Genomic DNA, 54526 nt, shown 5'->3' with positions numbered 1-54526 from the left:
GGACGAGGTCGCGCATCCGGTCGCCTTCTCGCAAGCATCGACAAAGGACCCCTGGGCCGATGGCTGGTGCGCGCCGGTGAAGAGGAGGCGAGGGCGCTGGCTTCGGTGACCCCGGGGATGGGGTGAATAAGAACTATTCTTATTGAGTGTAGCACCGAAGCCTGGCGTTTCCGTGGCTAGACCACGGGCGCGGCGTGGGCGGGGCGCTCCGCGGCGGGGGCCTGCGGGGCCTGCGCCGTGTGCCGCGGCGTGGCGTTCAGCAGCGCCTGCCCGATCTCGTCGGAGCGGATGGCGGTGACCGACAGCAGCGTATCGCTCAGGCCGTGGCTGGTCTCGCAGGCGCCCTGCAGGAAGATGCCCGGGCGCAGCGCCGGCGTGCTCTGCACGCGGTAGTCGCGGTCGACCGAGAAATCGCCCAGGTAGGGCGCCAGCGGTGCCAGCAGCGTGCGGTGCGCGTCGCGGGCGTAGCCGGTGGCGAGCACCACGGCGTCGTAGGCCTTGTCGTGGCGCGCGCCGGTGTTCAGGTCGTGCAGCGACAGGTGGATGCCGTCCTGCGCGGCGCGCACGGCCGACACCTCGTGCCGCCGCAGGAAGCTGTGGCGCGCCGAGCCGGCCACGCGCTGGCGGTAGAACACGTTGAAGATCTGCTGGATCAGCTCCAGGTCGGGCGCGGCGTAGTTGGTGTGCCAGAACTCCTCGAGCAGCTTGGCGCGCTCGTTCACCGAGCGGTTGAACACGAAGTCGGTGAAGTCGGTGTTGAAGATCTCGTTCACGAACGGGCTGTCGTCCGAGGGCTTGATGGAGCGCGCCCGCATGATCAGGTCGACCTGCGGCTTGGCCGGGTGCGACTGCAGGTCCATGAAGATCTCGGCCGCGCTCTGGCCCGCGCCCACGATGGCGATGCGGTCGGCGCCGGGGTGGCGGGCAATGGCCTCCAGGTAGGTGCTCGAATGGAACACGCGGCCGTCGTCGCGCAGGGGCTGGAAGCGCGCCGGGATGTTGGCCACGCCGCCCACGCTCACCACCAGGTTGCGCGCCAGGCGCTCGCGCACCGCGCCGTTGGCATCGCGCGAGCGCACGCGCAGCAGCGAGACCTCGTTGCCCTTCATCTCGGGCACCACCTCGAACACGGCCTCGCCGTAGGCGCAGCGGTCTTCGAACTGCGCCGCGGCCCAGCCGAGGTAGTCGTTGAACTCGTGGCGGCTCGGGAAGAAGGTCTTGAGGTTGATGAAGTCCTGCAGGCGCTGCTTTTCGTGCAGGTAGTTCAGGAAGGTGAAGCGGCTGGACGGATTGCGCAGCGTGGCCAGGTCCTTCAGGAACGAGATCTGCATGTGCGCGTTGTCCAGCAGCATGTTGCGGTGCCAGACGAAGCCCGGCTGCTTCTCGATGAACAGCGCATCGACGAAGTGGCCCTTCTGGCGCTTCTCGTCGAGCGCGATGGCCAGCGCGATGTTGGACGGGCCGAAGCCGACGCCGATCAGGTCATGGATTTGCATGGATGTCCTCCAGGGATGGCTCGTGTCGACGAGCCGGGGCCGGCGAAGCGGCGGTGGGGTCGGCGCGCGGAATCCACAGCGCCTCGCCGAAGAAACGCTCGCGCCACAGCACGCCCAGCAGGGCGCGCTTGTGCGGAAAGTCGAACTCCTTCACATGGGCGTAGCCGCAGCGGCCCAGGCTCCGGATCATTTTTTCGTTGTCGGCGCGCGGCTCGATCACCAGGCGCTGCGTGCGCGGGTCGTCCAGGAACAGGTAGTGCGACACCGACGGCATCCAGGCCGTGAGAAAGGGCTTGCCGCGAAAGCGCGCCTCGCCCACCAGCGCATGCCAGCCGCGGTCGTGGTCGGCCGCGTCGTAGAAGGGCGCGATGCGGTCTTCCTTCGCCCAGTAGGCCTCGAAGTAGCCAAAAGGCTCGCCGTCGAAGCGGCCGACGAGGCCGGTCACGCGCGGGTCGGCCGCGATGCCTTCCAGGTACTGGCGGTGGCGCGCGAGGTCGCCTTCCTCTTCCCAGAAATGCGCGACCACGGGGTCGTTCATCCAACGGTGGAAGGCGGGCAGGTCGCGTTCGATGTCGACCGTGTCGAGCGTGAGCGTCTTACCCAGCCACGGGATGTGGCGGCGGTACACCGTGCCCTGCGGCTTGGCGGGGCGCAGCGGATGGCGCTTGCCCTGCGTGACGACGAAGCGCTGCGCGAAGGGCTCGCGCGGCTGCGGCAGCCAGGCGCGCGGCCATTGCCAGAAGGCCTCGCGCGCGACCGTGGGCAGCGCGCCCTCGGCCGGCGTGACGATGCCCGCGTCCACCAGCCGCGTGCCGGTCGGCAGCGGCGATTGCAGCGCAAGCTGCCGCGCGGCCGGGTGGCGCTGGAAGGCCGCCTCGATCGCCGCCAGCAGGTGCGCTTCGTCAGGCTCTCCGGCGCAGGCGCCCAGCCATTCGAGGCGCGGCGTGCCGGGCTGCGCGCGCAGTGCCCAGGTGCTGCCATGGCGGTCGCCGTCGTGCGGCGTCACCTTGAGCGCGGTGCCTTCCAGCCGGACGTCCAGCACCCGGCCTTCGGGATGCGCGTGAAAGCGCCATGCAGTGTCGTGGGCGGTCAAGCAAAACCTCCGGGGTGTGGTCGATGTATGTGGGATGCAGAAGGAAGACGCGGGCTGCGGCCGGATGTTTAGTCGGCGGTGCTTGCGCAGCGCTCCCGCTCGAACTCGGGCGAGAGCGGACACGCGCCGCAGTAGCCCAGCCGCGGCACGAGGTAGTAGAGGCAGCACTGGCGGTGCAGCGTGACCGGCGGGGCGCTGCGGTCGGCCACGCGCACACCGCGGCGCGCGGGCATGAACATCGGGTTGTCGCGCGCCTCGCCGCACGGTTGCGGCCAGGTCGGGCGGTGCAGCAGGTGCTCGAGGTCGGCGGCCACGGCGGGCGCCTGGCCGCTCATGCGCAGGCCTTCTTCCAGCACCGGCTCGAGGTAGCGCACGGCGTTGCCCCAGAGGATCTTGGGCGCCAGCCGCGTGAGTTGCGTCAGCCGCGCGAACAGGGGCGCGAGGTGCGTCCACAGCAGCACGTCGTAGCGCGCGGCCGTATCGGTGCCGGGGCGCGGCGTGCCGAGCTCGACGATGTGGAAGCACTCCGGGTCGCCGTCTGCGTCGTCGAGGCTGACCCAGACCTGCTCGGGCCTGACCGGAAAGCCGTGCTGCAGCAAGCTCGCCGCAGCGGCCACGGGCGGCAGCAGCGCGTGAAGGTAGTTCATGCTCCAGGCGGAAGCGACCGCGCGCAGGTCGCGCTCCGGCATATTCAGCGTGCGCGCCTTCAGGCGCAGCAGCGCCAGCAGGCGCGGCGGGTCGGCCAGCAGGTCGGCCACGCGCACGGCGTCGGGCGGCGGGTGCGGGGCGCAGGCCAGCGTTTCGCCGTAGGGCGCCCACTCGCCCTGGAAGATCGGCGCGAGCAGCGGGATCACGGGGCGGGGCCGACGGTGGCGTGAAGAAGAAGGCGCACAGGCATGCAGCAGAAGACGCGCCGGCGGGCCGGAAATTTAGTCCGCGCAGTCCCCGCGCCTAAACAGCGTGCCCCACGGAGCGTCTACTCACTCATCGACAGCAGTGCAGGCGTGCGAATCCCCATGAGCTTCCCGAGACACCGTCCCTCCGATCCGGCCTTCAGCATGGCCTGGCGGCTTTTTCGCGAGCTGCACGACGCACCGTCGCCCGAGCGCGCCGAGCAGCTCGTGGCCTGGCTCGGCCAGGACCCGGGCCACGTGCGCGCGCTCGACGAGGCCCTGACGCTGTGGGCGCTGGCGGGCGCCTCGGTGGTGGAGGCCGCGCGCGAGGCGAGCGCGCAGCCGCTGCTGCAATAGGCGGCGCCCGTCGGTCTCGGTTTCCTAAACAAGCGGTCGCATCGAACGTCATTGCAAGGAGCCCGTCTCCCTTTGCAACGAACCGTCCGCCGCATGAACCTCACACCCGCCAGCGCCCCCGCGTCCGAACTCGTCCGGCTGTTGCGGCCCTACTTCCCGTGGATCGCGCTGTCGACCGTGACCGGCATCGGCGCGGGCATCGCGACCGTCGCGCTGCTGGCGACCATCAACCAGGTGCTGCATCGCCCCGGCGGCCTGGCCGGCGGGCTGCTGCTGACCTTCATCGGCCTGTGCGTGGTGGCGCTGGTCGGGCGCGCCACCTCCGACATGTCGAACAACGTGGTCGGCCAGCGGCTCGTGGCGCAAGTGCGCAAGAGCCTGGCGCTGAAGATCCTCGCGGCGCCGATCGATGCGCTCGAGCGTTACCGCATGCACCGCCTGATGCCCGTGCTCACGCAGGACGTCGACATGATCAGCGACGTGGCCTTCATGCTGGCCTCGACCATGATCGCGCTGGCCGTTTCCCTTGGTTGCCTGGGTTACCTGGCGTGGCTTTCGCCGCCGCTGTTCGGCCTGCTGCTGGGGGCGCTGCTCGTGGGCATCACCGTGCAGAGCCTGGCGCATGCGCGCGGCATCTCGGGCTTCTTCAAGGCGCGCGAGCAGGAAGAGGCGCTGCACAAGGCCTACCGCGGCATCAGCGAAGGCGCGAAGGAGCTGCGCATGCACCGCGCGCGCCGCGCCAAGGTGTACGAGCAGCAGGTGGCGCACACGGTGGAGCGCATCCACGACATCAATCGGCGTGCCATCAACATCTTTGTGCTGGCCTCGTCCTTCGGCTCGGCGCTGTTCTTCTTGCTGATTGCGCTGATCCTCGGCTGGGCCGCGTTCCGCGACACCGCGCCGGTCGTGCTCAGCGGCTTCGTGCTGGTGTTGTTGTTTTTGAAGGGGCCGCTCGACCAGGTGGTGGCGGCGCTGCCGCACCTGGGGCGCGCGAAGGTGGCCTTCGAGCGCATCGGTGACCTGTCGGCCCGCTTCGCCACGCCCGAGCCGCACCTGGACCTGCACGCACCGCCCGCCACGCCGGTGCTGCACGACGCCATCGAGCTGCGCGGCGCGCGCTATGCGTTCCCGGCGGTGGAGGGCGCGGAGCCCTTCGTGCTCGGCCCGGTGGATCTGCGCATCGGCCGCCGCGAGATCGTCTTCATCGTCGGCGACAACGGCTCGGGCAAGACCACGCTCATCAAGCTGCTGCTGGGCCTCTACGCGCCGGTGGCGGGCGAGCTGCTGCTCGACGGCAAGGCCGTGACGCCCGAGACGCGCGACGACTACCGCCAGCTCTTCACCACCGTGTTCTCCGACTTCTACCTGTTCGAAGACCTCGTGGCCGGCGAAGAGGGCGGCCACCAGGCGCTGCCCGAGACCGCCTTGCCCTACCTGCGACGGCTGGAGATCGCGCACAAGGTGTCGGTGAAGAACGGCGCCTTCAGCACCACCGACCTGTCGACCGGCCAGCGCAAGCGGCTGGCGCTGGTGCATGCGTACCTCGAAGGCCGGCCGGTGCTGGTGTTCGACGAATGGGCGGCCGACCAGGACCCGGCCTTTCGCCATCTGTTCTACACCGAGCTGCTGCCCGAGTTGCGCGCCAAGGGACACTCGCTGGTCGTCATCTCGCACGACGACCGCTACTTTCATGTGGCCGACCGCATCGTCCACATGAAGGCCGGGCGCATCGCGCAGGCCACCGAGGCGCCGGCGCCGAGCCTCGCGGCTTGACCCGTTCGCGAAGCGGGTGCTAGTGTGGGGTTCGCTTCGAACGAACCTCCACAACAGAAAGAACAGGCTTCCTCATGCACCTTCGCTCCACCCCGCGTTCATGGACGCGCGCCGCCTGCCAGGGCGCCGTGCTGGCCAGTGCCTTGCTCGCCGTCAACGCCATGGCCCAGAAGCCGCACCAGGGCGTGCTCGACGCCGCCACGCAGCAAAAGGACGAGACGCTGCAGCTGCTGGAGCGCATGGTCAACATCGACTCCGGCTCGACCAACACCGAAGGGTTGGCCAAGGTGCGCGAGATGGTCGCGGACGAGCTGCGCAAGCTCGACGCGCGCATCGAGAGCTTTCCCGCCGAGCCGCACCCGGGCACCAACCTGGTCGCGACGCTGACCGGCCAGGGCAAGAAGAAGATCCTCATCCTGGCCCACATCGACACCGTGTTCAAGGACGGCACGGCCGCGGCCAAGCCCTTCTACATCAAGGACGGCCGCGCCTACGGCCCCGGCGTGATGGACAACAAGGGCGGCGTCGTGGCCGGCCTGCAGGCGCTGAAGATCCTGCAGAAGATCGGTTTCAAGGACTACGGCCAGATCACCTTCCTGATCGACACCAACGAAGAGACGGGCTCGGTCGGCACCAGCGCGCTCATCGAGCGCGTGGCCAAGCAGCACGACGTGGCGCTGAACCTCGAGCCGGGTCGCCCGGCCGACGGCCTCGTGGTCGAGCGCAAGGGCTCGGCCACGGCGCTCATCGAGGTGAAGGGGCTCGCGTCGCACGCGGGCGTCGCGCCCGAGGCGGGCCGCAACGCGGCCATGGAAGTCGCGCACCAGGTGCTGCAACTGTCGAAGGTGGCCGATGCGGCCAAGAAGACCACGGTCAATTTCACGGTGCTCACGGCCAACGGACCGACCAACGTGATTCCCGCGTCGGCCAGCGCCAAGGGCGACGTGCGCGCCGCCACGCCCGAGGAGCTCGACCGCGTCGAGAAGGACCTCACGCGCATCGCGCAGAACAAGCTCATCCCCGAGACCGAGGTGCGCGTGCGCCTCGTGCGCGGCCTGCCGCCGATGCCGCGCTCGCCCGCGTCGGACAAGCTGGTGCGCATGGCCGAGGGCATCTACGGCGAGATCGGCAAGAAGCTCACCATCGAGAGCAGCGGCGGCGCCGCGGACGCGAGCCTCGTGGCCGGTGTCGGCGTGCCGGTGCTCGACGGCTTCGGCATCGTGGGCGGCGGCATCCACACGCCGGAGGAATACGCCGAGGTCGAGAGCGTGGTGCCGCGGCTTTACTTGCTGTCGCGGATGCTCATGGACTTGAGCGCGAACTGATTTCGGTTCCTGGGGACGCTGGCGTGGAGTGCCAGTGTCAGGTTTTCTCGAGCTCCAACTTCAGATCGCTCGCCTTGAAGGTTTGCGGTGAGTAGCGCTTGCCGGAGAGCCGCGACAGTGCATCGACGAGCACCTGTATTTGCGATTCATCGAAGTCCGCCTTGTCGCGCTGCTGGGGGTCGCGCAATTGAGTCGAGGATGTTTCGATCTTGGTTGCAACCGCAGCGAGCGCATTGACGGTTACCGCATCCAGGGCCTTCTTGTCACTCTTGGTGCCGTCGGGCCATTTCACGCTCTGTGCGAAATCGATCAACTTCTTCGCGTCTCGATAGCGCTGGTTCTTGTTGACGCTGGCTTTCAGCGCATCGATGACCGCGACGCGCTCGGCGGTGGAAGCCTGGGCCTCGGAAGAGAGTTTGGCGGTAAATGCAGCGAAGGTGTTGGCGGGGTCGAGCGTGGCCTCCTCCTTGGCGCGATTGATCTGCACCGTGAGGTAGGTGCGATTCTTCAGCACTGAATTGCATGTCGCGTCTTCGTAGATTCGCCCATTTTTCTGGTTGAACCACCAGCGTGTCCAGGGATGCGTAGAACTGCTCCCAGAGCCACCCGAGTCCGCGAATGGCATGCGCACGAACGCGTAGTTGCCGTATTCCAGCCGACCGGAATGCAGTGAATTGATCTGCTCCGCGCCCGGGAGCAACGAGGCGTGGTACTTGAACTCGATGTCGCTCTTGTTGGCTTTGAGCAAGCCGCCGCCGATCGTGTCGAGCACCTTCAGCACTGGCGATGCCGGCGGATAGGCCACGGCGCCCAGGCTGGCCGCTGCGGTGAGCAGGCCCGAGATCTCCGTGTTCTCCTTGATGTCGAGCTCCATGATGTAGAACTCCAGGAGCAGGGGCTTGCCGTGGTATTCGATGGGCCCGTAGATGGGTAACTGGCTGAAATTCAGGTACTGCCCAGGCGCGACGCCTTCCGAGTAGTAGATGAGGCGGCCACGATCCCTTCCGGCAACACTGAAATCGAAATCGGTCTGGGCGTCTTGCTCTGCGATGCGCGCAACGATGGCGATCTCGCCGCGCTTCTTGAAGCCGAGCAGACTGGCACCGCGCTCGACGAACTCGTTGATGAAGACCTGGCTCAGATGAACCGTGATCACGTCGCCCTTCTGTATGGCGGGGTGCTGGTTCTGTGTGACCGCACTACATCCCTCGCCAGTGGCCCGAATGTCATAGGCCTGAGCATCCGTGTCTGCGGAGAAATCGTTGCCGCACACCGATTGGTATTTCCTGACGAACGGGACGCAGGAATTGGCGGTGCTCCAGTGCGCCTTCGCGTAGTCGTTGACGCCTTGGTCGTCGGCGGCGTTCGCAAAAGTGCAGGCCTGCACCAGCACGACGGCTGCCGTGCGCAGGATGCTTGCATTCTTCATGGCTTCCTCCTTGTGGTTCCACGTGGATGTCGAATCCGGCTTCGTGCGTGGAGGAGGGGGCGGCGTGCGCCGTATCGCCGCAAGTGTGCGATCGCGTAATTCTTGTCAGCCCCCGCAACAACGCAGAGGGACTGTTCCAGTCGCCGGGAGGGTCAGGAATCCCACAAACGAGGGAGTCGCTCGAGCAACGGGCTCGGTACGGCCGCCGCCGATGCAGACGACGGCCCCGGCGGAGGGCCGATCGAGAGGGCCTCAGCCCCGCTTCGGAATGCCCAGGCCCTTCACCACGGCGGGCCGCGCCACGAAGGCCTCGAGCACGCGCGCGACGTTCTTGAACTCGCTGAAGCCCACGAGTTCGCCGGCCTCGTAGAAGCCGATCAGGTTGCGCACCCACGGGAAGGTGGCGATGTCGGCGATGGTGTACGTGTCTCCCATGATCCAGGTGCGGTCGGCAAGGTGCTTGTCGAGCACGCCGAGCAGGCGCTTCGATTCGGCCACGTAGCGGTCGCGCGGGCGCTTGTCTTCGTAGTCCTTGCCGGCGAACTTGTTGAAGAAGCCGAGCTGGCCGAACATCGGGCCGATGCCGCCCATCTGGAACATCACCCACTGGATGGTCTCGTAGCGGGCCGCCGCATCCTTGGGGATGAACTGGCCGGTCTTCTCGGCGAGGTACAGCAGGATCGCGCCCGATTCGAACAGCGCCAGCGGCTGGCCGCCCGGGCCGTTCGGGTCGAGGATGGCGGGGATCTTGTTGTTCGGGTTGAGCGACAGGAACTCCGGCGACATCTGGTCCTGGGTCTCGAAGCTCACGAGGTGCGGCTCGTAGGGCAGGCCGATTTCCTCCAGCAGGATCGACACCTTCACGCCGTTGGGCGTGGGCAGCGAGTACAGCTGCAGGCGCTCGGGGTGCTGCGCGGGCCATTTCTTCGTGATGGGGAAGTGCGAGAGATCGGTCATGGGGAAAGTCCTTGGAATAGGGGCGACAACGGCGAGCGCCGGATTCTGCACGGCTCAGGCTGGCGGTGTGCGCGCATGGCCTTGCAGGCGCGGCAGCACCTCGCGGCCGAGTTCGTCGACCACGTCCTGCGCGGGCCGCTGGCTGCTGCGCGCGAGGTTCAGCAGCACGTGCGCGACGCCGGCGTCTTCCATGCGGTCGAGGTAGTCGACGAGCGCATGGCGTCCGGCGCGCAGGCCGAGCTCGATGGGTTCGGCGGGCGCGTCGGCATCGTCCAGCAGGTCGAGCTGCAACGATTGAATGAAGGGCTTGGCCTCGCCGCCCGCGCGTTCGCGCAGCGCGGTCTGCCACAGGCCGATGCGGCCCTGCTGGCGTGCCTCGTCGCGGTGGTAGGTGGCCCAGCCGTCGGCGTGGGCGGCGGTCCATTGCAGCGACTGGCGCGCCGAGCCCACCACCAGCATGCCGATGCGCGCGGCGGGCGGTGCCATGAGGTCGTGGCCGCCGGTGGCGTCGTGCAGCGCGGCGCGCTCCTGTGCATCGGGCGAGAGCGCCGAGCGCACGAGGTTCCAGCGTTCGCGGAAGACGTCGCCGCGCAGCGCGATGTCCTGCTGGAAGATGGCGAACTCGGCCTCGCGGTCGCCCGAGCCCATCCCGAGGATGAAGCGGTCGTTCGACAGGCGGTTGAGCGAGAGCGCGGCCTTGGCCACGTGCAGCGGATGGCGCAGCGGCAGCACCGCGGCGGCGGTGCCGAGCGCGATGCGCTGCGTGGCGGCGGCCAGCGCGGTGAGCCAGACGAAGGGCTCGTCGAGCACCGCGGTTTCTTCGCCCTGCGGCAGCATCACGGGCACGTCGCGCGTCCACAGCGCGGCAAAGCCGAGCGTGTCGGCCAGCCGGGCCAGTTGCAGTTCGGAAGTGGGGTCGGCCATCGCGCCGGGCGGGCGCGCCAGCGGCGTCATCAGGCCCAGGGTGAGGCGCCCGGCAAGCAGCGTCTGCCGGTAGGCGGTGTTGAAGGGCGCCATGGCGGCGTCAGGCGCGCCGTTTGCGAGGGGCGGGCGCGGCCTTGGCCGGCGCGGCAAACAACCGCTCGATCGACTGCCGCACATCGGCCTGCATGTCGGCGATGGCCTTGGTGTCGCCCGAGAGGTGCTTGAGCAGCGCCTGCAGGAACAGCCCGTCGAAGAGGGCGTAGCAGGCCGAGGGCGGCAGGCCCGGCGTCTGGCCGGAGAGTTCGGCGAAGCGGCTCATGATGCGCCAGATCATGTCTTCGAGGCTCTTGTCGATCTGCACCACGTCGTCGTGGAAGGCCGCTTCGAACAGCGCCTGCGAACGCAGGTCGTACCAGAGCCGGTGCACGTGGCCTTCGCCCAGCAGCGTGTCGCCCAGGCTCTGCAGGAAGCCTTCCATGAGCTCGTCATACGTGGTGGCGGTGTCGACGGCGTGGTCGTAGCGCGTGACGCAGCGCGCCTTGTACTGCTTGACGCTGCAGACGATGAGGTCGACCTTGTCGCTGAAGTAGTAGTGCAGCACGCCATGCGAGAACTCGGAGTTCTGCGCAATTTCGCGCAGGCTGGTGCGCGCGTAGCCGAGCGTGGCCAGCGTGGTGAGGGCGGCTTCGCCGAGCTCGGCGCGACGCTGCTCGAACTTGTCGGCCGGCGCCTTCTGCACCCGCCCGGCGTGCTTCTTTACCCGTGAATGAGTGGTCATTTCTAGCCAGGCCGCAGAGTGCCGGCCGCTGTGTTTCCTGGTGATTGCAAACCATAGCACGCGGCGTGGGAAATCCCTCGTACGTGCATTCCAGAGGCATTTTACGAAATTTGGGCAGTCGTCAAAAAAATTCTTGACACTCGTCAAGTCGATTCCTAGCATGGCCGCTCCATCTCATACACATATCCACAGGAGACAAGTGATGGCCAAGTTCGACTTGACGGGGCGCAAGGCCCTGGTGACAGGGGGTGCGCGCGGCATTGGCGCGGGCATCGCCCAGGCGTTGGCGCAGGCGGGTGCGTCGGTGATGATCGGCGACGTGCTCGCCGACCTGGGCCGCGAGACCGCGCAGCGGCTCTCCGCCGAAGGGGCGAAGGTGGGCTTCGTCCCGCTCGACGTCACGAAGGACGGCGACTGGGCCTCTGCCACCGAAGCCACGGTGAAGGCACTCGGCGGCTTCGACATCCTGGTCAACAACGCCGGCATCGAGATCACCTCGCTGGTGGTCGATGTCGACGGCGACGACCTGCGCCGCATGCTCGACGTGAACGTGGCCGGCACGCTGCTGGGCATGAAGCACGCCTTTCGCGCCATGCGCCCCGGCGGCAGCGCGGGCGGCGGCGGGGCGGTGGTCAACATCGCCTCGGTCGCGGCCACCATCGCCTTTCCCGCCATCGCTGGCTACTCGGCGACCAAGTCGGCGGTCGACCGCGCCACGCGCGTGGCGGCCATGGAGTCCGGCAAGCTGGGCTACGGCGTGCGCGTCAACTGCATCTACCCCGGCCTCGTGCCCACCGACATGGGCATGAAGCTCGCCAACGACATCGTGACCGCGGGGCTCGCGCCCAGCGTCGAGGCCGCCGTGGGCGACGTCATCGGCCAGACGCCGCTGGGCCGCCTCGGCGAGATCGGCGACATGGCCGACGTGGTGGTCTTCCTCTGCTCCGACGCCGCCCGGTTCATCACCGGCGCGGGCCTCGCGGTGGACGGCGGCATGGGCATGTGAGCGATCAACCAGGAGAGAAACAATGAGCAGCAAGAAGAAACCCGTCATCGTCTACGGCGCCTCCGGCTACACCGGGCGCCTGGTCTGCGAGTACCTGCGCGAGTACCACATCCCCTTCATCGCGGCAGGCCGCAGCGCGGAGAAGCTCGAAGCGGCGATGAAGTCGAACGTGCCCGGCATCGAGACCGCCGACTACGAAGTGGTCGAGGTCGCGCACACGGTTGAAGCGCTCACCGAGCTCTTCAGCGGCGCCTCGGTGGTGCTCAACACGGTGGGGCCGTTCGCCAAGTTCGGTCCCGAGGTGGTTGATGCCTGCCTGGCCGCCGGCTGCCACTACACCGACACCACCGGCGAACAAGACTGGCTCATCACGCTCGACCAGAAGTACGGTGCCAAGTTCGCGGCGGCCGGCCTGCTGCTGTCGCCCGGCCTGGCGCAGATGTACACCACCGGCGAAATCGCGGCGCAGCTGTGCCTGGAAACGCCCGGCCTGGACACGCTCGACATCGCGGTGTTCTGGGGCGGCAGCCCGACCATCGCGTCGACGCAGACCATCCTGGTGAACGCAGCCACGTCGAAGGCCTTCTACCTGGAGCAGAACCAGTACGTCGAGTGGCAACCCGATGCGGGCCTGTACCACCTGTCGATTCCCGGCCAGCATGAAGCCGCGCTGGCCTTGCCCTGGGGCGGCACCTCGCACCCGGTGTGGTTCAAGCGCGATCCGCGCGTGGCCAACGTAAAGGTGCTCGGCGGTGTCTTCAACAAGCCGCTGATGCTGGGCGTGCCGCAGATCGTGGCCGCCGCGCTCAAGGCCACCGAAGGCATGAACGACGAAGACCGCTATGCGGCGCTGGCCCAGACGGCCGCGGGCGTGATGAACACCATGCCGCCGCGCGAGAACCCGCGCATCAACAAGTCCGTCGATTCGGTGCATGCCTCCGGTCCGCTGGGCCGCGCGCACTGCGTGATCTTCGGCAACTGCAACTACAAGCAGACCGGGCTGCTGCAGGCCTATGCCGCAGCCTCGCTGCTGCAGCAGGCGCCGCGTCGCGCCGGCTTCGCCTCGGGCTGCCAGGCCTTCGGGCACCGCGAGCTGCTGGGGGCGCTGCGCAGCTTCGGGCTGGTGCAGGAACCCGTGCTCACGCGGATGGGCTGACGCGCATGCGCCTCGTCGACTACCTCGACAAAGGCGCCCAGCAGGGCGCCAATTCGCCGTGCCTCACCATGGGCGACGCCGACCTGAGCTACGGCCAGGTGCAACGCATCAGCTGGCGCGTGGCGCGCGGCCTGCAGCGCGCGGGCATCCAGCCCGGGGACAAGGTGGCGGTGCTCTCGAGCAACGACGCCCTGGCCTTCGCCACGGTGTTCGGCATCTCGCGCACCGGCGGCGTGTGGTGCCCGATCAACCCGCGCAACGAGGCCAGCGAGAACGCCTTCGTGCTCGACGCCTTCGACTGCGCCTGCCTCGTGTTCCACAGCAACTACGCGCCCATGGTCGAGCAGATGCGCGCGCAGCTGCCGAAACTGAAGGCGCTGGTGTGCCTCGACCAGCGGCAGGCCTTCGCGCCCGCCATGGACGAGTGGCTCGACGGGCTGGACGATGCGCCGATCGACATCGCACCGCCCGACGACGTGGCCATGATCGCCGGCACCGGCGGCACCACCGGCCAGCCCAAGGGCGTGATGCTCTCGGGCGGCAACCTGGAGGCCATGTCGGCGCTGACCCTCATGGGCTACCCGTTCGAGGGCCGGCCCGTGTACCTGGCGCTCGCGCCGCTCACGCACGCGGCCGGCGTGCTGTGCCTGCCCGTGATGGCGCTGGGCGGGCGCGTGGTCATCATGCCCAAGCCCGACCTGAGCGAGTTCCTCGCGCTCATCGAGCGCCGGCGCGTCACCCACACCTTCCTGCCGCCGACGCTGATCTACATGTTGCTGCAGCACCCCGAACTGGCGCAGACGAAGCGCGACTCGCTGCAGTGCTTCTGGTACGGTGCCGCGCCCATGTCGGCCGCGCGGCTCGAAGAAGCGCTCGACAAGATCGGCCCCGTCATGGCCCAGCTCTTCGGCCAGACCGAGGCGCCGATGATGGTCTCGATGATGCCGCCGCGCGACCACTTCAATGCCGACGGCTCGGTGGCGCGCCAGCGCCTGGCTTCGGCGGGGCGGCCCGGGCCGCTGGTGCAGGTCGGCATCATGAACGGCGAAGGTGCGCTATTACCCACAGGCGAGAGCGGCGAGATCGTGGTGCGCGGCTCGCTCGTGATGCGCGGCTACTACAAGGACCCGAAGGCCACGCAGGAGGCCTCGCGCCACGGCTGGCACCACACGGGCGACATCGGCTACCTCGACGGCGACGGCTTCCTGTACATCGTCGACCGCGCCAAGGACATGATCATCTCGGGCGGCTTCAACGTCTACTCCGCCGAGGTGGAGCAGGTGCTGATGCAGCACCCCGACGTGCAGGACAGCGCCGTCGTCGGCCTGCCCGACGAGAAGTGGGGCGAGCGCGTGGTGGCCGTGCTGCAGCTGCACGCGGGCCGCAGCGTGGACGCCGAGGCGATCAAGGCTTTCGTCAAGTCGCGCATCGGCAGCGTGAAGGCGCCCAAGCAGGTCGAGGTGTGGGCCGACCTGCCGCGCTCCAAGGTCGGCAAGGTGCTCAAGAAGGAAGTGCGGGCGTCGCTGCTGCAGAAACTGTCGTCATCCTGATTCAGTCGCGCTGGTAGTGCCCCTGGTGCGCCTGGCGCAGCTCGAACTTCTGGATCTTGCCCGTCGAGGTCATCGGCAGCGCGGGCAGGAAGACGATGTCCTTGGGCACCTCGAAGCCGCCGAGATGTTCCTTGCAGTGCGCCGTGAGCGTGGCCTCCGAGAACTCTGCCGGCGCATCGGGCCGGCGCGTGACGAAGGCCGTGATGGCCTCGCCCCAGCGCTCGTGCGGCAGGCCGACCACCGCTGCGTTGAGCACGCCCGGGTGGCGCAGCAGCACTTCCTCGACCTTGAGCGAGGGCACGTTCTCGCCACCCGACTTGACCATGTCCTTGAGCCGGTCGAGAAAGATCAGCTGCCCGTCGTCGTCCAGCTTGCCCAGGTCGCCCGAGTGGTGCCAGCCGAAGCGCTGCGCATGCGCCGTGGCCTGCGGGTCCTTGTAGTAGCCGAGCATCACGTTCGGTCCGCGAAAGACGATCTCGCCGACCTGGTTCGGCGCCAGCAGCTCGCCCTCGTCGTCCATCACCGCGACCTCGTTCACCAGCGTGCCCACGCCCCAGTACGAGCCGAAGCGCTCGCGCTGCTGGTGCGTCTCGAAGATGGTGGCGCCGGGGTACATCTCGGTCTGCCCCGAGGCCAGCGCGAAGTTCGGGCACAGCGCATCGAGCAGGCGCAGCAGCAGCGTGCGCGACATCGGCGCCATCGCATACACGCACAGCCGCAGGCTCGACAGGTCGCGCGATTCGCGCTGCGGGTGGGCCAGCAGCGCGCCGTACATCATGGGCAGCCCGACCGTCACCGTGATCCTGTGGCGCTCGATGGCGGCGAGCATCGCGCCGGGGTCGAAGCCGCGCAGGATGACGTTCGTGCCGCCCACCGCGAGCGCCGACATCAGCACCGTGTGCTGCCCGCAGTGAAACAGCGGCAGCACGTTGCTCCACACGTCGTGGTGCGCGGGGCCGCCGCCCCATTCGAGCATGTTGCTCTGGAGCACCGAGTGCACCGAGGCGTGCGAATGCATCACGCCCTTCTGCCGGCCGGTGGTGCCGCTGGTGTACATGATGAGCGCGAGCTGGTTGCTGTCGATGGCCACGTCGGGCAGCGTGGCGGGGCCCTGCGCGATGGCCTGCGCCACGGTGGGCACGCCGGGCGGCGGGGTGTCGCCGTCGAGCACGCACAGCAGCGGCGAGACGGCCGCGGTGTCGAGCAACTGGCGCAGTTCGGGTTTGGCGTGCAGCGCGGTGTCGATCACGAGGTGCCGCACCTCGGCATGTTCGAGGATGTAGCCGATGGCATCGACCGCGAGCGCCGTGTTGATCGGCACCCACACCAGCCCGGCCTTCTGGATGCCGAGCAGCGCGACCACCATCTCGATCGAGTTGTTGCACAGCATGCCCACGCGCTCGCCGCTTGCGAGGCCCAGGCCCAGCAGGTGGTGCGCGAAGCGGTTCGATGCGGCGTCGAGCTCGCGGTAGCTCATGCGGTGCTCGCCTTCGATGAGCGCGGTGCGCGCGCCGAAGCGCCGCGCGCTGCGGTGGATCACGTCGCCCAGCGCGATGCGGGCGATGCGTTGGAAGGAGGAGGGCGTGGGCTCGGTACGGGCGGCGGGCATGGGGGCGTGTCTCCGGTCGTTGGGGGTGTTCGATCGGAGCGCAGACTAAGACCGGCACCGCCTGCCGGTCTTGCGAAGAGTGGCTATGCGGCGCCGGCCGCCCGCCGGGGCCGCGTCAGAAGCGGGCCTTGAGGAAGGCCGAGGGCCCTTGCAGCCGCACCTTCAGGCGCGAATCGGCGAAGCCGCCCTCGCGCGTCAGGTCGATGTTGGTCACGCCATACGACAGCACCAGGCCCACGTTCTTCACCGGGAACCACTCCACGCCGGCTGCGGCGTTGTAGATGTTGCCGTGGAAGCGGCCGCTGCTTTTCCACACGCCCGAGGCGTCGGCGAACAACCGAAGGTCGGGCGTGATCGCGTGGCGCACGCCGACCTCGAGCAAGGGCGCGATGGCGTTGTCGCTCGAGCGCTCGCTGACCGAACGCACCTGTCCGTTCACGCCGACCAGCGCGCTGGCACCGAGCGTCGCGCGGTAGTAGGCCGCGCCGGCGCCCAGGCCGAAGACGGTGTTGCCCGAGCCGAGCCACCACTTGTAGGCGAGCTTGGCGAAGTCGAGCTGGGCGGAGAGGTTCGCGTTGCCGATGGCGCTCAGCGAGCCGAAGCTGCCGAACGAGGTGTTGCCCGCCACCTGTCCTTCGTAGTCGCGCTTGTAGCGGTAGTAGTCGAAAGACAGGCCCTGGCTGTCGCCGATCAGCACGTCGGCCGAGATGCGTGGCATGGTCACGCGGCCCGGCTTGAGCTCGTTCGAGCGCAGCACGCCGTAAGGGGTTTCGACCGAGGCGCTGAACTTGGGGTCGGCACTGAAGGCCCCCACCGAGAAGCTGAAACGGTCCAGCGCCGGCGAGGGCTCGGCCGCAGCAAAGGGCGCGAAGCAAAGAAGGTAAAGGGCGCCGGTTCCGGCCAGGGCGCCCAGGGCGCCGAATCTCGCGGTCCGGTCGAACGGACGCGAACGAAGCAACAGCATGAAAGAAATCCTTCGGGTGAAAGATGCCTCGGGCATGTGCATGGCGCGATGCCTCCGGGCTGAGGCTCCCTGAAACCGCATCACCTTAGTGACGGGGCACCGCGCTGCGCATGCGCCGTTGGCCGATGTGCCTGTAGGAAATTGCCGATCGCACGCCGATGCATGCCGCGGCGCTACAGTCCGCCCATGCGCGAACACCTTTCCACCACCACCGGTCCCCAGCGTCTTCTCTACGGGGCCGCGGCGGCCGTCGTGGTGGCGCTCGTGCCCTGGCCGATGGGCTTTACGGCGCGCGCGCTGGCCGGCTGGTGCGCGGGCGTGGCGGTGTACCAGGTGCTGAGCTGGTGGCTGGCCGAGACCTTCGATGCCCAGCGCACGCGCGAGCGCGCGCAGCAGCTGGACCAGCCCAACGTCGTGATCCTGGTGTCGATGCTGGTGGCGGTGGGCGTGAGCGTGGTCGCCATCGCGATGCTGCTGCAGCAGGTGCGCCAGCTCAGCGGCTGGGCGCGCGGCGCGCACGTGGCGCTGGGGCTGGTGGCGCTGGCGGGCTCGTGGCTCATGATGCACACGATCTACGCCTTCCACTACGCGCACCGCTACTACATCGACCGCAAGGACAGCGCCTCCGACGGCGGGCTCGACTTCCCGGGCAAGGAGGCGCCCGACTACTTCGACTTCATGTACTACGCCTACGTGATCGGCATGACCTCGCAGGTGTCCGACGTGCAGGCGACCTCGCACGAGATGCGGCGCATCACGCTGGTCCACAGCGTGCTTGCCTTCGCCTTCAACATGCTGGTGCTGGCCCTGTCGGTGAACGTGGTCGCAGGCGTGGTCTGAAGAAAACTCAGCCCGCGGCCTTGCGCAGCGACGGCAGCTTGACGATGCCGGTCGACAGCGCCACGCCGCACACGATCACGAAGGCGCAGATCAGCATCCACTGCGTGATCTGCTCGCCCAGGAACACGGCGCCGTAAAACAGCGCGAACACCGGCACGAGGAAGGTCACGGTGAGCGCGCGGGCCGGGCCGGCGCGTTCGATGAGCCGGAAGAACAGGATGTAGGCCACGCCCGTGCAGGCGATGCCCAGGGCCAGCAGCGCCAGCCACGCGCGCAGGCTGGGCATCTGCGCGGGCCAGAGCCAGATCGCGGGCAGCGCGAGGAACAGGCTGGCGCCGATCTGGCTGCCGGTGGCCGTGGTCAGCGCGGGCACGCCCGACAGGTGGCGCCGCGTGGCGCTGGCCGAGATGCCGTAGCAGAGGCACGCCGCGAGGCAGGCCAGCACGGCCCACAGCGCGGCGTGGTTGCTGGCGCCGGCATGCAGGCCGGCGCTGCGGCTGGCGAGCATCGCGACGCCCGCGAAACCGATCACCAGGCCGACGAGGCGCGAGCCGTTCGGCCGCTCGCGGAACCAGGCCCAGGCCACCAGCGCGCCGAACATTGGCGTGGTGGCGTTGAGCACGGCCGCCAGGCCGGTGTTGATGGTCAGCAGCGCGAAGCAGAACAGCGCGAAGGGCATGCCCGAGTTGAAGATGCCGACCGTGAGGCTGGCCTTCCAGTGCTTCGCGATGGACGGCCCCTGGCCGCGCAGCAGCGCGATCGGCAGCAGGAACAGCGCCGCGATGACCACGCGCACGGCGGCCGTCGGCAGCGCGCCGAACTCCGCCGCGCCGATGCGCATGAACAGGAAAGAGGCGCCCCACAGCGCGCCCAGCAGCACGAGGTCGATGAGCCACGCCTTCGGTGCGAGCGCGGCGGGAGCGGGCGAAGGCGAGGGAGCGACGGTGGTGTTGTTGTTCGTTGTGGTCATGCGTCTCTTTGGGGATTGGCGCGGCGCCACATCGAGGGCATGTGGCGCTGCGCCATGGGCGGTGTTTTCTTCTGTCTTACTTGCCGGTCTCGAGTTCGAGCAAGGCGGTCTTGCGATCGAGCCCGCCAGCGTAACCGGTCAGCGAGCCGTCTGCACCCAGCACGCGGTGGCAGGGCACGATCACGCTGATCGGGTTGCGCCCGACCGCTGCGCCCACCGCGCGCACCGCGGCCGGGTTGCCCACGCGCTGGCTCAGCGCGCCGTAGGTCGTGGTCTCGCCCGCCGGGATGGCCAGCAGCGCCTGCCACACGCCCTGCTGGAAGGCGGTGCCGTGCGACAGGTCGAGCTGCATGTCGAAGTGGCTGCGGCGGCCCGCGAAGTAGTCGCGCAGCTGCGCAGCGGCCTCGACCAGCGCGGGGTGGTCGTCCTTGGTCTGCCAGCCCGTGGTGTCGGGCCAGTGGCGCTGGTGGTCGAACCAGACGCCGGCCAGGCCCTGGTCGGTGGCGGCCATCGTGACGCCGCCCAGCGGCGTGTCGGTGTGCGAGGTGTAGATGACGGTGCGCTTGAATTTCATGGTCTTTCAGGCACAGGGCCTGCCGTTGCGAGGTCGGAAGAAGTGGCGCTCGGCGCGGCGGCCGGTGCCGGTTCGGAGGGCGCGGGCGGCGTGTGCCAGGCCCGCAGCACCGCGTAGCCGCGCCAGGGGCGCCAGGCCTGCGAGGCCTCGCCCGCGGCGCGCGCGGTGGTCACGCCCAGCGCCTTCTGCAGGGCCACGTCGCCGGCGGGAAAGGCGTCGGGCCAGCGCAGCGCGCGCATCGCGATGTACTGCGCGGTCCAGGCGCCGATGCCGGGCAGTTCCTGCAGCGCCGCCAGGGTGGAGGGCACGTCGGCGCCCGCATGCAGCGCCAGCCGGCCCGAGGCCACTTCGCGCGCGATGGCCTGCAGCGCGGCCTGCCGCTGGCGCACGATGCCCAGCTGCCCGAGCGCATCGCCACTGGCCGTTGCCAGTGCGGCGGGCGTGGGGAAGAGGCGCGTCAGGCCGTCGATGGGCGTGTCGATCGCGTCGCCGAAAGCCTCGACCAGCCGCGAGCCCAGCGTGCGTGCCGCCGCCACGGTGATCTGCTGGCCCAGCACCGCGCGCACCGCGAGCTCGAAGCCGTCGACCGTGCCCGGCACGCGCAGCCCGTCGCCGTGCGGGAAGGCGGCGTGCAGGGCTGCGTTGATGGCCATCGGCTCCGCGTCGAGGTCGAACAGGGCGCGTGCACGGCTGATCACGATCGGCAGCACCGCGGCCAGCGAATCGCTCACGGCCAACAGCACCTGCTCGCGTTCGAGGTCGAAGCGCAGCTGCAGCCAGCCGGCATGGGCCTGCCCGCCCTGCTGCACGCGCAGGGTGCGCGCCAGCCGCACGTAGGTCGGCGTGCTGCCCTTGGCGGGCTCCTTGCCGTCGGCGGTGTGCACGGTCTCGACGCCGCGCAGCGCGCGCCGTGCGAAGAAGCCGAGCATGGCGTTGGCGTCGTAGGGCGGGCGAAAGCCCAGCCGCACTTCGATGGCCTTGCCTTCTCCGCCCTCGGTGCCGCCCGCGCGGCGCAGCGCGCTCGGGTTGAGCCCGTAGTGCTCCACGAAGGCCGCGTTGAAGCGCCGTACGCTCGCGAAGCCGCTGGCCAGCGCCACCTGCGTCATCGGCAGGCGCGTGTCGGCGATCAGTTGCTTGGCGGCCAGCAGACGGCGCGTCTGCAGGTACTGCAGCGGCGACACGCCGAACTGCGCCTCGAAGATGCGCCGCAGGTGGCGGTCGCTCACGCCCAGGCGCGCCGCGATCTGCGCCGCGCCGGGGCCTCCCTCGGACCAGGCATCGGGCTCGTCGATCAAGCGCGCCGCCTGCAAGGCGAGGATGCGCGAGGCATCTTCGGTCGACCAGCTGGCTGCGCGCGGTGCCAGCTCGGGCCGGCAGCGCAGGCAGGGGCGAAAGCCTGCTGCCTCGGCCTGGGCCGCGTGGCGGAAGAAGCGGCAGTTCTCGCGCCGCGGCAGCTTCACGCGGCACACCGGCCGGCAGTAGATGCCGGTGGAGGTCACGGCCGTGAAGAACGAGCCGTCGAAGCGCGCGTCGTGCGTCTTCATCGCCAGGTAGCAGGCGTCGCTCTCGAGCACTTCGGAGGGGGCGTGGGCGGTAGACATGGGGAAATGATACGGTTTCGACTCGTTTCAACTGGCCGTTTTCGGACATCGATGTCTACAACGCGTTGCCTACAATGCCCGACTCCGAACCAACAGTGACCCCGCCCTTCATGCAGCTCAGCGCATCGATCTTCAAGGCCTATGACATCCGCGGCGTCGTGCCCCTCAGTCTCGATGTCGAAGTGGCCGAGGCGTTGGGCCGTGCCTTCGGCAGCGCAGCGCGTGCGGCCGGCGAGACCGCGGTGGCCGTGGGGCGCGACGGCCGCCTGTCGGGCCCGGCGCTGGTGGACGCGCTGATCGACGGCCTGGTCGCCACCGGCGTCGAGGTGATCGACATCGGCGCGGTCACGACCCCGATGCTGTACTTCGCGGCCCACACGCTGTGCACCAGCGGCATCCAGGTCACGGGCAGCCACAACCCGAAGGACTACAACGGCTTCAAGATGGTGCTGGCCGGCCGCGCGATCTACGGCGACGAGATCCAGGGCCTGCGCAAGACCATGGAAGACGGCAGCGCCACGCTGGCGCCCGGCGGCAGCGTGCGCAAGGTCGACGTGACCGACGCCTACGTGCAGCGCATCGTGGGCGACATCAAGCTCGCCCGCCCCATGAAGATCGTGGTCGATTCGGGCAACGGCATCGCGGGCGCGACCGCGCCGGCCATCTTCCGCGCCATCGGCTGCGACGTGGTCGAGCTGTTCAGCGAGGTCGACGGCAACTTCCCCAACCACCACCCTGATCCGAGCAAGCCCGACAACCTCCGGGACCTGATGGCCGAACTGGCCAAGGGCCAGGCCGAGTTGGGCCTGGCCTTCGACGGCGACGGCGACCGGCTGGGCATCGTCACCAAGGACGGCCAGAACATCTTCCCCGACCGCCAGATGCAGCTCTTTGCGCAGGACGTGCTCTCGCGCGTGCCCGGCGGCACCATCGTCTACGACGTGAAGTGCTCGCAGCGCCTGGCGCCGGCCATCGAGGCCGCGGGCGGCACGCCGATGATCTACAAGACCGGCCACTCGCTCATCAAGGCGAAGATGAAGGAAATCGATTCGCCGCTGGGCGGCGAGATGAGCGGCCACATCTTCTTCAAGGAGCGCTGGTACGGCTTCGACGACGGCACCTACGCCGGCTGCCGCCTGCTCGAGATCCTGAGCAAGCACCCGGACGCGAACGCCGTGCTGAATGCGCTGCCCACCAGCTTCTCGACCCCCGAACTGAACGTCGCCTGCGCCGAAGGCGAGCCGCACGCGCTGGTCGCCCAACTCGTGCAGAACGCGCGCTTCGACGCGCCCGCCCAGGTCTCGACCATCGACGGCCTGCGCGTGGACTGGCCCGATGGATTCGGGCTGATCCGCGCTTCCAATACCACCCCCGTGCTGGTGCTGCGCTTCGAAGGCCAGACCGAGGCGGCGCTCCAACGCATCGAGACCGAGATGCTTGCGGTGCTGCGAACGGTCAAGCCCGACGCCACGCTGGCCGCTGCTGCCCACTGAAGAACCTGTGCGTTCCCTGCTGCTTCGCCTCTACGGCGTCTTCACCACCGCCGTCCAACCGCTGGTCCGCCGCAAGCTGCGCCGCCGCGCCATCGCCGAGCCCGGCTATGCCGTGGCCGTCGAGGAGCGCTTCGGCCACTACGACGACGCCACCACCGGCTTTGCCCAGTGCTGGGTGCATGCCGTCTCGCTGGGCGAGACGCGCGCCGCCGCCATCCTGATCGCCGAGCTGCGGCGCCAGTACCCGGGCATTCCGATCCTGCTCACGCACGGCACCGCCACGGGCCGCGAAGAGGGCGCCAAGCTGCTCGAGCCGGGCGACACGCAGGTCTGGCAACCGTGGGACACGCCGGGCGCCGTCGCCCGCTTTCTCGACCGCTTCCAGCCGCGCATCGGCGTGCTGATGGAAACCGAGGTCTGGCCCGAGATGGCCGCCGCCTGCGCCGAGCGCCGCATTCCGCTGGTGCTGGCCAATGCGCGGCTCAACGAGAAATCGCGCGCCGCGGCCGAACGGCTCAGCGGGCTGGCGCGGCCGGCGTACTCGGCGCTCGCCGCCGTCTGGGCGCAGACCGAAGCCGATGCGCACCGGCTGGTGTCGCTGGGCGCCAAGGTGGCCGGGATCTACGGCAACCTCAAGTTCGACGCCACGCCCGACGCGCGGCAACTGGCCACGGCCGTGTCGCTGCGGGAGCACCTGCCGCGTCCGATGGTCGTGCTGGCCAGCTCGCGCGACGGCGAAGAACGCCTGCTGCTCGAGGTGCTCAAGCGCTTCGGCGCCACCTCGCCGGTGCCGCCCGAGCAGGGCGCGATCCGCTCGATCGCCAAGCGCGTGCACGACGTGCAATGGATGATCGTGCCGCGCCATCCGCAGCGTTTCGACGAGGTGGCGGCGCTCATCGAGGCCGAAGGCTTCGCGGTGGCGCGCCGCAGCGCGGCCGGCCAGCCGGCCGAGGCCGAGATCTGGCTCGGCGATTCGCTGGGCGAGATGGCGCTGTACTACGGCCTGGCCGACGTGGCCTTGCTCGGCGGCAGCTTCGAGCCGCTGGGCGGGCAGAACCTCATCGAGCCTGCGGCCTGCGGCTGCCCGGTGGTCATGGGCCCTTCGACCTTCAACTTCGCCGAGGCGGCGCAGCTGTCGCTCGCGGCGGGCGCGTCGCTGCGCGTCGAGGGCATGGAGCAGGCCGTGACGGCCGCGCTCAAGCTGGTCGAGAACCCCGAGCGCCGCGCTGCGATGGCGCAGGCTGCGCTGGCCTTCTCGTCGTCGAACCGTGGCGCGGCCGAACGCACGGCGGCGGCGGTGCTGGCGATTGCGCAGGCGGCAGAGCCGGTGACGACACCTGTGGCCGGCGACGACAGCGCGCCGCCCGAAGCGGCGCGGGCCGAACCCACGCTGGATTGATGGCGTGACCCGTTGCCGGGTCAGCGCACCGGCGGGTTCAGGATCACCGGCGGCGGCGGTGCCGACGGCATCGTCGGCGCAGGCGGGTTGAACGGCTGCACCGGCACCGGCGGCACCACTGGAATGGCCGGCGGCGTCACGGGCACCACGGGCGCGCCCGTCGTCGCGGCAGGCACTGCAGGCGTGCTGCCATTGCGCGCCAGCGTCGCGTTGATCGCGTTCATGTCGTCGGTCGTCAGCGTGCCATTGGCCTGGCGCAGCTTCAGGTTGCCCAGCAGCACGTTGTAGCGCGCCTGCGCGAGGTCGCGCTTGGTCTGGAACAGCTGGCTCTGCGAGTTGAGCACGTCGATGTTGATGCGCACGCCCACCTGGTAGCCCAGCTTGTTGGCGTCGAGCGCGCTCTGGCTGGAGGATTCGGCGGCTTCGAGCGCCTTCACCTGGCCGGCGCCCGACACCAGCCCGAGGTAGGCCGCGCGCGTGGCCTGCGCCACGCTGCGGCGCGTGCCCTCGAGCACGCTGCGCGATTGGTCTTCGAGCGCCAGCGTTTCCTTGATGCGGTTCTCGGTGGCAAAGCCCGCGAACAGCGGCAGGTTGAAGGTGACGCCGACCGTGGCGGCGTTGACGCGCGTGCCCACGGTGCTGGTGCTGGTGCCGGTCGGGTTGCGCGTGACGTTGTAGCCCAGGTTGGCGTCCAGCGTGGGCTTGTGGCCGGCCTGCGCCTTCTGCACTTCGAGCCCGGCCACGTCCAGGCCCAGGCGCGCCTGGCGGATCGCCGGATGCACCTCGTCGGCCTGCGCCACCCAGGCGTTGATGTCGGCGGGCTGCGCGGTCGGCAGCACGACCGGCGCGGCCAGCGGCACGGGCACGCTGCCCGGGCGGCCGACCAGCTGGTCGAGCACCACCTTCTTGACCTGCAGGTCGTTCTCGGCGGCGATTTCCTGGGCGATCACGAGGTCGTAGCGGGCCTGGGCCTCGCGCGAGTCGGTGATGGTGGAGGTGCCGACCTCGAAATTGCGCTTGGCCGATGCCAGCTGCTCGGCCACGGCCACCTTCTGCGCGCGCACCAGGGCCAGGCTGTCCTGGCTGGCGAGCACGTCGAAGTAGGCCTGGCTCACGCGCACGATCAGGTCCTGCTCGGCGATGGTGAGCACCGCCTGCGCCACTTCGGCCTGGCGCTTGCCCTGCTCGTAGGTGGCCCAGTTGGCGGGGCGGTACAGCGGCTGCGTGGCATTGATGCCGACGTTCTGCGTGGTGAAGTCGCGCGAGGCGCTGGTGCCGCGGCCGGTGCCGGTCAGGGTGTCGATGTCCAGGTTGCTGCGGTTCACGCCCGCGGTGAGCCCGACGGCCGGCAGGATGCCGGCCTTGGCCTGCGCGGCGCGCGCCAGGTTGGCCTCGTACTGGGCGCGGGCGCCCTGGTAGGTGGCATCGAAGCCGCGCGCGGAATCGTAGAGTTCGTTCAGTGTCTGGCCCTGGGCCGGCAGTGCGAGCAGGCTCGCAATGGCGCTTGCGAGGGCTGCGGAAAGAGGCAGAAGCCGGGGCCTGGGAGGCATTGAACGTCCTTGGGAGGGAAAGAATCAGTAGCGCGGCACGTTCGGGTCGTGCTGCGCGGACCAGGCGTCGATGCCCCCCGCCACGTTGGCGAGCGAGTCAAAGCCGTTCTGGTGCAGAAAAGCGGCCACGCGCTGGCTGCGGGCGCCGTGGTGGCACAGGCAGGCGATGCGGGGCGCGGGCTGTCCGTCGCCGGCGGCGAGTTCGGCCAGCCGGCCGGGGATCTCGTTCATCGGGATCGCGACCAGCGTGAAGCCCTGCGGCGCGACGCTCGCCGTCTGCAGCTCCCAGGGCTCGCGCACGTCGAGCAGCACGGGGGCGGCGTCGGCGTCCTGTGCGAACCAGGCGGCCAGGTCGGCGGGGCGGACTTGATCGATCATTCGGTGGGCCGCTCGATCAGAACGCGAAGCGCGAAGGCTCGGGGAAGTTCAGCAGGCGCGGCGCCACGGTGTCCCAGGGCTGGATCGTTTCCCACTTGCTTTCGCTGGTGCGGGTCACGAAATGGGCGCGCATCATGGGCTCGTCGCCGACGATGGCCGACAGGCGGCCGCCGACCTTGAGCGAGCCGAGCAGGTTCTGCGGAATGCGCGCGACCGAGCCGCTGAGCACGATCACGTCGAAGCTCGGACCGCTGGTCAGGGGCACGGCGCCGTCGGCGTGCCGCACTTCCACGTTGGTCACGCCGTTTTGGCGCAGCGTGTCGGCGGCGCGGGCGGCCAGCACGGGGTTGATTTCGAGCGACAGCACCTGGGCGGCGCGGGCGCCGAGCAGGGCGGCCATGAAGCCGGAACCGGTGCCGATCTCGAGCACCGATTCGTGCTTCTGGATGTGCAGGTCCTGCAGGGTGCGGGCCTCGACCTTGGGCGACAGCATGAATTCGCCGGGCACCGAGCCGTCGAGCAGCGGCAGTTCCATGTCGAAGAAGGACAGCGTGCGGTGCGCGTCGGGCACGTAGTCTTCGCGGTGAATCTCGGCCAGCAGCTCGAGGATGTCCGACTCCAGCACGTCCCAGGGACGGATCTGCTGTTCGATCATGTTGAAGCGCAAGCGCTCGAGGGTGGGCGTGGGGTTCATGGCGTGGCTTTCCTTGAAGGCTCTGGACGGGACAAACCTTCAATTTTAGGTCGCGCCGATGACGCCACCGCGCCAGTCGGCCATCCGGCGGGCGTCATGCGGGGCTCCCGGGGCGCACGCACAGGCCGTGAAGCACGGTTTCGCACTGGGTGGCGATGAATTTTTCGGGGTCGAGCGTGCTCACGCCGTCGACGCAGACCATGGCCGAATGCTTCCAGAGCATGAGGAACACCATGGGCGCGACCACCGAGTAGATGGCGTGGTCGATGTCCATTTGCACGAACTCGCCGCGGTCGATGCCGCGCTGCAGGATGCGGCGCAGCAGGTCGTGGCCGGGGCGCACCACCTGCTGGCGGTAGAACTCCGCCAGCTCGGGGAAATTGCCGCCTTCGCTCATCATCAGCTTGGTCAGGCCCGAGGCCTTGGTCAGGCCGACGCGCTCCCACCAGACGTTCATGCAGTAGCGCAGCATCTCGGCCGTCGTGCCCTCGAAGGCCTCGAATTCGGCGTTCCACTCTGTGAAACGGCCGCCGAGGTTTTCGATCACCACCGCCTTGAACAGCTCTTCCTTGCTCGGAAAGTAAAGAAAGAGGGTGCCCTTGGACACGCCGGCGCGGGCCGCCACTTCTTCCGAGCGGGTGGCGGCAAAGCCCTTTTCGACGAACAGGTCGAGCGCCGCCGCCAGCAGCTCGCCCGGACGCGCCTCCTTGCGCCGCTCGCGCTTGGACGGCAGCGGGCAGAACTTGTCGACGAGGGAGCGGGGGGGGGCCATGGTGTTAATGACTGACGGGTTAGTAATGTAGTGACCGGCATCCGGCCCGTCAAGCCGCGACAATACCGGTCCCCGCTTTTTCCAACCCACCCGGAGCCGCGCCATGTCTTCCTCACCGTCGCCCACCGAAACCATCGTGCTCGGCGGAGGCTGCTTCTGGTGCACCGAGGCGGTGTTCGACCGGGTGCAGGGCGTGCTGGACGTCGAATCGGGCTACAGCAACGGCCAAACGGTGAACCCGAGCTACGAGCAGATCTGCACCGGCCGCACCGGTCATGCCGAGGTCGTGAAGCTCGAATTCGACCCGGCGCAGATCAGCCTGCGCGAGCTGCTCGAGATCTTCTTCGTGGTGCACGACCCCACCACGCTCAACCGCCAGGGCAACGACGTCGGCACCCAGTACCGCAGCGGCATCTACACCACGAGCGACGCCCAGAAAGAGGTCGCCGACGCTGTCATCCGCGAGATCGAGGCCAGCAAGACCTACAGCTCGCCCGTGGTGACCGAAGTGGCGCCGCTGGCCAACTACTCGACCGCCGAGGCCTACCACCAGGACTACTTCCTGAACCACCCGAACCAGGGCTACTGCGCGTTCGTGGTCGGCCCGAAGGTCGAGAAGTTCCAGAAGACCTTCGCCTCGCGCGTCAAGGCCTGAGTCTCTTCTTTCACGCCCCGTGTCCGCCACCCTGCGCCAGACCCCGACCCGCATGACGCGCGCCACCCGCGCGCTCGTCGTCGCGCTGGCGTTCGCGCTCTGGTTCGCCGGCACGATGGGGCTGATGCACCGTTCGCTGCACGTGCCGGGCCTGCCCGCCGCCGCTGCGGCGGCGCAGGCACAGGCCGCGCACCGGCACGACAGCGGCCACACGCTGGCCAGCCTGTTCGGCGTGCACGACGACGCCGACTGCCGCCTGTACGACCAGCTGGCGCACGGCACGGGCGTGCCCGGCGTGCCGCTGGTGGTGCTGCCGATGCTGCTGCCGGCGGCCACGTTCGCTTATCTGCAGGGCGAAGCCATCGCCCGCTGGGTCGCGCTCTTCGACGCGCGCGGCCCGCCGTCCACTCGCTGAATCCCCCGTGTTCCGGTTGCCGCACCCCTTCGGGCGGGTGAGGGCGGCCGGTCGTTCCCCGATTCAACGAGTGTTCCTTCTTCATGACCCCCCAATTCCGTCGCAACGCCATCGGCGCTGCCGTTCTTTCGCTCGCCTCGGTGGCGAGCCTGGCCCAGACCGCCGACACCGCCGCCGCCCCGGCCGCTGACGCCGCCAGCCTGCGCGAAGTCACCGTCACCGGCAACCCGCTGGGCGCGAGCGACCTGATCGCGCCGACCACCTCGCTGTCGGGCGACCAGTTGCTGCTGCGCTCCGAATCGACGCTGGGCGAAACGCTGAACAATCTGCCCGGCGTGAGCAGCAGCTACTTCGGCCCCAATGCCAGCCGCCCCAGCATCCGCGGACAGGACGGCGACCGCATCCGCATCCTGCAGAACGGCGGCGGCGCGCCCGACGCCTCGGCGCTGAGCTACGACCACGCGGTGCCCGTCGACGCGCTGGTGACCGAGCGCATCGAGGTGCTGCGCGGCCCCTCGGCGCTGCAGTACGGCGGCAGCGCCGTGGGCGGCGTGGTCAACGTGATCGACAACCGCATCCCCACCGAGCCCATCAACGGCTTCGGCGGCCGTGCCGAGCTGGGCTACGCCAGCGGCAACAAGGAAAAGAGCGGCGGCGTGCTGCTCGAAGGCGGCAACGACCGCTTCGCCCTGCACGTCGACGCCTTCAACCGCGATTCGAAAGACGTGGCGGTGCCGGTCGATCTCGAATGCAGCAAGCCCGGGCGCCTGTCGCTCGCGCGTCGCATCTGCAACTCGCAGAACGAAGCGCACGGCGGCGCGGTCGGCGGCACGCTGTTCTTCAGCCAGGGCTGGATCGGCGCCTCGGCCAGCACCTACCGCAGCAACTACGGCACCGTGGCCGAGGACGACGTGACCATCGGCATGAAGTCCGACCGCTACGCGCTGGAAGGCGAATGGCGCCCGGGCGGCTTCATCCGCAGCATCCACGCGAAGGTGAGCCGCACCGACTACCGTCACACCGAGTTCGAGGGCCGCGAGGCCGGCACCACTTTTTCGAACCTGAGCAACGACCTGCGCATCGAGGCGCGGCACGAAAAGATCGGCAACCTCGAAGGCCTGGTCGGCTTCAGCCGCGAGACCAACCGCTTCGCCGCCGACGGCTCGGAGGCCTTCGCGCCGCACAGCCGCACGCGCTCCAACGCGCTGTTCCTGCACGAAGAGCTCGGCACCTCGTGGGGCCGCCTGAGCTTCGGCGCGCGCACCGAGAAGGTCACGGTGCGCTCGCTGGGCTACCCCGACGACCTGTCGGTGACGCGCTTCGCCATCGGCGAGCGCAGCTTCAACCCGCACAGCGCGGCGTTCGGCGCGCTGGTCAACCTCACGCCGCAGTGGCAGCTGACCTCGAACCTGGCCTACACCGAGCGCGCACCGAAGGACTACGAGCTGCTCGCCAACGGCCCGCACGTGGCCACCGCGGCCTGGGAGGTGGGCGACCCGAACCTGGGCAAGGAAAAGTCCACCGGCTTCGACCTGGGCGCGCAGTGGAAGTCGGGCCCGAACACGGCCCGCGTGAACGCGTACGTCACGCGCTTTCGCAACTACATCGGCCTGACCGCATCGGGCCGCACGCTCGACGAGGAAGGGCAGGTCGTCACCGACCCCGAAGCGACCGACACGCTGGCCGAGTACCGCTACGGCGGCATGCGCGCGCGCTTCACCGGCATCGAGGCCAACGGCAACCTGCGGCTGCTGGGCGCCGACGGCTTCGCGCGCATGGCCGACGCGGGCACGCTCGACCTCGAATGGCGCGGCGACATCGTGCGCGCCAAGAACCTCGACACCGGCGAGCCGCTGCCGCGCATCGCGCCGCTGCGCCTGGGCGCCACACTGGCCTACGGCAACGGGCCGTGGACCGCGCGCGTCGGCTTCGACTACAACGCGGCGCAGCGCCGGGTGCCGAGCGTGGGCGCGCGCGAGACGGACGCGTACACGCTGTGGAACGCGTCCATCAGCTACCGCATGAAGGTGCAGCGCGCCAACCTCACCTGGTATGCGCGCATGGACAACATCGGGAACACGCTGGCCTACACGCCGACCTCGATCCTGACGACCACGGTGTTCCCGAAGGCGCCGCTGCCGGGGCGTTCGCTGAAGGTGGGGCTGCGCGTCACGTTCTGACGTTTCGACCTTTTGAGCGACGGGCGCGCGCTATCCTCGCCGGGTGAATTCGTTCGTCATTTCTTCCCTGCTGCCCGTTGTTCTCCTCATTGCCGCCGGCTACCTCGCCGGTCGGCGCCGGTGGATCGGCGGCAATGCGGTGAAAGACCTGTCGAACCTCATCTTCCTGCTGCTCGCGCCCGCGCTGCTGTTCCGCGCCATGAGCACGGTGCACGTGCAGGAGTTGAGCCTGAAGCCCGTGGCGGCGTACTTCATCGCCTCGGGCCTGCTGTTCGCGGCCACGCTCGCGTGGCGCGGCTTCAACCGCACGGGCGCGGTGCTCGCGCTGGCCAACACCTACAGCAACACCGTGATGATCGGCATCGCGCTGATCGGCCTGGCCTACGGCGAGCCCGGCATGGTGGTGCTGCTCACGCTGATCTCGCTGCATTCGCTCGTGCTCATGACCAGCGCCACGGTGGTGCTCGAGCTGGCCGTGGCGCGCGAGCACGCGGCGGTGAGCGGCGCCGACCGGCGCTCCATGGCGCGCACCGTGGGGCGCGCACTGCGCAACGCCATCATCCATCCGGTGCCGCTGCCGATCATTGCGGGCCTGCTGTTCGCGCAGACGGGCCTCGTGATGCCCGAGGTGATCGACAAGCCGATCCAGCTGCTGGGCCAGGCCTTCGGGCCGGTCGCGCTGGTGATGGTGGGCATCACGCTCGCGCTCACGCCCATCGGGCGCCACTGGCGCGGCGCGCTGGCGCAGGCGCTGGTGAAGAACCTCGTGCACCCGCTGCTGGTGGCGCTCATCGGCTGGCTGCTGGGCGTGCGCGGCATTCCGCTCACCGTGATGGTGGTAGCGGCGGCGCTGCCCATCGGCGCCAACGTGTTCCTGTTCTCGCAGCGCTACCGCAGCGCCGAAGACCTGGTCACGGCCAGCGTCGCCGTGTCGACCGTGCTGGCGCTGGGCACGCTCACCCTGGTGATGACCTGGGTGCAGTGGTTGCCCTGACGGCCCCCATTTCTTCCGCGCCTTTCGCGAACTTTTGCCCGACTGAGCGACAGCGCTAGCCCTATGCCGTTTGGCAGGGGTGGCCGTTTGGTGGGCTGGCGAGCGGCGTTCGCGCCCCTACATTTGCCGGCTGATGACGATCTACCCGGCGCGTGTTTCGCCCCTTGCCCTTGCAGTGACGGCGGTGGTCGCGACGGTGATCGCGCTGCACGGCGCACGCGCGCATGCGGCGGGCGAGGCCAAGCCATGCCGCACGCCCTGCCTGGCCGTTCCCGTGCCGGCCGAGGCACCGCCGGCCAGGGACGTGGAGCCCAAGCCCGCCGTCGTGCGGCCGGCGCCGAAGCCGCGCCCGCAGATCACCGCCACCGCAGCGCCGGCCCCGGCGCCCGAGGCGCATCGCGAGCCCGCCGAGCGACGCCCCGCGCCATCGAAACGCTGCAGCGAGATCAACATGCGCGCCGCCGTCGGCGAGCCGCTGTCGGACCAGGACATGACCATTTTGAGGAGCCAGTGCTGATGACCACGACCCACACGAACACAGCGAACACCGCCGCGCCCCGCACCCTGTGGCGCGTGCTGGCGCTGTGCACCGCCGCGCTGCTGGCCACCGCCTGCGCGCACCGCCCCGCGCCCAGCAGCGCCATGCCCTTCGACCAGGCCGTCACCCAGGCGGTCGACGACCTCATGGTGCAGACCCAGAAACTGCCAGCCTTCCTGGCCAAGGTGGAGTCGACGCTGACGCAGCGGCGCATCGTGATCGACCCGCTGCTCGAAGGTGCCAGCGGCCAGCAGACCGAGGTGACGCGCGGGGCCGAGCAGCGCATCGTGCAGCGCATGCAGGCGCAGTTCAAGCAGTTCACCGTGACGCCGTTCAACGCCAACGAGATCGGCAGCGCGCAGTACGTGCTCAACGGCACGCTGGTGCGCGACAAGGACGCCTCGGGCGCGCCGTACCGGCTGAACCTCGCCATGACCGAGATCAAGAGCGGCATGGTGATCGCGCAGTCGGTGGCGCGCATCAGCGACGCCTCGCTCGACACGCGGCCCACCGCTTTCTTCCGCGACAGCCCCGTGAATGGCAAGGACCGCGGCGTGGAAGGCTACATCCGCACCGCCGAGACGCCGGCCGGGCAGGCCGCCGATGCGCTGTACCTGGAGCGCCTGCCGACCGCCACCGTGCTGCAGGAGGCCACCGCCGCCTACGAGGCCGGCCGCATGAGCGAGGCCCTGAGCCGCTACGAGGCCGCGTCGAAGCGGTCCGATGGGCAGCAGCTGCGCATCTACAGCGGGCTGTACCTCACGCAGTCGCAGCTGGGCCGCACGGCCGATGCCGAGCGCACCTTCGGCACGCTGGCGCGGCTGGGGCTCGAGAGCAACAACCTGAGCGTCAAGTTTTTGTTCAAGCCGGGCTCGACCGACTTCCTGGTCGACCCGAAGATCAGCGCGGCCTACCCGATGTGGCTGCGCCAGATCGCGCGGCAGGCTGCGCAGATCGATGCGTGCGTGGTGGTCACGGGCCACACGAGCCGCACGGGCTCGGAGGCGGTCAACGAGCGGCTGTCGCTGCAGCGCGCGACCAGCGTCAAGGCGCGGCTGGTGGGCGAGGCGCCGCCGCTGTCGAGGAAGCTGCGCGAAGCCGGCATGGGCTTTCGCGAGAACATCGTCGGCACGGGCGCCGACGATGCGAGCGACGCGCTGGACCGGCGCGTCGAATTCAAGGTGGCCGGTTGCGAGGCCTGAGCCAGGCTCAGGGCGCGAGGCGTTCGCGCACCCAGTCCGCACCTTCGAGCCGGTAGCGCAGCCGGTCGTGCAGCCGGCTCTTGCGGCCCTGCCAGAACTCCCAGCGGTCGGGCACCAGCCGGAAGCCGCCCCAGTGCGGCGGACGCGGCGGCGAGAGCAGGTGCCTGGCGGCGTGCACGGCGGCGTTCTTCACCAGCACGTCGCGTCCGCTGATCACTTCGCTTTGCGGGCTGGCCCAGGCGCCGATGCGTGAATCGAGCGGGCGGCTGGCGTAGTAGGCGTCGCTCTCCTCGGCGCTGACCCGTTCCACGCGGCCCTCGATGCGCACCACGCGCTCCAGCTCGACCCAATGGAACTGCAGCGAGGCATACGGGTTGCCCGACAGCTCGCGGCCCTTGCGGCTGTCGTAGTTGGTGTACCAGACGATGCCGCGTGCGTCGTAGCCCTTGATCAGCACGATGCGGCTGGACGGCCGCAGGTCGCTGCCCACGGTGCTCAGCGTCATCGCGTTGGGCTCGGGGATGTGCGCGTCGACGGCCTCGGTGAGCCAGCGCTCGAACTGCTGGATCGGGTCGGGGGCGCTGCGGGTCTCGTCGAGCTCGGCGCGCTCGTAGCTCTTGCGCAGCGCGGCCAGCGCGTCCTTGGAAAGAGGAGAAGAAGTCATGCCGGGATTGTTGCGCACATACTCGGCCCATGACGACGACAGAGGCGAACTCCCCGACCGTGATCGTGCTGGCCTCGGGCCGTGGCGAGCGTTTCATCGCGGCCGGCGGCACGGGCTCCAAGCTGAAGGCGCTGCTCGCGGGCCGGCCCGTGCTCGAGCGCACGCTCGACGCGGTGCGCGCGAGCGGCCTGCCGTGGCACCTGGAAGACGCGGGTCACCCCGGCATGGGCGACTCGATTGCCGCGGCCGTGCGCGCCACGCCCCACGCTGCGGGCTGGCTGATCCTGCCGGGCGACCTGCCGTTGGTGCAGCCCGCGACGCTGCGGGCGGTGGCCGCCGCGCTCGGCGGGCGGGTGAATGCCGTGCAGCCGGGGTACCGGGGCGAGCGCGGGCATCCGGTGGGCTTTGCGGCGGGCTGCTGGGCGCAGCTGGCGGCGCTGGAGGGGAATCTGGGCGCATCGTCCGTCCTGCGTGCGATGCGTGCCATCGATTCGGTCGTCGACCTGGCCGTGGACGATGCCGGCGTCGTGACCGACATCGACACGCCCGAGGCCCTGGCGCGGGCCGAGGCGCTCTGGCAGGCGCGCGCGGGCGCCTGACCACTCACACTTTCTGCTTAGTTCTGGGCAACGACCGCGCAGAGCACGCGCGGGCCGGAGTTGCCGGCGGGCTGCGTCGTGAAGTCGTCGCGGTCGCGGTGCACCACGAGCGCACGGCCGCGCACGTTGTTGGCGGTGCCGTCGGTCAGCGAGATCGCGTGGTTGTCGACGCTGAAGCGCGCCACGCCGCTGGCATCGGCCACCAGGCTGGGCAGTTCGCCGGCGTGGCTGCCGGGCGCGGAGAACTTGCCGTGCGTGCCGCCGGCCGGGTTGAAGTGGCCGCCCGAGGCGTTGCCGTTGTTGCCGCAGTCGCCCTTTTCATGGATGTGGAAACCGTGCTCGCTGCCCGGCGCCAGGCCGCGCACCTCGCCGGACACGCGCACGCCGTGGTCGAGGGCGGTGAGCGTCACCGAGCCGCGCGCGGGGTTGGGCGTGACGGCGGCGGTCGGCGTCAGCTCGACCGTGGTGCTCGGCTTGCCGCCCATGCTGCCGCAGGCGGCGAGCACGGCAGTGGCGAGGAGGGCGGTGCCAGTGGCGAGGAGACGGCGATGGATCATTGGTTTTCCTTATTGATGAACGGGGTGGAGGGTTGAGAGGACGCGGTGTCCGAAGACCCCGCAACGTATACCGGAGCCGGGGCTGTCCCGCAATCGGTGGGTGTCTGAAATGGCGGCTCGGCGGCCAGCGCCACCAGCCGGGCCAGCGCCGCGTCGTGGATCGCATGGCGCTGCAGCTCGAGCAGGGTCTGGCGCGCGTAGTCGAGCGAGCTGCCGTAGCGGCCCACGGCATTCGCGAAGATGTGGCGGTAGCGCTCGTCGCTGAGCTCGCCCGTGAAGTTGGGGCTGCGCCGTGACAGCGTGAAGGCCAGCGCGCGCACCGGCCCTTCGGCGGTGCCGCATTGCAGCCACTTGGGGTCGTACACGCCTGTCGGCATCTCGCGCAGCCAGAGGCGTTTGAGCGTCTCCAGGCCCTCGGCCCTCGGCACGCGGAACACCACGCCCCGGCAACTGCCGCCCGAGAGCAGCCCGAACACCAAGCCCGGCGTCTGCACGCTGCCGCGGTTGACGCGGCTCCACATCTTGAGCGCGCGGTGCCAGCCGTGCACCGAGGCCGCGCGCCGTTCCGCAAAGCCGAACTCGGGCCGCCAGATCAGCGAGCCGTAGCCGAACAGCCAGAGATCGTCGCGTCCGCCCCAGTCGGCGATCGCGCGTTCCAGCATCGGCTGCGGGTCGCGCAGCGGACGGGGCATGGGGTCGAGACCCGGCGGACCGGGGTCCGGCGCGCCGGCTGACACGGGGGTGTCGGGGGTGGCGCCTACAATTTCGTGATCATGGTTCACCGCACCATTATTTACCGACCCCTTTCCTACGGAGACCGCGCTTCCATGAACAACGACGACAGCCAGCAGAATTTCGCCCTCGGCTTCCTGGTGGCATTGATCGCGCTCGTGATCATGTTCGTGATCGGCGTCGCCTTCTGGCACAAGGGCCTGGGCGCGACGGCCGCGCAGGCCAAGCCCGCTGTCGCGGCTTCGGCTTCAGCGGCGCCGGGCGGCGCGGTGCAGGTGACCGAAGTCACCGAGACCGTCACCGTGGTGATCCCCGACGGCGCCAGCATCCGCGTGGTGGGCGGCGTGGTGAACTTCTACTTCGCGACCGGCAGCGCCGACCTCGCACCGGGCGCGGCCGAGGCGCTGGCCCTGGTCATCAAGGGCGTCGAGGGTGGCCGCAAGGCGGTGGTCTCGGGCTTCCACGACGCCACCGGCGACGCCGCAGTGAACGAGGAACTGGCCAAGAAGCGCGCCCAGATGGTGCGCGAGGTGCTGGCAGGCCTGGGCGTGCCGGCCGAGAAGATCGACCTGCAAAAGCCCGCCGTCACCGCCGGATCGGGCAACAACGCCGAGGCGCGCCGCGTCGAGGTCCGGCTGGTCGACTGAGCGATCCGGCCTTTTGCATCCCCCAAGGAAAAACCCGGCATGGCCGGGTTTTTTTGTGCCTGCACGCGACCGGGTGCATGCCTGAGTAATTTCGTATCGTTCTGCGGCCGGATTTCATCGGCGCGTCGCGCTCGAATTGGTACGATGGGCCTCCAGGCCCACAGTCGCGCCGGCGACACGCAGCAAGAGCCAACTTCCCCATGAGCAGCACACACCCCACCGTCCGCGACGTCACCGATCGCATCCGCGCGCGCAGCCGCGACACGCGCAGCACCTACCTCACGCGCCTGGCCGAGATCCGCGCCCGCGACCGCGGCTCCGACCGCATGGGCTGCGCCAACGTGGCGCACGCCGTGGCCGGCATCCCGGCCAACGACAAGTTCAAGGTGGTGGCCGAGCGCGCGCCCAACCTGGGCATCGTCACCGCCTACAACGACATGCTCTCGGCCCACGCGCCGTACCAAGGCTACCCGGACATCATCAAGCACGAGGCCCGCCGCCACGGCGCCACGGCGCAGGTCGCCGGCGGTGTGCCCGCCATGTGCGACGGCGTCACGCAGGGCACGCCCGGCATGGAGCTGAGCCTGTTCAGCCGCGACCTGATCGCCATGAGTACCGCCGTCGCCCTCACGCACGACATGTTCGACGGCGCCCTGATGCTCGGCGTGTGCGACAAGATCGTGCCGGGCCTGCTCATCGGCGCGCTGCACTTCGGCCACCTGCCCACCGTGTTCGTGCCCGCCGGGCCGATGCCCTCGGGCCTGTCGAACACCGCCAAGTCGAAGGTGCGCGAGCAGGCGGCGCAGGGCCTCGTGGGCCGCCAGGGCCTGCTCGAGGCCGAGATGGCCGCCTATCACACGGTCGGCACCTGCACCTTCTATGGCACTGCCAACAGCAACCAGATGCTGCTGGAGGCCATGGGCCTGCACGTGCCCGGCACGGCCTTCATCCAGCCCGGCGACGCCATGCGCGAGACGCTCACGCGCGAGGCCGTGCGATCGGTGCTCGGCAAGGCGAGCGACACCGCCTTCAACTGCCCGCCGATCGGCGAGATGGTCGACGAGCGCTGCATCGTCAACGCCATGGTCGCGCTGCTGGCCACGGGCGGCTCCACCAACCACCTGATCCACTGGGTGGCCGTGGCGCGCGCCGCGGGCATCCTCATCGACTGGGACGACTTCTCCCAGCTGTCCGACGTGGTGCCGCTGCTCACGCGCGTGTACCCCAACGGCAGTGCCGACGTGAACGAGTTCCAGGCCTGCGGCGGCCCGGGCTTCGTGATCGGCGAGCTGGTCGAGGCCGGCCTGATGCACGCCGACGTGCTCACGGTGCGCGCCGGCGGCATCCGCGAATTCGCCAACATCCCGTCGCTGACCGGCGAGAACACGCTGCAATGGACGCCCGCTGCACCGCTGCAGAAAGAAGCCGTCACGCGCCCGGTGGCCAGCCCCTTCAGCGCCACCGGCGGCCTCAAGCTGTTCAGCGGCAACCTGGGGCGCAGCGTGATCAAGGTGTCGTCGGTGCCCGACGACCGCCACGTCATCGAAGCGCCGGCCCGCGTGTTCGACTCGCAGGCCGCGCTGCAAAAAGCGTTCACGGCCGGCGAGCTGGAGCGCGACGTGGTCTGCGTGGTGCGCTGGCAGGGCCCGCAGGCCAACGGCATGCCCGAGCTGCACAAGCTCACGCCGCCGCTGTCGGTGCTGCAGGGCAAGGGCTTCCGCGTGGCGCTGGTGACTGACGGCCGCATGAGCGGCGCCTCGGGCAAGATCCCGGCCGCCATCCACGTGTCGCCCGAAGCCGCCGCCGGCGGTCCGCTGGCCAAGGTGCGCGACGGCGACCTGATCCGCCTCGACGCCGTAGCGGGTACGCTCGCGGTGTTGCTGCCCGAAGACGAATGGGCCGCGCGAGAGACCGCGACACTGTCCGACGCGCAACGCATCGCGGACGGGCACGGCCTGGGCCGCGAACTGTTCGCCGGCATGCGCCGCAACGCACTGACCGCCGAAGAGGGCGCCTGCACCTGGATGTGATGGGGCCCTACGCGGGCCGCAAGAAATTTTTGGAGCCATGAGATGACAGACAGACTCACCCCCCTCGACGTGATGCGCGACGCCCCGGTCATCCCGGTCATCGTGCTCAACGACGTGAAGCACGCCGTGCCGCTGGCGCGCGCGCTGGTCGCCGGCGGCATCCGCATGCTCGAAGTCACACTGCGCACGCCGCAGGCGCTGCAATGCATCGAGGCCATCGCCAAGGAAGTGCCCGAGGCCGTCGCCGGCGCCGGCACCATCCGCAGCGCGGCCGACGCGCAGGCCTCGGCGCTGGCCGGCGCCAAGTTCGGCGTGAGCCCGGGCTACACGCGTGCGGTCGGCAAGGCCTGCCACGACCTCGGCCTGCCGCTGCTGCCCGGCGTGGCCACCGGCAGCGAGATCATGACGGCGCAGGAAGACGGCTACACCCAGCTGAAGTTCTTCCCCGCGCTGCAGGCCGGCGGCCTGCCGATGCTCAAGGCCTGGCAGGGCCCGTTCGGCGACGTAACCTTCTGCCCCACGGGCGGCATCCATGCGGGCAACGCGGCCGAGTTCCTCGCGCTGTCGAACGTGGCCTGCGTGGGCGGTTCGTGGATCGTGCCGACCGACGCCATCCGCGACGGCGACTGGACCCGCATCGAGCAACTGGCGCGCGCCGCGAGCCAGCTGCCGCGCTGAGTATGTCGGCCGATTTCGACGCGGGCGACCTGAAGGTCATCGCGTTCGACGTGTTCGGCACGGTGGTCGACTGGCACAGCGGCATCGCGGCCGAGGTCGAGCGCGTGCTGCCCGGCGTGGACGGCGCGGCCTTTGCGCTGGCCTGGCGCGCCGGCTACCAGCCCGCCATGAAGGCCGTGATGGAACGCATCGCGGCCGGCGAGGGCGGCTTCACGCTGCTCGACGAGCTGCACCTGAGCATGCTCGAACAGGTGCTGCACGACTTCAGCCTGGCCGACCACCTCGACAGCGCCGCCAAGCGCGACCTGAGCCGCGCCTGGCACCGCCTGCCGGCCTGGCCCGACGCGGTCGAGGGGCTCACGCGGCTCAAGAAGAAGTTCACCATCTGCACGCTCTCCAACGGCAACATCGGCCTGCTCACCGAGATGGCCAAGCGCGCCGGCCTGCCCTGGGACTGCGTGCTGTCGGCCGAGGTGTTCAAGGCCTACAAGCCCGACCCGCGCACCTACCTCGGGGTGGCGGGCGTGTTCGACGCGACGCCGGGGCAGGTCATGCTCGCCGCGGCGCACCACGACGACCTGGCGGCCGCGCGCGTGTGCGGCCTGAAGACGGCGTACATCGAGCGGCCCCACGAATTCGGCCGCAACCAGCCGAAGGACGTGTCGCCGCAGCCGGACAACAGCCTGCATGTGCGCGACATCGTCGCGCTGGCCGACCGGCTGGGCTGCTGATCAATCAGTCCGTGATGAGCTTTTCCACCGTGCGCAGGTTGCGCGTGGTGGTGCTCGACTTGTAGCGGGTCTTCGCGAGCAGCTTGGCCACCGGCGTCTCCAGGCTTTCGCCGCGCGGGCACTGCCAGTACAGCACGCCATCGCCGCGCACCAGCCGCTCGACCTTGGAATCGACCGCGCCGGCCTTGTCCATGATCTCGTCGAGCATCGCGGCGTCGGAGCCGAACACGAGGTACGGGTGGTGCGTGTCGTCGATGCGTTCGAAGGGGTAGCTCGCGGCCATGTCGGCCACGCGCTGCTGTGTGAGCAGCACGATCCACGCCTCGTAGCCGAAGCACTGGCGCAGCGCCTGCTCGATGCGCGTGCGCAGCGCGGCGGCATCGGGCGCGTCGGTGTCGAACAGCACGTTGCCGCTGGCGAGCACCGTGCGCACCGCGCCGAAGCCGAGTTCGTCGACGAACAGCGCCTTCAGGTCGGCGCTCTTGATCGTGATGCCGTTGACGTTCACGCCGCGCAGCAGGGCGACGTAGCGCGTCAGCGGCGCGTCTTTCTTTTTCTTCGGGCTTGCCATGGTGTGGGGTGCGGCCCGAAACGGCTCAGCGCAGGCCGCCGCCCGCGGCGTTCTCGTTGCGTTGGATCAATTCAATCTTGTAGCCGTCAGGGTCCGTCACGAAGGCGATCACCGTCGTGCCGCCCTTGACCGGACCGGCCTCGCGCGTCACGTTACCGCCGGCGGCCTTGATCTTGTCGCAGGCCGCGTAGGCGTCGGGCACGCCGAGCGCGATGTGGCCGTAGGCGGTGCCGAGCTCGTAGCGCTCGGTGCCCCAGTTGTAGGTGAGCTCGATCTCGGCCTGGTCGGGGTTGCCGTTGCCGTAGCCGACGAAGGCGAGGCTGTACTTGTATTCGGGGTTTTCCGACGTGCGCAGCAGCGTCATGCCGAGCACCTGCGTGTAGAAGTCGATGGAGCGCTGGAGATTGCCAACGCGCAGCATGGTGTGGAGAAGTCGCATCTCGTGGGTCGTGTCGTTATGGGGGGAAGGGGGCTATTGTCGCCCTCTGCTTCTTGCGATCAAGCCGCCAGCGTCAGCAGGTGCGCTTGGTACTTCTTCAGGAAATCCATCAGGTGCCGTGGGTACTCGGGCACCACCGCCGCGCGCACGCTGGGCCGCGCCGCCAGCGCATGGCGCCAGGCATTCACCTTGGGCAGCGCATCGAACAGGTGCGAATCGCTGATCGCGTCGAACACCTCGAAGTAGCGGAACACCGGTGCGAACACCGCGTCGACGAGGCTGAAGGCTTCGCCCGCGAAATAGGGGCCTTGCCCCAGCGCGGCCTCGACGCGTTCGAACTTGGCGGCCAGCGCGTCGCGCTTCTGCGCGAACACGGCGGCGTCCTGCGTGGTCTCGTAGCCCCACAGGTCGGCGAGGATGGCCGAGCCGAACTCCATCCATGCACGGTGCTGTGCACGTGCGAGCGGGTCTTCGGGGTGCAGGCGGGCGCCGGGTTGCGTCTCTTCGAGGTATTCGCAGATCACGTTGCTCTCGAACAGCACGGTTTCCGTACCGTCGGGGCGCTGCACCTTCAGCAGCGGCACCTTGCCCAGCGGCGAGATGTCGAGGAACCATTGGGGCTTGTTCGCCAGATCGATCACGACGCGCTCGAAGGGCACGTTCTTCTCGTGCAGCGCGATCGCGGCGCGTTGCACGTAGGGGCACAGCAGGTGGCTGACGAGGGTGAGGGCCTGGGTCATGGGGCGTTCCGTCTTCGAAGAAAGGGGTGGTCGGATCGCCGCGATTCTTGCGGTCCTGAACAACCTTTTCTGGAAAAGCCCATTCGGGCGGCGCCCGGTTGCTACGGCTTGGGAAAAAGGTATGCGCCGGCCGCAGGCTTGAGAAGGGGCTTGAGTTCGGTGAACGGCAGCGCCACCGTGGTGCCGAGGCAGGCGCCGAGCGCATGCGGCACGCCGCTGACCGCGACGGCCAGCGCATCGCGCCCGCGGGTGCGCTCGAAATGCAATGCCAGGTACTGGGGCCACACCTCGTCGCAACCCGTGTAGTGCTGCGGGTCTGCGGCGGCTGCGGATTCGGGCCCACGTCCCTCTGCCTTCAGCTTCTTCCCGATCAGCGCCATGAGCGTCTGGCTCGGCACGAACCCGTCCGGCGTCCTGGTGAACGCGCGGAACAGGCGTTCGAAGTCGAGGTACTCGCCACGGACCAGGTCGAGTGTGTAGGGCGCGTAGTGGTTGTGGGGATGGGCGCCGCCGCAGTCGGCGCTTCCCGATTCGACGACGCTCATCAGCGTCGGGCTGAGAAAGGTGACGCGCACCGATTCCGCGTCGTAGTTTCCCAGCGAGCCGGCCGCCGGATGCGTCTCGGTGTAGAGGGTGGCCTTGCATTCGAGCGCGGCGAGGCTGAGCTGTCCGTGCCTGCGCGCGAGGATGGCGTTGACCTTCTCGACCACGCGCGCATTCGGGTGCCGGGTGAGCCGCGGGTAAGAGAAGCGCGTGCGCGGATCGACGACCATGCGCCATGCCATGGGACCGCTGACGTGCTCCGCGCCTTGCTTGAGCGATGTCTGCAGCTTCAGGTGGTCGTAGGGGGCCGTCTCTATGGAAACCGGTGCGTCCGAAGCCGCGCCAGTGGTGTTGCCTGGCGGGATGGCGCGCGTCACCGGCGCAGTGGCGCCGGGACTCCGGTCTGGGTCGTACTGGCGAACCTGTCGAAGCTCGAACGCGACGTTCTGCTTGCCGGGGCCATCGCTCCAGCTTCCGGCAAAAGTGCCGTCGATCGCCTGGCCGCGCCATGTCGGACCCGGCTGTCGGGTCTGCGCGTCTTCGAATAACGGCGCGTTGCCGCCTTGTGCCGCCCGGTACATCGCCTCGCCCTGGATCGGGATGGCTTCCACGAGCTTCGTCACCGGCCCGGAGAGAGGAATGTCGACACCGTGGCGGCGATAGAAATACCGCCCGCCGCCGGAGGCATTCACTTCGAGCACGACCTCGCTGGTGCCGAGGGTGCCTTGGTAGACCGTACGGACTTCTGCCAGGGCCGGCATCGCCGACCCGAGCAACGTCGCCCACGCGAGGAAGAGTCGGGTCGCGTTGCGCATCGTGAGGCCTTTCGTTACGAGGCCGTCTCGAGCCAGTGCGTGATCCGCCCGTTGTGCATCACGCCGATGCGGTCGGCCATCGCATGCGCTTCGGCCTCGTTGTGCGTGACCAGGATCGCGGTCTGCCCGGCCTTCTTCAGGATGCCGCGCACCTCGGCGGTCAGGCGCTCGCGCGTGCCGCCGTCGAGGTTGGAGAACGGCTCGTCCAGCAGCAGCAGGGCGGGCGAGGGCGCCAGCGCGCGGGCCAGCGCGATGCGCTGCTGCTGGCCGCCCGACAGTTCGTGCGGGTAGCGCTCGCCGGCCTCGGCCAGGCCGACCAGCGCGAGCATCTCGGCCACGCGAGCCTGCTGCGCCGCGCGGCCCAGGCGGCGCAGGCCGAAGGCCACGTTCCTGGCGGCCGACAGGTGCGGGAACAGCGCGTACTCCTGGAACATCATGCCCACGCGCCGCTGCTCGGGCGGCAGGTGCCTCTGGGGCGACGACAGCAGTGCGTCGCCGAGGCGGATGGTGCCGGCGCGCACGGGCTCGAAGCCGGCGATGGCGCGCAGCACCGTGGTCTTGCCGCAGCCCGAGGGGCCGAACAGGCAGGCGATCTCGCCCGCGGGCAGGTCCAGCGAAAAGCCGTCGACCACCGTGTGCGGGCCGCGCGGCGTGTCGTACGCGAGCTGGAGCGAGTCGAGATGAAGCGGGGAACTCATGCGGGGTCCGTGTCGGGAGGTGTCACCGCCGGCGTCGTGCCGAGCTGGTTGCGCGCCAGCAGCACCACCGGCAGCAGGCCGGCGACCACGATGGCCAGCGCGGCGATCGCGCCTTCCTCATAGGTGCCGCGCGCGGCCTCGGCGTAGAGCCAGGTGGCGAGGGTGTCGAAGTTGGCCGGGCGCAGCAGCAGCGTGGCCGGCAGCTCCTTCATGGCGTCGACGAAGACCAGCAGCGCGCCCGCCGCGATGGCGGGCTGCAGCAGCGGAAGGTGCACGCGGCGCAGCGTGCCGCCGGTGGTTTCGCCGAGCAGGCGCGAGGCCTGCTCGATGGCCGGCGGAATGCGTGCCAGCCCGGCTTCGATGCCACCCACGGGCATCGCAAGGAAACGGATGGCGCAGGCCATGACCAGCACGATGCCCGCGCCCATCAGCGGCAGGCCCTGCCAGCCCATCGCGCCGGCCAGCGCCGCGTCGAAGGCCAGCGCCGGCGTCAGCAGGCCGATGGCGAGCACGGTGCCCGGCACCGCGTAGCCCAGCGTGGCCGCGCGCGCCTGCCAGCGGGCGCGGTTGAGGCTCGTGCCCTGGCTGCGCGAGGCCCAGGCCACGACCAGCCCCGCCGCCACGGCCACCACCGTCACGCCGGCCGCCAGCGCCAGCGTGTTGCCCAGGCTGGCCACGAGGCCCTGCGAAATGCCGCCGCCCTGGTGCAGCCGCTTGCCGCTTTCCCAGACCAGGTACAGCGCGGGCGCGACAAAGCCGATCAGCACCGGCAGCGCCGCCGTCGCGGTCGCGGCCCAGGCCGCGCCGCCGTGCAGGCGCCGGGGCTGCACCGCGCGCATGCGCTGCGCGGAACCGAAGCGCTGGTGCTGGCGGCCGTTGCGTTCGAGCCAGACCAGCGCCACCACCACGAACAGCATCGCGCAGGCGATCTGCGCGGCGCCGGCCAGGTCGGAGCGCGTGATCCAGGTGGTGTAGACCGCCACCGTGAGCGTGTTCACGCCGAGGAATTCGGAGGCGCCGATGTCGTTGAGCGTCTCGAGCAGCGCCAGGCTCAGGCCCACGGCCAGCGCCGGCCGCGCCAGCGGCAGCGCCACGCGAAAGAACGCGCCGCGGCGGCTCTCGCCCAGCGTGCGCGCCGCTTCCAACAGGTGCGCCGGCTGGGTCATGAACATCGCGCGCGCCGTCATGTAGACGTACGGATAGAGCACGAAGCCCAGCACGAAGATCGCGCCCGGCATCGAGCGCAGGTCGGGCAGGCGGAACTGGCGCGGGCTGTCGAAGCCCAGCATCCAGCGGATCGCGCCCTGCACGGGGCCGATCGGGTGCAGCAGGTCGAGGTAGGCGAAGGCGACGATGTAGGTCGGCATCGCCAGCGGCAGCAGCAGCGCCCAGTTGAGCACGCCGCGGCCGGGAAAATCATGCGCCGTGACCAGCCAGGCGCAGCCGGTGCCGATCACGAGGACGAGGGTGCCGACGCCCGCGAGCAGCAGCGCCGTGTTGAGCGCCGCCTGCGGCAGCACGTGCGCGAACAGCGGCCCCCAGTGGCCGACGCCCGAGCCGAACGCGAGCCAGGCCAGCGTGAGCACCGGCGCGAGCACGCCGAGGGCGATCAGGAACGACGCGCAGCGCCATGCCGGGCCCGCGGCGCGCAGGCCCGGCGGCTGGCGCCGCGCAATCAGCATTCAGTTGCCGGCAAGGTGTGCCCGGCCATGCAAGGTCACTGGTCGAAGCCGACCTTGTCGACGAGGGCGCTGGCCTGCTTGCGGTACTTGGCAATCTCGGTCAACGGCAGCGGATCGACCTTCAGCTCGCCGATGGTCTGGCCGATGATCGGGTCGAGGGCCACGCCCTTGCGCACCGGGTACTCGTAGTTGGCGTCGGCGTACAGCGCCTGGGCCGGTTCCGACACCAGGAACTCGAGCAGCTTGACCGCGTTGGCGCGCTGCGGTGCGTTCTTGGCCACGGCCGCGCCGCTGATGTTCACATGCGTGCCGCCGCTCTTGGCGCTGGCAAAGGTCGGGCGGATCACCTTGATGGCGTCGCCCCACTTGCGCGCGTCGGTGCCTTCCTTGGCGCTCTTCATCTGACCCACGTAGTACGAGTTGGCCACGCCGATGTCGCAGATGCCGCCGAGGATGTCGCGCGCCACATCGCGGTCGCCGCCGGTGGCCTTGCGCGCCAGGTTGCCCTTGACGCCGCGCAGCCACTGCTCGGTCTTGGCTTCGCCGTCGTGCGCGATCATCGCGGCCACCAGGGCCGTGTTGTAGGGGTGCTGGCCGGCGCGGATGCAGACCTTGCCCTTGTACTTCGGGTTGGCCAGGTCTTCGTAGCGGAAACTGGTCAGCGGCTGGTTCTTGTCGGCGTACAGCACGCGTGCGCGCAGCGAGAGCGCGAACCACTGGCCGTCGGCGCCGCGCAGGTTGGCCGGAATGGCCGACTCGAGCGCGGCCGACTTCACCGGCTGCGTCACGCCGCCTTCGACGAGGTCGACGAGGTTGCCGATGTCCACCGTCATCAGCACGTCGGCCGGCGAGCGCGCGCCTTCGGCCTTCACGCGTTCCAGCAGGCCGTCCTTCACGAACACCGTGTTGACCTTGATCTTGCTCTGCGCGCTGAACGCCGAGATCAGCGGCTGGATCAGCGCCGGCTCGCGCGTCGTGTAGAGCGTGAGCTCGTCATTGGCGGCGTGCGCGGGCAGGGCGGAGAGGGCGAGCCAGGCGGCGGAAACGCCGAGGAGGGCGTGCGCCACGCGGCCCTGGGGGCCGGAACGGTCGGTCATGAAGAGGATCCTCCAGGTGCAGTGAGGTGTTCTAGGAAAGGCATCGGCGACGACGGAGCCCGTCGCTGATGCGAACAATTATCACTGACAGGGAGGAGCGGGTTTTCCTTTTGGCTTACAGCTTGAGGGCCTACTTGAAACGCCTCACCGCCCCGCCGGCACCTCGAACACCAGGCACGTCGTCGTCGCATGCGCATACAGCGTGCCGTCCGCCCCGACCAGCCGGGCCTCGGCGGTGGCGAGCTGCTTGCCGCAGTGGATCACCTTTCCCTCGGCGCGCACGCGCTGCACCTTCGGCGTGAGGCCCTTGACGTAGTTCACGCTGAGTTCGGCCGTCGTGTACGCGCGACCGGGCGGCATCATGGTGTGGACCGAGCAGCCCAGCGCCGAGTCGAGCATCGTGGCGACCCAGCCGCCGTGGATGGTGCCCAGCGGGTTCAGGTGCTGCGGCAGCGGCGTGCCCTGGAAGATGGCGATGCCCTTGCTGACCGAGACGATGGTGAAGTCCAGCGTCTTGGCGATGGCGGCGTAGGGAATCTCGCCGTTGAGCATGGCCTGCATGACCTCCAGGCCGGTCTTGCCGGCGACCTGCTCGGGGCGCGCGAGCCCGGGGCCGGGACCGCTCTCGAGGCGCTCGGCGATCTGCCGTTCTTCGGCGATCCATGCGTCGAGCAGATGGGAGGGGGTGTCGGTGAAAGCTTGCTGCGTCATGCCTGTGTTCCTGCTGGGGGCTTTGCGGGGAGGGGTTGATTGCATATGCAATAGTTGCACATACAATAATACCCCATGGACACACCCACCCAACCCCGCGGCTGCACCAGCTTCAAGACGCGCCAGCTGATGCGCCGCCTGACGCAGCACTACGACGCCGAGGTGTCGCGCAGCGGCCTCAAGACCACGCAGTACTCGCTGCTGTCGCACCTCAAGCGCCTGGGCCCGATGCGCCCGGTCGACCTGGCGGGCGAGCTGAAGATGACCGCGTCCACGCTGAGCCGCAACCTGCAGCCGTTGATCACCGCGGGCTGGGTGGCGCAAGTGGCGGGCGCCGATGCGCGCAGCCGGCTGGTGTCGCTCACCGACGCCGGCGACGCCAAGTGGCGCGAGGCGCAGCAGCACTGGAAGACGGCGCAGCTCAAGCTCAATGCGCTGCTGGGCGTGGAGCGCGTGCTGGCGCTGCATGCGCTCATCGACGAGTCGCTCGCGCTGCTGGGCACGGGCGAGCCGGTCGACGTGCAGGACTGACGCTTCCCACCACCTTCAGCAACGAACACGTTCCGCGTCTACGCAGCCGCGCGGCCGGATTTCCTGTCTCTTCGTTTCTCCCCCGACCCATTCCAACAGTTCCAGAGGTCCCATGTTCGCCACCCACGTCTCCGCATGGCTGCAGCGCCGCGGCATCCACTACGGCTGGATCGTCGCCGCCGTCACCTTCCTGACCATGCTCACCATGTCGGCCGCGCTCGGCCTGCCGGGCGCGATGATGAAGCCGCTCGGCGAGGAGTTCGGCTGGAGCACCGAGCAGATCTCGTCCGCGCTCGCGCTGCGCTTTGCCCTGTTCGGCCTCATGGGCCCGTTCGCCGCGGTGCTGATGGAGCGCTACGGCCTGCGCGCGGTGATGTGCGCCGGCCTCACGCTGGTCGGCCTGGGCATGGCGCTGGTCACCACGGCCTCGCAGCTGTGGCAGCTGTTCGTGCTGTGGAGCCTGATGCTCGGCCTGGGCACCGGCATGACGGCGCTGGTGCTCGGCGCCGTGGTGGCCAACCGCTGGTTCGTCGCGCGGCGCGGCCTGGTCGTGGGCATGCTCACGGCCAGCGCGGCCACCGGCCAGCTGGCCTTCCTGCCGCTGGCGGCCTGGATGATCGAGCACTGGGGCTGGCGCTCGGCCATCGTGCCGATCGTGGTGGGCAGCGTGGTGATCGCGCTGCTCGCGCTGTGCCTGGTGCGCAACCGGCCGTCGGACATCGGCCTGCTGCCCTACGGTGAAGCGCCCGGCACGCAGCCGGCGCCGGCACCCGCCTTCACGATGAACTTCGCCACGCCCTTTCGCGTGCTGCGCGAGGTGGCGACCAACCGCACCTTCCTGATCCTGGCCGGCACCTTCTTCATCTGCGGCCTGAGCACCAACGGCCTGGTGCAGACGCACTTCATCTCGCTGTGCGGCGACTACGGCATGAGCGCCGTGCCCGCCGCCTCGGTGCTCGCGATGATGGGCGCCTTCGACTTCGTCGGCACCATCCTGTCGGGCTGGCTGTCCGACCGCTACGACAACCGCAAGCTGCTCTTCTGGTACTACGGCCTGCGCGGGCTGTCGCTGTTCTGGCTGCCGCACTCCGAATTCACGATCTACGGCCTGGGGCTGTTCGCGATGTTCTACGGGCTGGACTGGATCGCCACCGTGCCGCCGACCGTCAAGCTCGCGGGCGCCGCTTTCGGCCCCGCGAAGGTCGGGCTGGTGTTCGGCTGGATCTTCGCGGCCCACCAGCTGGGCGCGGCCACCGCGGCCTACGGCGCGGGCTTTGCGCGCACGCTGCTGCTGACCTACACGCCCGCGCTGTACACGGCCGGCGCGGCCTGCCTGTTCGCGGCGCTGATCGTCATGGCGATCCGCCGTCCCGCCAAGACCGCCGCTGCACCGGCCGCGGCCACCACCAACGCCGCCGCGCGCGCCTGAACGCCGGAGACCCGCATGACCACCCCCCAACAAGCGAACGGCGACCTCGACCCGCGCACGCGCCGCCTGCTCGAGGCGCCCATCATCCCCACGTTGCTGCGGCTGGCCGCGCCCAATGTGCTCGTGATGCTGGCGCAGGCCTCCGTCGGGCTCATCGAGACCTACTTCGTCGGCAAGCTCGGCACCGACGCGCTGGCCGGCATGGCGCTGGTGTTCCCCATCGTCATGCTGATGCAGATGACCTCCAGCGGCGCGATGGGCGGCGGCATCGCCTCGTCGATCGCACGTGCGCTGGGCGCGCGCCGTCGGGGCGACGCCGATGCGCTGGTGTGGCACGCGGTGGTCATCGCGATCGGCTTCGGCCTGTGCTTCACGCTCGCGCTGCTGCTGGGCGGGCGCTGGCTCTACGGCGTGATGGGCGGCACCGGCGCCGCGCTGGAAGCCGCGCTCACGTATTCGAACTGGGTGTTCGCGGGCGCGGTGCTGGTGTGGCTGTTCAACTCGCTGTCCGCCATCATCCGCGGCACCGGCAACATGGCGGTGCCGGCCAACGTGACGGTGGTGGGCGTGGTGTTCCTCGTTCCGGCGTCGCCGCTGTTGATCTTCGGCATCGGGCCGTGGGGCGGCATGGGCATCGCGGGCGGCGCGCTGGCGCTGCTGCTGTATTACCTGCTGGGCTCGCTCGCGCTCATCGCCTACCTGCGCTCGCCGCGCAGCCTGCTGCGGCCCACGCTGGCGGCGTTCCAGATGCGCTGGCCGCTGTTCCGCGACATCCTGCGCATCGGGCTGGTGGGCACGGTGTCGACCGTGGCGACGAACCTGTCGATCGGCATCGCCACCGCGCTCACCGGCCATTTCGGCGCGGGCGCGCTGGCCGGCTACGGCACCGCGTCGCGGCTCGAGTACCTGCTGGTGCCGCTGGTGTTCGGCCTCGGTGCGCCGCTGGTCGCGATGGTCGGCACCTGCATGGGCGCGGGGCTGCGCGAGCGCGCGCTGCGCGCCACCTGGGCCGGTGCGGCGCTGGCCTTCGGCATGGCCGAGGTCATCGGGCTGGCCGCGGCGCTGTTCCCGCGTCCGTGGCTGATGCTGTTCGGCCACGACCCCGTGATGCTCGAGACCGGCGCACACTACCTGCGCGTGGTGGGGCCGCTGTACGGTTTCTTCGGCGTCGGGCTGGTGCTGTACTTCGCGTCGCAGGGCGCGGGCCGGCTGTTGTGGCCGGTGCTCGGCAACATCGCGCGGCTCGCCGTGGCGGGCACGGGCGGCTGGCTGGCGCTGCGCTGGGGCGGCGGGCTCACCGGCGTGTTCGCGGCGCAGGGCGTGGCGCTGGTGGTGTACGGCATCGTCATTGCCTCGGCCATCGCGGGCGGTGCGTGGTTCGGCCGCGTGGGCTGGCCGCGCACGACCCAAGGGCTGCTGCGCCGCGTGGCGCAGGCCTGAAGCGCTCTCGCTATCTCTTCATTAACGAAAGGCTCGTCATGCAGATCAAGGATTCCGTCGTCTTCATCACCGGTGCCAACCGGGGGCTCGGCCTGGCGTTCGCCAAGGCGGCACTCGCGGCCGGCGCCCGCAAGGTCTACGGGGCCGCGCGCGACCCCAAGAGCATCACGCTCGCGGGCGTCGTGCCCGTGGCGCTCGACGTCACGCAGCCCGCGCAGATCGAGGCCGCGGTGCGCGCCTGCGGCGACGTGACGCTGCTGGTCAACAACGCGGGCATCTCGCGCGGATCGAGCTTCCTGGGTTCGGCCGACGCGGTGGCCGCGGCGCGCGCCGAGTTCGAGACCAACTTCTTCGGCCCCTGGGCGCTCACGCAGGCCTTTGCGCCGGTGCTCGCGTCGAACGGCGGCGGTGCGGTCCTCAACGTGCTGTCGGCCCTGGCTTGGACGACGTTCCCCGGCGTGGCGACCTACAGCGCCACCAAGTCGGCGGCCTGGTCGCTGAGCAACGGATTGCGCAACGAACTGGCGGGACAGGGCACGCAGGTCACGAGCTTGCACGTGGCGCTCATGGACACCGACATGGCGGCGCGCCTGCCTGGCCCCAAGACCTCGCCTGACGACGCGGCGCGCCAGGCGCTGGCGGGCGTGGAAGCGGGGCTGCCCGAGGTGCTGGCCGATGAGGTCACGCGCCAACTCAAGCAGAGCCTGTCGACCGAGCGGCCCGCTTATGCGAGTCCGCCGGTCTGAAGTGCGTCAATAGCGGTAGGGGTTGTTCGGGCGACGGTCGTAACGGTTGGGCACACCGTCGCCGTCGTTGTCCCGGCGGCCGTGGCGACGGCCTTCCCAATCGCGGCGGCCGTGGTCGTAGTAACCGTGGCGACGCGGACCGTCGTAGTAGCCCGGGTGGTAGTGGCGCGGGGGCGGCGGCGGGGCGTAGTAGTGATGGCGCGGCGGCGGCGCGGGCGTCACGTACACCTGGGCCTGGATGAACGGGCCGCCGGCCTGGGCATGGGCCGGCGCGGTGAGGGCGGCCAGCGACAGCAGGGCGGCAGCACCGAAGGCGAATGTCAGCTTTTTCATGGCGACTCCTGGGGAGTGATTGCGATGCCTCATCGTCGCGCCATTATGTGAAGTTCTTGTAAGCCGGAAGCGAAATCGCATGAAGAGCTGTAAGCCGCTGCGCTCGCGCTTTTTCAGCGTTGCGGGGCCGGCAGCATGCGCCGCAGGGCTTCGAAGAACAGATCGGACTGTTCCCTCTCGCCCTGGATCTGCGCCGCCACATGCGCGGCCAGCTTGGCGTTGACGGGCACCAGCGGGCGCCCGGTCGATTGCGCGATCACCTGGTGCAGGCAGGCGCGCTCCAGGTAGTACAGGTCGTCGTAGGCATGCGCGATGGTGCCGCCCGCCACGATCACGCCGTGGTTCGCGAGAAAGGCCACGTCCTTGCCGGCCATGGCGCGCGCGATGCGCTCGCCCTCGGCGTCGTCCAGTGCCAGGCCGTTGTACTCGGCGTCGATGGCGATGCGGTTCATGTAGCGCATGGCGTTCTGGCTGGCGGTCGGGTCGAGCGCGCGGTCGACTGTGAGCGTCAGCGCCGTCGCATAGGGCATGTGGCAATGCAGCACCACGGCGTGGCCCGTGAGCCGGTGCACTGCGCCGTGGATGAAGAGGGCGGTGGGCTCCACGCGGTGGCGGCCCGCGAGCACTTCGCCGTGCACGTCGATCAGCACGATGTCGTCGGGGCCGATCTCGCTCCAGTGCAGACCGCGCGGGTTGATGAGGTAGCGGTCCTGCGCGCCCGGCAGCAACACGCTGAAATGGTTGCACACACCTTCGGACAGCCCGTGGTGGGCCGCGGCGCGCAATGCGAGCGCGAGGTCTTCGCGCAACTGGCGCACGGCGGGGCTGGCGTATTCGGAATCGGCGGACATCGCGGGGGTCTCCTTCTTTCTTGTGGTGGATGGGTCTTGTCGGATCAGGCGCGGACCAGCCCGGCCCAGGCCGCCACGAAGCGCTGCGCGTCCTCGCGCACGGCTGCGGCGGTCTTGCCGGGCTTGTAGAGCGACGAGCCGATGCCGAAGCCGGCGGCGCCGGCCGCGCGCCACGTGCCCATGTTGTCGGGCGCGATGCCGCCCACGGGCATCACGGGCGTGCCGGCGGGCAGCACCGCGAGCAGGGCCTTGACCACGGCGGGCGAGGCCAGCTCGGCCGGGAACAACTTGAGGCCCGTGGCGCCGGCCGCGAGCGCGCCGAAGGCCTCGGTCGGCGTCATCACGCCGGGCAGGCAGACCATGCCCAGGCGCGCGGCCTCGGCGATGACGTCGGCGTTGAAGTTGGGCGACACGATCAGCTCGCCGCCGGCCGCATGCACCTCGCGCACCTGCTTCGCGTCGAGCACGGTGCCCGCGCCGACCAGCGCGTTCGGAAAGCGCTGGCGCATCAGCGCGATGCTCTCCAGCGGCTGCGGCGAATTGAGCGGCACTTCGAGCAGCCGGAAGCCGGGCTCGACGATGGCGTCGCCCACGTCGGCGGCTTCGGCGGGCGAGAGGCCGCGCAGGATGGCCACGAGTGGCAGGGCCTGCATCGCGGCGTTGAATTTATCGAGGGGCGTGGTCATGGGGCGGGTGTCCTGTCGGTGTCGAGAAAGCCGGACAGCGTGTGCAGTCCGGCCCAGGTGGCTTCGGCGCCGAGCGTGCGCGTGGCGACGCCGGTGGCGCGCAGGGCCAGGGTGTAGCGTTGGGTGAGGGCGGAAGAGCCGATCAGCACGACCTCGCCGACGGCCTGTACGGATTGCGTGCGCAGTTCTTCGCCGATGAGCAGGCCCGACAGGTAGCTCGACAGCTCCTCTTTCGGCATGCGCTCGAACAGCGCGAGCGTGCGCGTGCCGAAGGCGTTGTGCAGCAGGCCGTGGCCGTTCTCGGAGCGCGTCACGCCTTCGAGGAACGCGGCTTCGTCGAGCGGCGCGGCCGCGTCGAGCGTGCGCCCCAGGATCGAGTGCTGGCTCAGCAGCGCGTAGAACTCGCCCGTCATGTAGGTGCGAAAGCCCGCGACGCGGCCTTTCTTGACCGTGGCCCATTTGTTGTGGGTGCCGGGCAGCACGAAGACGCCGTCGTCCAGGCCGGTGATCGTCATGGCGCCGAGGATCTGCACCTCTTCGCCGCGCATCACGTCGGGCACGCCGGCGTGTTCGTCGCTGAGGCCGGGCACGATGGCGATGCGCGCACCAGGGATCGCGGCGATGTCGATGATCTTGCGGCCCACTTCCACGCGGCCTGCGGGGCAGGGGCAGTAGGGCGCTTCGACCCAACCCTGCTTGCTGCCGGCCATGCCGGAGATCAGGCAGCGCGTGTCTGCCAGGCGCATCCAGTCGCCGAACAGCGACTCGAACACGGCAGGAAAGCCGCCCTCGGGCACGGTGAGGATGCCGCGGGCGTCGCTGCGCTCTTCGATGACCTGCCCGCTCGGGTCGAGCAATGCACCGCGTAGCGAGCTTGTGCCCCAGTCGATGGCGATGAGTCTTGTCATGTCTGTCGTCTTTGAGAGGTTGTTCGGGGCGCGTGCCCAGGCCACCGGGTACTTCCCTCCGCGAATGTCCCCCGGGGCTTCGCCCCTCCTCCTTGATTTCGCT

The 54526-nt window shown here is 69.6% G+C and carries 56 protein-coding genes (1 of these 56 cut by a window edge); 24 read left to right on the top strand and 32 right to left on the bottom strand.

Annotation, left to right across the window (positions count from 1 at the left end; genetic code table 11):
• The 4 genes from AC07Y4_RS13905 to fhuF form a co-directional block, all read right to left on the bottom strand.
• Nucleotides 1–16: the 5' end (the start) of an RNA polymerase sigma factor gene (locus tag AC07Y4_RS13905; protein ID WP_159275880.1), read on the bottom strand. Its footprint begins 563 nt before the window's first position; the window shows 16 of its 579 coding nt (coding positions 1–16); it begins with the start codon at nt 14–16; its stop codon lies off the left edge, out of view.
• A 160-nt stretch (nt 17–176) separates the two neighbouring features.
• Nucleotides 177–1496, bottom strand: coding sequence for a lysine N(6)-hydroxylase/L-ornithine N(5)-oxygenase family protein (locus AC07Y4_RS13900; RefSeq protein WP_495274706.1), 1320 nt, complete (start codon nt 1494–1496; stop codon nt 177–179).
• Nucleotides 1483–2589: a GNAT family N-acetyltransferase gene (locus AC07Y4_RS13895; protein WP_495274705.1), complete on the bottom strand. Its 1107-nt coding sequence runs from the start codon at nt 2587–2589 to the stop codon at nt 1483–1485. Before AC07Y4_RS13895 ends, AC07Y4_RS13900 begins: the two co-directional genes overlap by 14 nt.
• A gap of 68 nt (nt 2590–2657) precedes the next feature.
• Entirely contained in the window at nt 2658–3443 is a 786-nt protein-coding gene (fhuF, locus tag AC07Y4_RS13890; protein ID WP_495274704.1) for a siderophore-iron reductase FhuF, read from the bottom strand.
• Nucleotides 3444–3605: 162 nt separating this feature from the next.
• On the opposite strand from fhuF, the gene AC07Y4_RS13885 reads away from it, so the two are divergent.
• From AC07Y4_RS13885 to AC07Y4_RS13875, 3 genes are all read left to right on the top strand, one after another.
• On the top strand, nt 3606–3839 hold the full coding sequence (locus AC07Y4_RS13885) for a hypothetical protein (RefSeq protein ID WP_495274703.1): 234 nt from the start codon (nt 3606–3608) through the stop codon (nt 3837–3839).
• Nucleotides 3840–3932: 93 nt separating this feature from the next.
• On the top strand, nt 3933–5612 hold the full coding sequence (locus AC07Y4_RS13880; RefSeq protein WP_495274702.1) for a cyclic peptide export ABC transporter: 1680 nt from the start codon (nt 3933–3935) through the stop codon (nt 5610–5612).
• A 74-nt stretch (nt 5613–5686) separates the two neighbouring features.
• A complete protein-coding gene (locus AC07Y4_RS13875; RefSeq protein ID WP_062469846.1) occupies nt 5687–6937 on the top strand; it encodes a glutamate carboxypeptidase in 1251 nt (416 codons plus the stop codon).
• Between the two features lie 37 nt (nt 6938–6974).
• On the opposite strand, the gene AC07Y4_RS13870 is transcribed toward AC07Y4_RS13875, so the two are convergent.
• The 4 genes from AC07Y4_RS13870 to AC07Y4_RS13855 form a co-directional block, all read right to left on the bottom strand.
• Entirely contained in the window at nt 6975–8366 is a 1392-nt protein-coding gene (locus AC07Y4_RS13870; RefSeq protein ID WP_495274701.1) for a hypothetical protein, read from the bottom strand.
• Nucleotides 8367–8618: 252 nt separating this feature from the next.
• Nucleotides 8619–9323, bottom strand: a complete 705-nt coding sequence (locus tag AC07Y4_RS13865) for a glutathione S-transferase N-terminal domain-containing protein (RefSeq protein WP_495274700.1) — start codon at nt 9321–9323, stop codon at nt 8619–8621.
• Nucleotides 9324–9377: 54 nt separating this feature from the next.
• Nucleotides 9378–10340, bottom strand: a complete 963-nt coding sequence (locus AC07Y4_RS13860; protein ID WP_495274699.1) for a TIGR03571 family LLM class oxidoreductase — start codon at nt 10338–10340, stop codon at nt 9378–9380.
• 7 nt (nt 10341–10347) lie between these two features.
• Entirely contained in the window at nt 10348–11025 is a 678-nt protein-coding gene (locus AC07Y4_RS13855) for a TetR/AcrR family transcriptional regulator (protein WP_495274698.1), read from the bottom strand.
• Between the two features lie 202 nt (nt 11026–11227).
• Between AC07Y4_RS13855 and AC07Y4_RS13850 the strand changes: the two genes are divergently transcribed.
• Genes AC07Y4_RS13850 through AC07Y4_RS13840 form a run of 3 tightly spaced genes read left to right on the top strand, consistent with a single transcriptional unit; the run spans nt 11228 to nt 14737 of the window.
• Nucleotides 11228–12031 carry an SDR family NAD(P)-dependent oxidoreductase gene (locus AC07Y4_RS13850; protein WP_495274697.1) on the top strand — a complete coding sequence of 268 codons (804 nt, stop codon included), beginning with the start codon at nt 11228–11230 and terminating at the stop codon, nt 12029–12031.
• Between the two features lie 22 nt (nt 12032–12053).
• Nucleotides 12054–13187 carry a DUF5938 domain-containing protein gene (locus AC07Y4_RS13845; protein WP_492680677.1) on the top strand — a complete coding sequence of 378 codons (1134 nt, stop codon included), beginning with the start codon at nt 12054–12056 and terminating at the stop codon, nt 13185–13187.
• Between the two features lie 5 nt (nt 13188–13192).
• Nucleotides 13193–14737, top strand: a complete 1545-nt coding sequence (locus tag AC07Y4_RS13840; RefSeq protein WP_495274696.1) for an acyl-CoA synthetase — start codon at nt 13193–13195, stop codon at nt 14735–14737.
• Nucleotide 14738: 1 nt separating this feature from the next.
• Here the strand turns inward: AC07Y4_RS13840 and AC07Y4_RS13835 are convergent, their stop codons facing one another.
• Together AC07Y4_RS13835 and AC07Y4_RS13830 are read right to left on the bottom strand one after the other, a co-directional pair.
• Entirely contained in the window at nt 14739–16346 is a 1608-nt protein-coding gene (locus AC07Y4_RS13835) for a class I adenylate-forming enzyme family protein (protein WP_495274695.1), read from the bottom strand.
• Nucleotides 16347–16461: 115 nt separating this feature from the next.
• Complete coding sequence (locus AC07Y4_RS13830; RefSeq protein WP_492684487.1) at nt 16462–17310, bottom strand: hypothetical protein; 849 nt, start codon at nt 17308–17310, stop codon at nt 16462–16464.
• Between the two features lie 186 nt (nt 17311–17496).
• Between AC07Y4_RS13830 and AC07Y4_RS13825 the strand changes: the two genes are divergently transcribed.
• Nucleotides 17497–18150, top strand: coding sequence for a DUF1345 domain-containing protein (locus tag AC07Y4_RS13825; protein WP_495274694.1), 654 nt, complete (start codon nt 17497–17499; stop codon nt 18148–18150).
• Between the two features lie 7 nt (nt 18151–18157).
• Here AC07Y4_RS13825 and AC07Y4_RS13820 read toward each other — a convergent pair whose 3' ends face one another.
• From AC07Y4_RS13820 to AC07Y4_RS13810, 3 genes are all read right to left on the bottom strand, one after another.
• Entirely contained in the window at nt 18158–19120 is a 963-nt protein-coding gene (locus AC07Y4_RS13820) for a DMT family transporter (RefSeq protein ID WP_095746282.1), read from the bottom strand.
• Between the two features lie 76 nt (nt 19121–19196).
• Complete coding sequence (locus tag AC07Y4_RS13815; protein ID WP_495274693.1) at nt 19197–19694, bottom strand: methylated-DNA--[protein]-cysteine S-methyltransferase; 498 nt, start codon at nt 19692–19694, stop codon at nt 19197–19199.
• Nucleotides 19691–21295: a DNA-3-methyladenine glycosylase 2 family protein gene (locus AC07Y4_RS13810; protein WP_495274692.1), complete on the bottom strand. Its 1605-nt coding sequence runs from the start codon at nt 21293–21295 to the stop codon at nt 19691–19693. The genes AC07Y4_RS13815 and AC07Y4_RS13810 overlap by 4 nt, the downstream gene beginning before the upstream one ends.
• A gap of 110 nt (nt 21296–21405) precedes the next feature.
• Here AC07Y4_RS13810 and AC07Y4_RS13805 point away from each other — a divergent pair, with 110 nt between their 5' ends.
• Both AC07Y4_RS13805 and AC07Y4_RS13800 read left to right on the top strand, forming a co-directional pair.
• Entirely contained in the window at nt 21406–22788 is a 1383-nt protein-coding gene (locus AC07Y4_RS13805) for a phosphomannomutase/phosphoglucomutase (RefSeq protein ID WP_062469990.1), read from the top strand.
• Between the two features lie 7 nt (nt 22789–22795).
• Entirely contained in the window at nt 22796–24187 is a 1392-nt protein-coding gene (locus AC07Y4_RS13800) for a 3-deoxy-D-manno-octulosonic acid transferase (protein ID WP_492736670.1), read from the top strand.
• Between the two features lie 20 nt (nt 24188–24207).
• Here the strand turns inward: AC07Y4_RS13800 and AC07Y4_RS13795 are convergent, their stop codons facing one another.
• The 4 genes from AC07Y4_RS13795 to AC07Y4_RS13780 form a co-directional block, all read right to left on the bottom strand.
• Complete coding sequence (locus tag AC07Y4_RS13795) at nt 24208–25737, bottom strand: TolC family outer membrane protein (RefSeq protein ID WP_495271758.1); 1530 nt, start codon at nt 25735–25737, stop codon at nt 24208–24210.
• 24 nt (nt 25738–25761) lie between these two features.
• Nucleotides 25762–26115, bottom strand: a complete 354-nt coding sequence (locus AC07Y4_RS13790) for a rhodanese-like domain-containing protein (RefSeq protein WP_369646240.1) — start codon at nt 26113–26115, stop codon at nt 25762–25764.
• 16 nt (nt 26116–26131) lie between these two features.
• A complete protein-coding gene (locus AC07Y4_RS13785) occupies nt 26132–26809 on the bottom strand; it encodes a protein-L-isoaspartate O-methyltransferase family protein (protein ID WP_495274691.1) in 678 nt (225 codons plus the stop codon).
• Nucleotides 26810–26903: 94 nt separating this feature from the next.
• On the bottom strand, nt 26904–27581 hold the full coding sequence (locus tag AC07Y4_RS13780) for a TetR/AcrR family transcriptional regulator (RefSeq protein ID WP_495274690.1): 678 nt from the start codon (nt 27579–27581) through the stop codon (nt 26904–26906).
• A 103-nt stretch (nt 27582–27684) separates the two neighbouring features.
• Here AC07Y4_RS13780 and msrA point away from each other — a divergent pair, with 103 nt between their 5' ends.
• The 6 genes from msrA to AC07Y4_RS13750 all read left to right on the top strand — a co-directional run bounded on the left by msrA (nt 27685) and on the right by AC07Y4_RS13750 (nt 33565).
• Nucleotides 27685–28236 (top strand): peptide-methionine (S)-S-oxide reductase MsrA, encoded by a 552-nt coding sequence (gene msrA / locus AC07Y4_RS13775; RefSeq protein WP_354343797.1) that lies wholly within the window; start codon nt 27685–27687, stop codon nt 28234–28236.
• Nucleotides 28237–28255: 19 nt separating this feature from the next.
• On the top strand, nt 28256–28651 hold the full coding sequence (locus AC07Y4_RS13770) for a hypothetical protein (protein WP_254668041.1): 396 nt from the start codon (nt 28256–28258) through the stop codon (nt 28649–28651).
• A gap of 83 nt (nt 28652–28734) precedes the next feature.
• On the top strand, nt 28735–30831 hold the full coding sequence (locus AC07Y4_RS13765) for a TonB-dependent receptor (RefSeq protein ID WP_307587363.1): 2097 nt from the start codon (nt 28735–28737) through the stop codon (nt 30829–30831).
• A 43-nt stretch (nt 30832–30874) separates the two neighbouring features.
• A complete protein-coding gene (locus AC07Y4_RS13760) occupies nt 30875–31825 on the top strand; it encodes an AEC family transporter (RefSeq protein WP_369629669.1) in 951 nt (316 codons plus the stop codon).
• A 133-nt stretch (nt 31826–31958) separates the two neighbouring features.
• Nucleotides 31959–32342, top strand: a complete 384-nt coding sequence (locus AC07Y4_RS13755) for a hypothetical protein (protein ID WP_495274689.1) — start codon at nt 31959–31961, stop codon at nt 32340–32342.
• Nucleotides 32342–33565, top strand: coding sequence for an OmpA family protein (locus AC07Y4_RS13750; RefSeq protein ID WP_495274688.1), 1224 nt, complete (start codon nt 32342–32344; stop codon nt 33563–33565). Before AC07Y4_RS13755 ends, AC07Y4_RS13750 begins: the two co-directional genes overlap by 1 nt.
• 7 nt (nt 33566–33572) lie before the next feature.
• On the opposite strand, the gene pdxH is transcribed toward AC07Y4_RS13750, so the two are convergent.
• Nucleotides 33573–34229, bottom strand: coding sequence for a pyridoxamine 5'-phosphate oxidase (gene pdxH, locus AC07Y4_RS13745; RefSeq protein WP_495274687.1), 657 nt, complete (start codon nt 34227–34229; stop codon nt 33573–33575).
• Between the two features lie 29 nt (nt 34230–34258).
• Here pdxH and AC07Y4_RS13740 point away from each other — a divergent pair, with 29 nt between their 5' ends.
• On the top strand, nt 34259–34828 hold the full coding sequence (locus tag AC07Y4_RS13740) for a nucleotidyltransferase family protein (RefSeq protein WP_495274686.1): 570 nt from the start codon (nt 34259–34261) through the stop codon (nt 34826–34828).
• Nucleotides 34829–34845: 17 nt separating this feature from the next.
• On the opposite strand, the gene AC07Y4_RS13735 is transcribed toward AC07Y4_RS13740, so the two are convergent.
• Both AC07Y4_RS13735 and AC07Y4_RS13730 read right to left on the bottom strand, forming a co-directional pair.
• Nucleotides 34846–35385 carry a superoxide dismutase family protein gene (locus tag AC07Y4_RS13735; RefSeq protein ID WP_159270842.1) on the bottom strand — a complete coding sequence of 180 codons (540 nt, stop codon included), beginning with the start codon at nt 35383–35385 and terminating at the stop codon, nt 34846–34848.
• Nucleotides 35382–36077: a gamma-glutamylcyclotransferase gene (locus AC07Y4_RS13730; RefSeq protein ID WP_487848219.1), complete on the bottom strand. Its 696-nt coding sequence runs from the start codon at nt 36075–36077 to the stop codon at nt 35382–35384. The genes AC07Y4_RS13735 and AC07Y4_RS13730 overlap by 4 nt, the downstream gene beginning before the upstream one ends.
• 135 nt (nt 36078–36212) lie before the next feature.
• Between AC07Y4_RS13730 and AC07Y4_RS13725 the strand changes: the two genes are divergently transcribed.
• The 4 genes from AC07Y4_RS13725 to AC07Y4_RS13710 all read left to right on the top strand — a co-directional run bounded on the left by AC07Y4_RS13725 (nt 36213) and on the right by AC07Y4_RS13710 (nt 40203).
• Nucleotides 36213–36764, top strand: a complete 552-nt coding sequence (locus AC07Y4_RS13725) for an OmpA family protein (RefSeq protein WP_492728006.1) — start codon at nt 36213–36215, stop codon at nt 36762–36764.
• A gap of 200 nt (nt 36765–36964) precedes the next feature.
• On the top strand, nt 36965–38794 hold the full coding sequence (gene edd, locus AC07Y4_RS13720) for a phosphogluconate dehydratase (protein ID WP_495274685.1): 1830 nt from the start codon (nt 36965–36967) through the stop codon (nt 38792–38794).
• Nucleotides 38795–38836: 42 nt separating this feature from the next.
• A complete protein-coding gene (gene eda, locus AC07Y4_RS13715; RefSeq protein WP_095949017.1) occupies nt 38837–39472 on the top strand; it encodes a bifunctional 4-hydroxy-2-oxoglutarate aldolase/2-dehydro-3-deoxy-phosphogluconate aldolase in 636 nt (211 codons plus the stop codon).
• A 2-nt stretch (nt 39473–39474) separates the two neighbouring features.
• Nucleotides 39475–40203: a haloacid dehalogenase type II gene (locus AC07Y4_RS13710; RefSeq protein WP_447746308.1), complete on the top strand. Its 729-nt coding sequence runs from the start codon at nt 39475–39477 to the stop codon at nt 40201–40203.
• A gap of 4 nt (nt 40204–40207) precedes the next feature.
• Here AC07Y4_RS13710 and AC07Y4_RS13705 read toward each other — a convergent pair whose 3' ends face one another.
• The 8 genes from AC07Y4_RS13705 to AC07Y4_RS13670 all read right to left on the bottom strand — a co-directional run bounded on the left by AC07Y4_RS13705 (nt 40208) and on the right by AC07Y4_RS13670 (nt 47499).
• Nucleotides 40208–40774, bottom strand: coding sequence for a DUF1697 domain-containing protein (locus AC07Y4_RS13705; protein ID WP_495263153.1), 567 nt, complete (start codon nt 40772–40774; stop codon nt 40208–40210).
• A 25-nt stretch (nt 40775–40799) separates the two neighbouring features.
• A complete protein-coding gene (gene gloA, locus AC07Y4_RS13700) occupies nt 40800–41213 on the bottom strand; it encodes a lactoylglutathione lyase (protein ID WP_307587386.1) in 414 nt (137 codons plus the stop codon).
• A gap of 59 nt (nt 41214–41272) precedes the next feature.
• Nucleotides 41273–41953, bottom strand: coding sequence for a glutathione S-transferase family protein (locus tag AC07Y4_RS13695; protein WP_495274684.1), 681 nt, complete (start codon nt 41951–41953; stop codon nt 41273–41275).
• Nucleotides 41954–42054: 101 nt separating this feature from the next.
• Nucleotides 42055–43311: a hypothetical protein gene (locus AC07Y4_RS13690; protein WP_487848224.1), complete on the bottom strand. Its 1257-nt coding sequence runs from the start codon at nt 43309–43311 to the stop codon at nt 42055–42057.
• A gap of 14 nt (nt 43312–43325) precedes the next feature.
• On the bottom strand, nt 43326–44009 hold the full coding sequence (locus tag AC07Y4_RS13685; protein WP_487848225.1) for an ABC transporter ATP-binding protein: 684 nt from the start codon (nt 44007–44009) through the stop codon (nt 43326–43328).
• Entirely contained in the window at nt 44006–45691 is a 1686-nt protein-coding gene (locus AC07Y4_RS13680; RefSeq protein WP_495274683.1) for an ABC transporter permease, read from the bottom strand. The genes AC07Y4_RS13685 and AC07Y4_RS13680 overlap by 4 nt, the downstream gene beginning before the upstream one ends.
• Nucleotides 45692–45726: 35 nt before the next feature.
• Entirely contained in the window at nt 45727–46788 is a 1062-nt protein-coding gene (locus AC07Y4_RS13675; RefSeq protein ID WP_495274682.1) for a Fe(3+) ABC transporter substrate-binding protein, read from the bottom strand.
• A gap of 144 nt (nt 46789–46932) precedes the next feature.
• Entirely contained in the window at nt 46933–47499 is a 567-nt protein-coding gene (locus AC07Y4_RS13670) for a PaaI family thioesterase (protein ID WP_487848228.1), read from the bottom strand.
• Between the two features lie 75 nt (nt 47500–47574).
• On the opposite strand from AC07Y4_RS13670, the gene AC07Y4_RS13665 reads away from it, so the two are divergent.
• From AC07Y4_RS13665 to AC07Y4_RS13650, 4 genes are all read left to right on the top strand, one after another.
• Nucleotides 47575–48030, top strand: a complete 456-nt coding sequence (locus AC07Y4_RS13665) for a MarR family winged helix-turn-helix transcriptional regulator (RefSeq protein ID WP_070062480.1) — start codon at nt 47575–47577, stop codon at nt 48028–48030.
• Nucleotides 48031–48142: 112 nt separating this feature from the next.
• Complete coding sequence (locus AC07Y4_RS13660; RefSeq protein WP_095746257.1) at nt 48143–49459, top strand: MFS transporter; 1317 nt, start codon at nt 48143–48145, stop codon at nt 49457–49459.
• Nucleotides 49460–49474: 15 nt separating this feature from the next.
• On the top strand, nt 49475–50899 hold the full coding sequence (locus AC07Y4_RS13655) for an MATE family efflux transporter (RefSeq protein ID WP_095949010.1): 1425 nt from the start codon (nt 49475–49477) through the stop codon (nt 50897–50899).
• A gap of 38 nt (nt 50900–50937) precedes the next feature.
• On the top strand, nt 50938–51645 hold the full coding sequence (locus AC07Y4_RS13650; protein ID WP_369629651.1) for an SDR family oxidoreductase: 708 nt from the start codon (nt 50938–50940) through the stop codon (nt 51643–51645).
• A 6-nt stretch (nt 51646–51651) separates the two neighbouring features.
• Here AC07Y4_RS13650 and AC07Y4_RS13645 read toward each other — a convergent pair whose 3' ends face one another.
• The 4 genes from AC07Y4_RS13645 to AC07Y4_RS13630 form a co-directional block, all read right to left on the bottom strand.
• Nucleotides 51652–51978 carry a hypothetical protein gene (locus tag AC07Y4_RS13645; protein WP_095746254.1) on the bottom strand — a complete coding sequence of 109 codons (327 nt, stop codon included), beginning with the start codon at nt 51976–51978 and terminating at the stop codon, nt 51652–51654.
• A gap of 113 nt (nt 51979–52091) precedes the next feature.
• The gene (locus AC07Y4_RS13640) at nt 52092–52829 is read right to left on the bottom strand and encodes an aldolase (protein WP_095746253.1); all 738 of its coding nucleotides are present in this window, start codon (nt 52827–52829) and stop codon (nt 52092–52094) included.
• Between the two features lie 44 nt (nt 52830–52873).
• Nucleotides 52874–53515 (bottom strand): 2-dehydro-3-deoxy-6-phosphogalactonate aldolase, encoded by a 642-nt coding sequence (locus tag AC07Y4_RS13635; RefSeq protein WP_159275915.1) that lies wholly within the window; start codon nt 53513–53515, stop codon nt 52874–52876.
• Nucleotides 53512–54423: a 2-dehydro-3-deoxygalactonokinase gene (locus AC07Y4_RS13630; RefSeq protein ID WP_495274681.1), complete on the bottom strand. Its 912-nt coding sequence runs from the start codon at nt 54421–54423 to the stop codon at nt 53512–53514. The genes AC07Y4_RS13635 and AC07Y4_RS13630 overlap by 4 nt, the downstream gene beginning before the upstream one ends.
• Nucleotides 54424–54526 lie beyond the last annotated feature (103 nt).

It is taken from the genome of Variovorax sp. GW460-12-1-14-LB1 (assembly GCF_059423605.1).
The sequence above is the reverse complement of the archived record's forward strand: the minus strand, read 5'-3'. Positions and strand labels throughout refer to the sequence as shown.

Bases quoted from the DNA above. Each gene is read 5' to 3' on its own strand.
- AC07Y4_RS13780 (WP_495274690.1), bottom strand. From the start codon at position 27,581: ATGGCCCCCCCCCGCTCCCTCGTCGACAAGTTCTGCCCGCTGCCGTCC.
- pdxH (WP_495274687.1), bottom strand. From the start codon at position 34,229: ATGACTTCTTCTCCTCTTTCCAAGGACGCGCTGGCCGCGCTGCGCAAG.
- AC07Y4_RS13710 (WP_447746308.1), top strand. From the start codon at position 39,475: ATGTCGGCCGATTTCGACGCGGGCGACCTGAAGGTCATCGCGTTCGAC.
- AC07Y4_RS13885 (WP_495274703.1), top strand. From the start codon at position 3,606: ATGAGCTTCCCGAGACACCGTCCCTCCGATCCGGCCTTCAGCATGGCC.
- AC07Y4_RS13730 (WP_487848219.1), bottom strand. From the start codon at position 36,077: ATGCCCCGTCCGCTGCGCGACCCGCAGCCGATGCTGGAACGCGCGATC.
- AC07Y4_RS13660 (WP_095746257.1), top strand. From the start codon at position 48,143: ATGTTCGCCACCCACGTCTCCGCATGGCTGCAGCGCCGCGGCATCCAC.
- AC07Y4_RS13870 (WP_495274701.1), bottom strand. From the start codon at position 8,366: ATGAAGAATGCAAGCATCCTGCGCACGGCAGCCGTCGTGCTGGTGCAG.
- AC07Y4_RS13845 (WP_492680677.1), top strand. From the start codon at position 12,054: ATGAGCAGCAAGAAGAAACCCGTCATCGTCTACGGCGCCTCCGGCTAC.
- AC07Y4_RS13875 (WP_062469846.1), top strand. From the start codon at position 5,687: ATGCACCTTCGCTCCACCCCGCGTTCATGGACGCGCGCCGCCTGCCAG.
- edd (WP_495274685.1), top strand. From the start codon at position 36,965: ATGAGCAGCACACACCCCACCGTCCGCGACGTCACCGATCGCATCCGC.
- AC07Y4_RS13765 (WP_307587363.1), top strand. From the start codon at position 28,735: ATGACCCCCCAATTCCGTCGCAACGCCATCGGCGCTGCCGTTCTTTCG.
- gloA (WP_307587386.1), bottom strand. From the start codon at position 41,213: ATGCGACTTCTCCACACCATGCTGCGCGTTGGCAATCTCCAGCGCTCC.
- AC07Y4_RS13865 (WP_495274700.1), bottom strand. From the start codon at position 9,323: ATGACCGATCTCTCGCACTTCCCCATCACGAAGAAATGGCCCGCGCAG.
- AC07Y4_RS13850 (WP_495274697.1), top strand. From the start codon at position 11,228: ATGGCCAAGTTCGACTTGACGGGGCGCAAGGCCCTGGTGACAGGGGGT.
- AC07Y4_RS13645 (WP_095746254.1), bottom strand. From the start codon at position 51,978: ATGAAAAAGCTGACATTCGCCTTCGGTGCTGCCGCCCTGCTGTCGCTG.
- AC07Y4_RS13650 (WP_369629651.1), top strand. From the start codon at position 50,938: ATGCAGATCAAGGATTCCGTCGTCTTCATCACCGGTGCCAACCGGGGG.
- AC07Y4_RS13820 (WP_095746282.1), bottom strand. From the start codon at position 19,120: ATGACCACAACGAACAACAACACCACCGTCGCTCCCTCGCCTTCGCCC.
- AC07Y4_RS13860 (WP_495274699.1), bottom strand. From the start codon at position 10,340: ATGGCGCCCTTCAACACCGCCTACCGGCAGACGCTGCTTGCCGGGCGC.
- AC07Y4_RS13825 (WP_495274694.1), top strand. From the start codon at position 17,497: ATGCGCGAACACCTTTCCACCACCACCGGTCCCCAGCGTCTTCTCTAC.
- AC07Y4_RS13750 (WP_495274688.1), top strand. From the start codon at position 32,342: ATGACCACGACCCACACGAACACAGCGAACACCGCCGCGCCCCGCACC.
- AC07Y4_RS13805 (WP_062469990.1), top strand. From the start codon at position 21,406: ATGCAGCTCAGCGCATCGATCTTCAAGGCCTATGACATCCGCGGCGTC.
- AC07Y4_RS13630 (WP_495274681.1), bottom strand. From the start codon at position 54,423: ATGACAAGACTCATCGCCATCGACTGGGGCACAAGCTCGCTACGCGGT.
- AC07Y4_RS13815 (WP_495274693.1), bottom strand. From the start codon at position 19,694: ATGAAATTCAAGCGCACCGTCATCTACACCTCGCACACCGACACGCCG.
- AC07Y4_RS13785 (WP_495274691.1), bottom strand. From the start codon at position 26,809: ATGAACCCCACGCCCACCCTCGAGCGCTTGCGCTTCAACATGATCGAA.
- AC07Y4_RS13735 (WP_159270842.1), bottom strand. From the start codon at position 35,385: ATGATCCATCGCCGTCTCCTCGCCACTGGCACCGCCCTCCTCGCCACT.
- AC07Y4_RS13695 (WP_495274684.1), bottom strand. From the start codon at position 41,953: ATGACCCAGGCCCTCACCCTCGTCAGCCACCTGCTGTGCCCCTACGTG.
- AC07Y4_RS13790 (WP_369646240.1), bottom strand. From the start codon at position 26,115: ATGATCGATCAAGTCCGCCCCGCCGACCTGGCCGCCTGGTTCGCACAG.
- AC07Y4_RS13655 (WP_095949010.1), top strand. From the start codon at position 49,475: ATGACCACCCCCCAACAAGCGAACGGCGACCTCGACCCGCGCACGCGC.
- AC07Y4_RS13810 (WP_495274692.1), bottom strand. From the start codon at position 21,295: ATGTCTACCGCCCACGCCCCCTCCGAAGTGCTCGAGAGCGACGCCTGC.
- AC07Y4_RS13900 (WP_495274706.1), bottom strand. From the start codon at position 1,496: ATGCAAATCCATGACCTGATCGGCGTCGGCTTCGGCCCGTCCAACATC.
- AC07Y4_RS13635 (WP_159275915.1), bottom strand. From the start codon at position 53,515: ATGACCACGCCCCTCGATAAATTCAACGCCGCGATGCAGGCCCTGCCA.
- AC07Y4_RS13840 (WP_495274696.1), top strand. From the start codon at position 13,193: ATGCGCCTCGTCGACTACCTCGACAAAGGCGCCCAGCAGGGCGCCAAT.
- AC07Y4_RS13680 (WP_495274683.1), bottom strand. From the start codon at position 45,691: ATGCTGATTGCGCGGCGCCAGCCGCCGGGCCTGCGCGCCGCGGGCCCG.
- AC07Y4_RS13705 (WP_495263153.1), bottom strand. From the start codon at position 40,774: ATGGCAAGCCCGAAGAAAAAGAAAGACGCGCCGCTGACGCGCTACGTC.
- AC07Y4_RS13795 (WP_495271758.1), bottom strand. From the start codon at position 25,737: ATGCCTCCCAGGCCCCGGCTTCTGCCTCTTTCCGCAGCCCTCGCAAGC.
- AC07Y4_RS13740 (WP_495274686.1), top strand. From the start codon at position 34,259: ATGACGACGACAGAGGCGAACTCCCCGACCGTGATCGTGCTGGCCTCG.
- AC07Y4_RS13690 (WP_487848224.1), bottom strand. From the start codon at position 43,311: ATGCGCAACGCGACCCGACTCTTCCTCGCGTGGGCGACGTTGCTCGGG.
- eda (WP_095949017.1), top strand. From the start codon at position 38,837: ATGACAGACAGACTCACCCCCCTCGACGTGATGCGCGACGCCCCGGTC.
- AC07Y4_RS13755 (WP_495274689.1), top strand. From the start codon at position 31,959: ATGACGATCTACCCGGCGCGTGTTTCGCCCCTTGCCCTTGCAGTGACG.
- AC07Y4_RS13675 (WP_495274682.1), bottom strand. From the start codon at position 46,788: ATGACCGACCGTTCCGGCCCCCAGGGCCGCGTGGCGCACGCCCTCCTC.
- AC07Y4_RS13665 (WP_070062480.1), top strand. From the start codon at position 47,575: ATGGACACACCCACCCAACCCCGCGGCTGCACCAGCTTCAAGACGCGC.
- AC07Y4_RS13830 (WP_492684487.1), bottom strand. From the start codon at position 17,310: ATGCTGTTGCTTCGTTCGCGTCCGTTCGACCGGACCGCGAGATTCGGC.
- AC07Y4_RS13835 (WP_495274695.1), bottom strand. From the start codon at position 16,346: ATGCCCGCCGCCCGTACCGAGCCCACGCCCTCCTCCTTCCAACGCATC.
- AC07Y4_RS13880 (WP_495274702.1), top strand. From the start codon at position 3,933: ATGAACCTCACACCCGCCAGCGCCCCCGCGTCCGAACTCGTCCGGCTG.
- AC07Y4_RS13725 (WP_492728006.1), top strand. From the start codon at position 36,213: ATGAACAACGACGACAGCCAGCAGAATTTCGCCCTCGGCTTCCTGGTG.
- AC07Y4_RS13855 (WP_495274698.1), bottom strand. From the start codon at position 11,025: ATGACCACTCATTCACGGGTAAAGAAGCACGCCGGGCGGGTGCAGAAG.
- AC07Y4_RS13685 (WP_487848225.1), bottom strand. From the start codon at position 44,009: ATGAGTTCCCCGCTTCATCTCGACTCGCTCCAGCTCGCGTACGACACG.
- msrA (WP_354343797.1), top strand. From the start codon at position 27,685: ATGTCTTCCTCACCGTCGCCCACCGAAACCATCGTGCTCGGCGGAGGC.
- AC07Y4_RS13640 (WP_095746253.1), bottom strand. From the start codon at position 52,829: ATGTCCGCCGATTCCGAATACGCCAGCCCCGCCGTGCGCCAGTTGCGC.
- AC07Y4_RS13670 (WP_487848228.1), bottom strand. From the start codon at position 47,499: ATGACGCAGCAAGCTTTCACCGACACCCCCTCCCATCTGCTCGACGCA.